General features: G+C 40.3%; 37 protein-coding genes and 5 pseudogenes. 13 read left to right on the top strand and 29 right to left on the bottom strand.

Going from position 1 to position 47,515, the window contains the following annotated elements; all coding sequences use genetic code 11:
- Positions 1 to 201: 201 nt before the first annotated feature.
- Positions 202 to 867 carry a hypothetical protein gene (locus KIT90_RS13295; protein WP_285377058.1) on the bottom strand — a complete coding sequence of 222 codons (666 nt, stop codon included), beginning with the start codon at positions 865 to 867 and terminating at the stop codon, positions 202 to 204.
- A 229-nt stretch (positions 868 to 1,096) separates the two neighbouring features.
- On the opposite strand from KIT90_RS13295, the gene KIT90_RS13290 reads away from it, so the two are divergent.
- Positions 1,097 to 1,939 (top strand): hypothetical protein, encoded by an 843-nt coding sequence (locus tag KIT90_RS13290; RefSeq protein ID WP_285377057.1) that lies wholly within the window; start codon positions 1,097 to 1,099, stop codon positions 1,937 to 1,939.
- A 1,127-nt stretch (positions 1,940 to 3,066) separates the two neighbouring features.
- On the opposite strand, the gene KIT90_RS13275 is transcribed toward KIT90_RS13290, so the two are convergent.
- From KIT90_RS13275 to KIT90_RS13265, 3 genes and pseudogenes are all read right to left on the bottom strand, one after another.
- Complete coding sequence (locus KIT90_RS13275; protein WP_285377056.1) at positions 3,067 to 3,666, bottom strand: SLATT domain-containing protein; 600 nt, start codon at positions 3,664 to 3,666, stop codon at positions 3,067 to 3,069.
- Between the two features lie 52 nt (positions 3,667 to 3,718).
- Positions 3,719 to 4,174 (bottom strand): annotated as a pseudogene (locus KIT90_RS13270) (IS3 family transposase); the annotation flags it as partial.
- A 421-nt stretch (positions 4,175 to 4,595) separates the two neighbouring features.
- Positions 4,596 to 4,947 (bottom strand): annotated as a pseudogene (locus tag KIT90_RS13265) (NUDIX domain-containing protein); the annotation flags it as partial.
- Positions 4,948 to 5,125: 178 nt separating this feature from the next.
- Here KIT90_RS13265 and KIT90_RS13260 point away from each other — a divergent pair.
- From KIT90_RS13260 to KIT90_RS13245, 3 genes and pseudogenes are all read left to right on the top strand, one after another.
- Positions 5,126 to 5,374, top strand: a complete 249-nt coding sequence (locus KIT90_RS13260) for a type II toxin-antitoxin system Phd/YefM family antitoxin (protein WP_005377003.1) — start codon at positions 5,126 to 5,128, stop codon at positions 5,372 to 5,374.
- Positions 5,364 to 5,654: a type II toxin-antitoxin system RelE/ParE family toxin gene (locus tag KIT90_RS13255; protein WP_285377055.1), complete on the top strand. Its 291-nt coding sequence runs from the start codon at positions 5,364 to 5,366 to the stop codon at positions 5,652 to 5,654. The genes KIT90_RS13260 and KIT90_RS13255 overlap by 11 nt, the downstream gene beginning before the upstream one ends.
- 226 nt (positions 5,655 to 5,880) lie before the next feature.
- Positions 5,881 to 6,795: pseudogene (locus KIT90_RS13245) on the top strand (IS30 family transposase).
- On the opposite strand, the gene KIT90_RS13240 reads toward KIT90_RS13245, so the two are convergent.
- The 5 genes from KIT90_RS13240 to KIT90_RS13220 form a co-directional block, all read right to left on the bottom strand.
- Entirely contained in the window at positions 6,760 to 7,107 is a 348-nt protein-coding gene (locus tag KIT90_RS13240; RefSeq protein ID WP_285377054.1) for a hypothetical protein, read from the bottom strand. The pseudogene KIT90_RS13245 and the gene KIT90_RS13240 sit on opposite strands and share 36 nt — an antisense overlap.
- 133 nt (positions 7,108 to 7,240) lie before the next feature.
- Entirely contained in the window at positions 7,241 to 7,909 is a 669-nt protein-coding gene (locus KIT90_RS13235) for a hypothetical protein (protein ID WP_285377053.1), read from the bottom strand.
- 594 nt (positions 7,910 to 8,503) lie between these two features.
- Positions 8,504 to 9,118: a hypothetical protein gene (locus KIT90_RS27825; protein WP_306310050.1), complete on the bottom strand. Its 615-nt coding sequence runs from the start codon at positions 9,116 to 9,118 to the stop codon at positions 8,504 to 8,506.
- Positions 9,115 to 9,567 (bottom strand): hypothetical protein, encoded by a 453-nt coding sequence (locus KIT90_RS27925; RefSeq protein ID WP_373417685.1) that lies wholly within the window; start codon positions 9,565 to 9,567, stop codon positions 9,115 to 9,117. Before KIT90_RS27925 ends, KIT90_RS27825 begins: the two co-directional genes overlap by 4 nt.
- Positions 9,568 to 9,924: 357 nt before the next feature.
- Positions 9,925 to 10,221 carry a hypothetical protein gene (locus KIT90_RS13220; protein ID WP_285377052.1) on the bottom strand — a complete coding sequence of 99 codons (297 nt, stop codon included), beginning with the start codon at positions 10,219 to 10,221 and terminating at the stop codon, positions 9,925 to 9,927.
- A gap of 706 nt (positions 10,222 to 10,927) precedes the next feature.
- Between KIT90_RS13220 and KIT90_RS13215 the strand changes: the two genes are divergently transcribed.
- The 3 genes from KIT90_RS13215 to KIT90_RS13205 all read left to right on the top strand — a co-directional run bounded on the left by KIT90_RS13215 (position 10,928) and on the right by KIT90_RS13205 (position 17,167).
- Positions 10,928 to 16,447, top strand: coding sequence for an SslE/AcfD family lipoprotein zinc metalloprotease (locus KIT90_RS13215; protein WP_373417687.1), 5,520 nt, complete (start codon positions 10,928 to 10,930; stop codon positions 16,445 to 16,447).
- 175 nt (positions 16,448 to 16,622) lie between these two features.
- Positions 16,623 to 16,910, top strand: coding sequence for a transposase (locus KIT90_RS13210; protein WP_285377051.1), 288 nt, complete (start codon positions 16,623 to 16,625; stop codon positions 16,908 to 16,910).
- An 8-nt stretch (positions 16,911 to 16,918) separates the two neighbouring features.
- Positions 16,919 to 17,167 (top strand): zinc ribbon domain-containing protein, encoded by a 249-nt coding sequence (locus KIT90_RS13205; RefSeq protein ID WP_373417686.1) that lies wholly within the window; start codon positions 16,919 to 16,921, stop codon positions 17,165 to 17,167.
- Between the two features lie 486 nt (positions 17,168 to 17,653).
- Here KIT90_RS13205 and KIT90_RS13200 read toward each other — a convergent pair whose 3' ends face one another.
- Positions 17,654 to 18,505 (bottom strand): AraC family transcriptional regulator, encoded by an 852-nt coding sequence (locus KIT90_RS13200; protein WP_285377050.1) that lies wholly within the window; start codon positions 18,503 to 18,505, stop codon positions 17,654 to 17,656.
- A 112-nt stretch (positions 18,506 to 18,617) separates the two neighbouring features.
- On the opposite strand from KIT90_RS13200, the gene grxC reads away from it, so the two are divergent.
- Positions 18,618 to 18,938, top strand: coding sequence for a glutaredoxin 3 (gene grxC / locus KIT90_RS13195; RefSeq protein WP_285377049.1), 321 nt, complete (start codon positions 18,618 to 18,620; stop codon positions 18,936 to 18,938).
- Entirely contained in the window at positions 18,922 to 19,407 is a 486-nt protein-coding gene (locus KIT90_RS13190; RefSeq protein WP_285377048.1) for a YkgB family protein, read from the top strand. The genes grxC and KIT90_RS13190 overlap by 17 nt, the downstream gene beginning before the upstream one ends.
- 920 nt (positions 19,408 to 20,327) lie before the next feature.
- Here KIT90_RS13190 and KIT90_RS13185 read toward each other — a convergent pair.
- The 3 genes from KIT90_RS13185 to KIT90_RS13175 all read right to left on the bottom strand — a co-directional run bounded on the left by KIT90_RS13185 (position 20,328) and on the right by KIT90_RS13175 (position 22,855).
- Positions 20,328 to 20,996 carry a hypothetical protein gene (locus KIT90_RS13185; protein WP_285377047.1) on the bottom strand — a complete coding sequence of 223 codons (669 nt, stop codon included), beginning with the start codon at positions 20,994 to 20,996 and terminating at the stop codon, positions 20,328 to 20,330.
- A gap of 285 nt (positions 20,997 to 21,281) precedes the next feature.
- The gene (locus KIT90_RS13180) at positions 21,282 to 21,824 is read right to left on the bottom strand and encodes a thermostable direct hemolysin-family toxin (protein ID WP_285377046.1); all 543 of its coding nucleotides are present in this window, start codon (positions 21,822 to 21,824) and stop codon (positions 21,282 to 21,284) included.
- Between the two features lie 521 nt (positions 21,825 to 22,345).
- On the bottom strand, positions 22,346 to 22,855 hold the full coding sequence (locus KIT90_RS13175) for a DUF3379 family protein (RefSeq protein ID WP_285377045.1): 510 nt from the start codon (positions 22,853 to 22,855) through the stop codon (positions 22,346 to 22,348).
- Between the two features lie 544 nt (positions 22,856 to 23,399).
- Here KIT90_RS13175 and KIT90_RS13170 point away from each other — a divergent pair.
- From KIT90_RS13170 to KIT90_RS13160, 3 genes are all read left to right on the top strand, one after another.
- Positions 23,400 to 24,131 carry a carbonic anhydrase family protein gene (locus KIT90_RS13170; RefSeq protein ID WP_285377044.1) on the top strand — a complete coding sequence of 244 codons (732 nt, stop codon included), beginning with the start codon at positions 23,400 to 23,402 and terminating at the stop codon, positions 24,129 to 24,131.
- Between the two features lie 677 nt (positions 24,132 to 24,808).
- Complete coding sequence (locus tag KIT90_RS13165) at positions 24,809 to 25,420, top strand: hypothetical protein (protein WP_285377043.1); 612 nt, start codon at positions 24,809 to 24,811, stop codon at positions 25,418 to 25,420.
- Positions 25,421 to 26,008: 588 nt separating this feature from the next.
- Positions 26,009 to 26,635: a helix-turn-helix domain-containing protein gene (locus KIT90_RS13160; RefSeq protein WP_285377042.1), complete on the top strand. Its 627-nt coding sequence runs from the start codon at positions 26,009 to 26,011 to the stop codon at positions 26,633 to 26,635.
- 33 nt (positions 26,636 to 26,668) lie between these two features.
- On the opposite strand, the gene KIT90_RS13155 is transcribed toward KIT90_RS13160, so the two are convergent.
- The 12 genes and pseudogenes from KIT90_RS13155 to KIT90_RS27915 all read right to left on the bottom strand — a co-directional run.
- Positions 26,669 to 27,589, bottom strand: a complete 921-nt coding sequence (locus KIT90_RS13155) for an OmpA family protein (RefSeq protein ID WP_285377041.1) — start codon at positions 27,587 to 27,589, stop codon at positions 26,669 to 26,671.
- 97 nt (positions 27,590 to 27,686) lie between these two features.
- Positions 27,687 to 30,269 (bottom strand): Ig-like domain-containing protein, encoded by a 2,583-nt coding sequence (locus KIT90_RS13150; protein ID WP_285377040.1) that lies wholly within the window; start codon positions 30,267 to 30,269, stop codon positions 27,687 to 27,689.
- Between the two features lie 109 nt (positions 30,270 to 30,378).
- Complete coding sequence (locus tag KIT90_RS13145; RefSeq protein WP_285377039.1) at positions 30,379 to 33,285, bottom strand: Ig-like domain-containing protein; 2,907 nt, start codon at positions 33,283 to 33,285, stop codon at positions 30,379 to 30,381.
- A 583-nt stretch (positions 33,286 to 33,868) separates the two neighbouring features.
- Positions 33,869 to 34,915, bottom strand: coding sequence for a hypothetical protein (locus KIT90_RS13140; protein WP_285377038.1), 1,047 nt, complete (start codon positions 34,913 to 34,915; stop codon positions 33,869 to 33,871).
- Positions 34,916 to 34,922: 7 nt separating this feature from the next.
- Positions 34,923 to 35,666 (bottom strand): hypothetical protein, encoded by a 744-nt coding sequence (locus tag KIT90_RS13135; protein WP_285377037.1) that lies wholly within the window; start codon positions 35,664 to 35,666, stop codon positions 34,923 to 34,925.
- A 5-nt stretch (positions 35,667 to 35,671) separates the two neighbouring features.
- Positions 35,672 to 38,338 (bottom strand): TcfC E-set like domain-containing protein, encoded by a 2,667-nt coding sequence (locus tag KIT90_RS13130; RefSeq protein WP_285377036.1) that lies wholly within the window; start codon positions 38,336 to 38,338, stop codon positions 35,672 to 35,674.
- Between the two features lie 56 nt (positions 38,339 to 38,394).
- On the bottom strand, positions 38,395 to 38,907 hold the full coding sequence (locus KIT90_RS13125; protein ID WP_285377035.1) for a hypothetical protein: 513 nt from the start codon (positions 38,905 to 38,907) through the stop codon (positions 38,395 to 38,397).
- 60 nt (positions 38,908 to 38,967) lie between these two features.
- The gene (locus KIT90_RS13120; protein WP_285377034.1) at positions 38,968 to 39,552 is read right to left on the bottom strand and encodes a hypothetical protein; all 585 of its coding nucleotides are present in this window, start codon (positions 39,550 to 39,552) and stop codon (positions 38,968 to 38,970) included.
- Between the two features lie 568 nt (positions 39,553 to 40,120).
- Positions 40,121 to 40,267: a hypothetical protein gene (locus tag KIT90_RS27920; RefSeq protein WP_373417684.1), complete on the bottom strand. Its 147-nt coding sequence runs from the start codon at positions 40,265 to 40,267 to the stop codon at positions 40,121 to 40,123.
- Positions 40,268 to 41,484: 1,217 nt separating this feature from the next.
- Positions 41,485 to 41,874: a hypothetical protein gene (locus tag KIT90_RS13115; protein ID WP_285377032.1), complete on the bottom strand. Its 390-nt coding sequence runs from the start codon at positions 41,872 to 41,874 to the stop codon at positions 41,485 to 41,487.
- A gap of 331 nt (positions 41,875 to 42,205) precedes the next feature.
- Positions 42,206 to 42,457 carry a hypothetical protein gene (locus KIT90_RS13110; protein ID WP_285377031.1) on the bottom strand — a complete coding sequence of 84 codons (252 nt, stop codon included), beginning with the start codon at positions 42,455 to 42,457 and terminating at the stop codon, positions 42,206 to 42,208.
- Positions 42,458 to 42,602: 145 nt separating this feature from the next.
- A pseudogene (locus tag KIT90_RS27915) lies at positions 42,603 to 42,752 on the bottom strand (transposase); the annotation flags it as partial.
- A 201-nt stretch (positions 42,753 to 42,953) separates the two neighbouring features.
- On the opposite strand from KIT90_RS27915, the pseudogene KIT90_RS13105 reads away from it, so the two are divergent.
- A pseudogene (locus tag KIT90_RS13105) lies at positions 42,954 to 43,148 on the top strand (zinc ribbon domain-containing protein); the annotation flags it as partial.
- 85 nt (positions 43,149 to 43,233) lie between these two features.
- Here the strand turns inward: KIT90_RS13105 and KIT90_RS13100 are convergent.
- From KIT90_RS13100 to KIT90_RS13085, 4 genes are all read right to left on the bottom strand, one after another.
- Entirely contained in the window at positions 43,234 to 43,998 is a 765-nt protein-coding gene (locus KIT90_RS13100) for an enoyl-CoA hydratase-related protein (protein WP_285377029.1), read from the bottom strand.
- Between the two features lie 16 nt (positions 43,999 to 44,014).
- Entirely contained in the window at positions 44,015 to 45,358 is a 1,344-nt protein-coding gene (locus tag KIT90_RS13095; RefSeq protein ID WP_285377027.1) for a hypothetical protein, read from the bottom strand.
- 12 nt (positions 45,359 to 45,370) lie between these two features.
- Positions 45,371 to 46,984: an amino acid adenylation domain-containing protein gene (locus KIT90_RS13090; RefSeq protein WP_285377026.1), complete on the bottom strand. Its 1,614-nt coding sequence runs from the start codon at positions 46,982 to 46,984 to the stop codon at positions 45,371 to 45,373.
- Between the two features lie 188 nt (positions 46,985 to 47,172).
- Positions 47,173 to 47,515: catalase-related domain-containing protein (locus tag KIT90_RS13085; RefSeq protein WP_285377024.1), on the bottom strand; the 343-nt coding region annotated here is incomplete at its 5' end.

Raw genomic sequence — 47,515 nt, 5'->3', positions numbered from 1 at the left:
AAAGACAAGCAATGAATGAGCAGTTACACACATTAAATCCAGTTTTAGAGAAGCCCGAACAATTCAAAGCAAGTCATACCAAGTAACCCACTACCCTTGATTCTTTTCTCCCAAAGGGGACATTTCTACTTGGGAAAAAAGAGGACATTTTAAAATGGGATTGACAACAACGCTCACCTCCCCTGTTTCTACTGTTCAATCTCAACGGTTCCATCTGCGGTGAAGTTCTGCTTTTTCTCTTGCTGATAGCGATACCAATCGAGAAGAATATTTATTGAAGTACACCTCAGGGCTATAAAAGTAACGAGTTCCTTTAAGGATTCTGCCGTTTATTGCGCTGGTTAAAGCATCTAGCTTACCTATAAATTGATAGTAAACCCATGAGGATTTATAGTCTTTCGAGGATTGAATGCTGGCTAGGTAGGATATTCTTTGGTCGAGGAGTTCTATGATTTCTCTGGCCTGTTCAGGGTAGTCGGCCTTAATCTTTTCAAAGTCTGATTCCCAGTATCTCGGGTATTGAATAAGGGATTCGTAAAGATCTTTGACGATGTGAGACGACTTGAACTCAACTCTGAATTGATCGACAGAGATGGAATCTCTAGACATTGGGTAACCAGGTACAGTTACTTCATTATTGGAAAAATCAAAACCTAGAGCCCTCTGGCTAAGGGCGTGCCCACCATTAAAGCAACCTAAGTATTTTAACTGGCAAGCTCCGGTCGAGTCGTCTAAACCTGAACTCATTTGATAGAAATTGACGGAAAACTCTCCATCGCAGTCATAGTGATATTTTCTGGCATAGATCGTTGCTTGTTTCTTTGACTTTTCGTTGAATTGCTTTACTAAAGCTAAATCACTATCCATTGGTTACCCCTATTTACTCCCGCTCTATTGATTTGTTTAGATAGTTATATTTACCGTAACCCTCGTTGTACGCACCAAAAACTGCAGTATAGAGATGAAGCAGGTAGCTTATTTATAGTTCATGGCGTTCTGTAAGACTTTGTAAAAAAGGATATTTTACAAAACCCTCTTTTGGTAATAATATTCATTCGCATTCAATGAAAGTACTTTGAATTTAGGACCTAAAATTATGAAAAAAATATTGTTTCTGTTTGGAATAATTACAGCGCTTAGTTCTTTCCAATCTTTAGCTAATCAAGATGAAAATTACTTAACTTGTCATGGTTGTAATGCTACTGAAATGTCAGACACCATTACATCTTGGGGGTTAAAAAATATCAGTGATGAGTATGCAGAGATGGGTCGACCAAAAGTAATACATGCACTGGATTATAAATCAGGCTCTGTAGAGTCTTATTTATTGTTTAAAAGGCAGAGGAAAGCTTGGGGGCAGTGGGTTTTTAATATTGAAAAACAAGCGATTAAGACTCCAGATGACATTATTGAGAAGGTTAAAGAGGTTCATTTAGCTACAAGTGAGTTACAAAAAGCATCCCTAGATATCACTATTCCCCCATCAGTTATCTCTGACCCTTGGCATATGGTTGGGTGTGGGTATTGTGTTGCTGACATTCAAGACTTCTATAACGCCTCGTTGGATGGTCAAATAACTAGGTTTTCACTGGCACTTGTTACCGTTACGTCAAATTTCAATGTCGGAACCGCTTATACCCCTGTAATTACTCTCAACTTTGCTAATGGCGGAAGAGTTATATTTGAAACTAGCCTTATTCATAACACAACAGAACTTAGAATCTCGAAAGTTTTAGCGGTCATTGATGAAAATAACAATGTTGTTCCATTGACGCGAGAAGATGCAAACGGTTTAGCTATTCGAGTTCTAAACGAGGCTAGAGGGGCGACTATTAATCAGATTTTATATAATGCTTGGCGACTTGGGTTTCCAACGAGTACTATCGGTCGAGTAACAATTACTGAGTGCTCTAGATTAGCGCATGCCGTGTGTTTTTAACGGAAATATAAAAAGACTTTCACGTTGATCATTGAGACCTAACGGCTTTAGGATTAATGTCTTTCCCATATATGACAAAACCACTCTTGTAGGAGTGGTTTTCGTCGGAATAATCACAGATAGCACACTAATCATCAGGGTCAGTTAGTTCATGCCAACTACATTGACTACAATACTCATAACGACAATTATCAGAATCGAAAAACACTATAAATTCATAATTTTGCTTGCACTCAGGACAAATGTCGCTGTATGTCTTCAATCCAGTAAGTTTTGAGCGTCGAATTCAAAGCAAGTCATACCAAGTAACTCACTATCCTTGTTTATATTCTCTCATAAAGGGACATTTCTACTTGGGAGAAAAGAGGACATTTTAAAATGGGATTGACATAGCATGTAGGCGCAAAGTTGTAATGTCCGGTTTTAGCTACTTTAAAATGTCCTCCTAAGATTAACAACATTGTTTGCCTTTGAGGCTTTAACCGGCGTTGAGGTCACCTAGACGCTTACTCAGCCCTGCCACACGAGAAATCGTCCATAAGATACTGAACTCTAAGCCTCATCCTGAACAGTCTTATTGTTCCTGTCTGGGATCACTCAACCTGAATAGAGTTCATGGTGAGATACACTGATGCTGACAAAACCCAATGACACCTTCATCAAGAATCGACTCAATAATAATCATGAAAGGCAACTGACCACCTACGCAGAGCTGAACTTCGAGGAACGGTTAAGCTTGCTTCTGGAAAGTGAAACCTTGAATCGCAATCAGACCAAAATTCAACGCTTAAAACCGCCCCTTTGCAAAGTACGTAGAGAGATGAATAACAGGATAAATCCTACACGTTGAAAACCTTATGCTCACATTGGCTTTTAAAGTCGATAAGTTGATCAGGACTGCGTATTCGACTACCTCATCTTGGCCAAGGCAATAGCCGCTAAAACAGGCCGTATATATGGTAGTTAACCTGCACTTTTAATCACGCTGCTGACTTGCAAAACCGGGGGAGACCATATAAGTGAGCAACGCTACCACATAACCAGACCATTGCGCCGTAAACACGAAACCCAACCTTGAACTAAAAATGTCAAGCGTTGGGTATCACTCTTAAATGCTTTGTTATAGCTCATTTGATGTTCGAAAATAGATAATAAAAAACATAGGTTACAAACGATATAGCCACAATGTAATGCGTATACCCCAACCACATGAAAAACTGAGCCCTGACATATAACCAAAGATACTCTGGCCAATCCTGCCATTTTTCTGGTTTGTAATGTAGCCTAGTAAAGAGATAATCCACTGGCTTATGATTTTCGTATTTTTCTAGGATGTCGTAGTATTCTTCTACAAGTTCATCGTATGCGTCATAGTCTTCAGGCAAGCCCCTTAGCTTACGTGCGAATTTTCCAAGTTCCACACCATTCCGATGCATCGCTTCGGCTCGGGAAACAAAGTTCTCTTGACCAAGTAGCAAAGAATATACAAGCACCATTACTGCAAGTATGGCTTGAAAGCTATTTAAAAGTTGATCGGAAATAGTGAGTTCGACGCCATATGCTTGAAACAGAGGTATAAAAACCAATGCAGCCGAAATAAAGGCTACTGTCCACTGCGACACTTTCTGATGAGTAGATAGTCTTTCGCTTGCTCTATACCTAGATTTAGTCGTAAGTTTAGTTCTCCTTAACAACTCTTTAACTTTGCTGTTTTCTAATTCCGCCAATTTGATACTCCTTTGAGCTTGGTGTACCCCACAAAAAGTAGACAGTACATAACTACATACTTTCGTACTCAACTGGGCTGACATGCCCCAACGCAGAGTGTCTTCTTCTGCGATTGAAAAATACCTCGATGTATTCGAAGATGCCCATTTGAGCTTCTTCGACAGTTTGATTGTCTTCTGCATATATAAGCTCGACTTTCAGTCGGCTGTAGAACGACTCCATCACCGCATTATCCCAACAGTTACCCTGTCGACTCATGCTCGGTACACCTCCATGCTTGCGCATGAAGTCTTGATATTTATATGCCCTGTATTGTATACCACGGTCTGAGTGGATAATGACGCCCTTAGGCGACTTACGTGACTCAAGCGCCATTTTTAGGGCATTGGTGATGAGCTCGACGGTAATCGTTGTCCCTAACGACCAACCCACGATGCGCCTTGAATGCAGGTCCATCACTGTTGCCAAGAAGAGCCAACGGCTCTTCACCCAGATATACGTGACGCCCGTAACCCACTTCTAACCAAAACTCTCGATACTGATACAAAAGTCGAAAAGAGAAGCCTGTGATCTATTCAGCAGGTTCTGCATGTGCAATTGATCTTATATATTTTTAATGAAAATCCCCGCAAACAAAAACACAAAAGATATCAATAAACATTCAAGAGAGAACAACTAAAAGATGAAATATAAATGCCTAATACTTGCACTTGCTGCCGTTGCAAACCTTGCATATGGCCAGACATCGGCTTTTCATGAATACGCACCAAGTAAGACTACGAATCACACAACTAACAACAACCAAGTTTTAGTCTCACTTCCGAACAAATACGATGCTTCTGACATACTTAAAGTCGAGATTAACGATTACAGTTATCTAAGTGTCCACTATTTGAATAAGACGAGAGGATGATGTGTGGTGTGCTAGGAGTGTGAATTGAGAACAACTTTCTACTACACATTTGAACATGATAACTGTGTATTCAAATTGATCACCATTTGGGTATGTAAAACCAAAACCCTCACCGCCGAATACACCAAGTAGGCGATCTACTTTTATCGCCAAACCTGTTTCCTCGCGAACTTCCCTAAGCAATGCTTGCACTGGCGACTCTTGAGGTTCAATCATTCCGGCTGGAAGGCTCCATGTGCCATCTGATTTTTTGCTGAAGTAGTAGCTCTTTGTTTTCGTTTAAAATGACACCCGCAACGCGGGGGATAAGAAGTGGCATCGTTCCAATCTTAGAACGAACCTCTTTGATATAGTCACTTGCGCTCAATTTTCCTCCTTGAAAGCTAACGCCGTGCTAAGGTGTGAGCAACGTAATACCTTAGCCTACGCCATAAACCGACGCGTAGTAAAAGTGTCAGCGTTGTGAATCACTCTTAAGCAACTTGTTATACCGCTTGGTTGAGGCTAAAATGACCAACATAAAGACCACTTAAGAGACCGATTATATGACCACTAGAATTTTAGCCGATGTGGCTGCAAGCATTACCGAGTTGAAAGCTAACCCTATGAAAGTTGCAACTAGTGCTTATGGCGAACCTGTTGCTGTATTAAACCGAAATGAGCCAGCATTTTATTGCGTACCTGCCGAAGCGTACGAAATGATGATGGACAGACTCGAAGATCTTGAACTACTAGCTATCGCTAAAGAGCGTGAATCTGAAGAGAGCATTTCGGTAAATATTGATGACCTATAAACTCGACTTTAAAAAGAGCGCACTCAAAGAGTGGAAAAAGCTTGGCTGTACTCTGCAACAACAATTTAAGAAAAAGCTGATAGAACGCTTAGATAACCCACATGTTCCCGCTTCAAAGCTCTCTGGAGCTGACAACATGTATAAAATTAAGTTGCGTCAATCGGGCTACCGTCTAGTCTACAAAGTTGAAGACGATGTCATCATTGTAACCGTCTTAGCAGTCGGAAAACGCGAACGTAGCGATGTTTACCGTAAAGCCATGAAAAGGTTAGCTGATTGATTGCGGTATAACGCCCTGTTAAGGTGTGAGCAACGCACTACCAAAGCCGCCGTATACCACCTTAAACACTAAAGCCAACGCATAGTGAAAATGCCACGCGTTGCGAATCCCTCTTAAACAGATTGTTATATGGCTTGGATTCAAGTACGAAGTGCGACACCCCTGAAATTTAAAACAGTGAGATGTGCTATTCATAAGTTTTACTCCCGCCAAGAAGTGAAAAACCATGAATTACACACACCTCACTGAGAATGAAAGGTATATGATGTCCGCACTTAGAAAGCAAGGCATTAGTGTCGTCAACATCGCTAAAGAGCTAGAAACAGGTTGAGCCGGTCACGGCGTAACAAGCGCTATACCAAGTACGATTTCAAAATTATTGACGCGCTTATGAGGCTCAATTGGAGTCCTGACCAAATCGTTGGGTATTGCCGTTTGCATGGCTATCCAGTGATGAGCCATAAGCTTATTTACCAGCACATTTGGACCGATAAAGCCAACGGAAGCATGCTCTGGAAACATTTACGTCAATCACCAAAAAAAGAGACGTAAACGCTACAACGCCAAAGATAACAGGGGGAGAATTGCCACTAAAAGGCACATAACAGAACGACCAAAACAAGCTGAGTTACGCCTAGAACCTGGACATTGGGAAATAGATACCATCCTCGGTCGTGGAACTAAGCACTGCATTGCCACTCTCGTTGACAGAATGACCGGCTACACCTATATCGGACAGTTAGATGACCGAACAACTGCATCACTCAACGCGAGAATGACAGAAATCGTTACGCGTTCAAACTTACCATTTAGAACTATTACTGCTGATAATGGTACAGAATTCAATTAATATCAGGAGATAGAAAACAAGCATAAATGCTTGTTTTACTTCGCAACGCCCTACCACTCTTGGGAACGAGGAACCAATGAGAATACAAATGGACTCATACGCCAATATTTACCTAAGAAAACCTCAATGGCTCATGTGACACAAAGACTGTGCAGCCAGATAGCATATAAACTGAATAACAGACCTCGCCAAAGGCTTGGTTACAAGACTCCAACGGAGTATATTTATGAGCAGCTACTCACTTCAAACTTGATACTAAGCGTTTTGGTAGATGTCATGCAGGCACTCTGATTCAGTGTCATTTATCAGTGAGTCTCCGATGGTCAACTGGATATTCATCGAATTGTCGTCGCTACTACCTATTGGTCTGACACCATCAAGCACACACAGCATACCGAAAACCGACTCTTTGACAGCATCCTCGATAAGACCCTGAACCAACGCCTGCTCACTTGGGGGCAATGACTTAAACCAATTCGATTGTTCGAGTAAACGCCTATCGGGAGATCTACCAGGTGGTTCCGATAAGTTTTCAATCATATTTTCTACCGAAGAAGACTCAACAACTTCTTTGATGGCTTTAACAAATTCGACTTTATCCATAATTCCTCAGAAACGTATAACGTCGCATTAAAGTATGAGCAACGTTGCCACTGAACCTAACCATAACACCTTAAACACAAAACCCAACGATTAGCACTAAAGGGATTCACTCTTAAATGCCTTGTATGGCGCTTTACCAGAACCTATTTTGGAGCGAAGGAATTTCTAATTGCAAATCATCTGCATATTCAAAATTTTCTTCATCGTTATCAGACATATGTAACTCAGTGGCGTATGAGCGCAACCAGAGCTTCCTGTCTTCGGCCGAGAGCACATATCCTTTAAGCTCTTCTTTTCCTTTAAGTCGATCCGGATATGCCCAACCTTTTTTTTCAAGTTGAGTAATCGTAACAATCAAGTGAGCCAACAAAGGTTGTTCAGGTGACACAAATTCATGGAACCAAGGCCAAAACCCTTCATCTCCTGGAGATGCTCGCCAGCCTTTCACTTCGTTTACCTCCGTCAAGTTAGCATATGGGTGAGAGTGGAACGTCCCTACTAACTCGATATTTGGCCAATATTTTTCGAAAAAGCGTTTTTTCGCGATTATTGAATTTAAATCAGGCTGAACCCAATCCTGATGCCTTAAAGCTGATGTCTCCACTGTAGCCATTGTAGCTACTACCCGAGCGGGTAAATTTCCTTTTTGAGGAATCGAATAACCCCATAACAACCCGAAGGTCTCCAAGTTTTTATGCGATTTACCATTTTTATGCGCCTTATGTTCAAACTCGTAAGCCTCTATGGCTGTAGTGAATAGTTGAGGTACAACATGATCTTCAATCACTATATTTTTATTCATTTTTGAACCCGTAAAATAATTTGAAACTTTTCTAGCGCCTAACGCCCTGTTAAGGTGTGAGCAACGCAATACCAAAGCCGCTGCATACCACCTTAATCACTTAAACCAACGCACAGTAAAAATGCCACGCGTTGCGAATCACTCTTAAGCAATTTGTTATGTTTGTTCTACATGCGCGCGATCACACCAACGCTCTGAGTAACTTTCGTTTACCCAACACTCAATTCGTATTGTGCCAAACTCTTTATAAGTACCTAGTTCTTTTGAGATAGTTATACGTTCAGACGATAATAAATCACTAACTGAATCAGCCAAGTCTTCAAATCCATAGAGTTCAACATTTTCGTGTTCACTTCGAAGAGTAAGCTTCATAACTCCTTGTTCTTCGGTCCGAGTCGCTGTGAGATTACAAATAAAATCAGGTCTCACACACTCGAATAGCTTCTTATAACTGCTCATATTCCCTCCGAAAACATAACGCCCAATTAAGGTGTGAGCTACGCAACCACAGCACTCAACTTGGACGCCAAAAACACTAAATCTGCCCCAAAACAGAAATGCCAAGCGTGGGGAATCACTCTTAAATTGTTAGCTTTAACCTGATAGCCCCACCAGAATTAACACATAACTATTATGAAAGGCATGAGTTAGGAAAGTGACTTTTGCACCCTCAGATGTAGATACTTTTTGCCACACCTGAAAACCAAGACAAAAGACTACAAACGGGGCAAACGTGAACAAGCCCCACAGTGGATGGCTTAAAGAGTGCAGAACTGAAATAGACAAGGCGACCAAAAAAGCAACCAATAGTATATTTTGCATGAACTTCTGAGCTATCCATATGAGTAGGACTATTAGTATCGTTTCTACAAATGGAGCGAATAGAATCAAACCGAACGCATCAAAAAAGGAAAACGATAAATCCTCATTAGGCGCTTGTTCGGGAAAACCAACTAAAAAATGATACAAACACGCAAAACCAAAGGCAATACAGACACTTAATACCGATGCTTTAAAGCTATATGACATTTTTGAATCATTAATTTCGAATAGGAACATACGTACCCTTTTTAAAGCTAACGCCTTGTTAAGGGTGAGACACGCAATACCTAAGCTTCCGCATACCACCTTAACCACTAAAACTAACGCATAGTAAAAATGCCACACGTGCCGAGTCACTCTTGAACAATTTGTTAGAAGTTTGCTCACCTAGTACTCCGACTTTCCCTTCTCGCATCATGTGGAAAACAGTTTGTGTACGCACGCGCAACATGACTTTTGCCATTGTCATCTATAACTACACATACGAGATTGCACGGATTTCCCAATGCACTCCGCCAATTATGGTGACGCTCTTCATATTCTGATTCAAATTCAACGTAAACGTATGCTGAACTAACCCATTCAAAAGGGATTGAATGTTTTACAAGTAACCCTTGAAACATCTTTGAATAGCGCTCAGCCATGAGGTCAAAGTGGGGGTAATATGGAGCAACCTTTTGGGAGCAAAGGTCTATAGAAACACACTTGCTTTGAAGATGATCTACGAACAGGTATAGCTTACCGATACCCCAATAACCATCGACATCATTGTTTCTACTCCGAAACGAACCAATAATACCGCTTGCGATACTACCTAGTTCTCTCCTACTTCCCATATTTGTTCCTAAAACTTCTAACGCCCTGTTAAGGTGTGAGCAACGCAATATCGAAGCTGCCGCATACCACCTTAAACACTAAAACCAACGCATAGTAAAAATGCCACGCGTTGCGGATCCCTCTTAAACAGTTTGTTAGTCGTGAGGCACCGAGCGACAATTTTAAGCCGGACTAAACTTTGCAAACAACAAACTTTATGTGCTTTGATGCATTTAAGTCAGGCGCAGTCTCAAAGCGGCTATTCAATGAAACCACGTGGAACTTACCACACCAGAGAAAACGCCTTTCAAGCGATGCGCCTGAATAATATACCTGTAGTGTATCAAGAGAAACACCCTGCTGCTGCCTAATGTCGGCTAAGGTTTCGCCGAAGCGATGCTGCGCGTATGCACACCATCGGCGACCTCCCGCCATTGAGATATCGCATCTTCTTCTTTGGTCTTGGCTAAAGCGCATACCAAAGACGGCTTCACCGCACTTTTAAACAGCCCTCGCTCACAAGCAAAGTCCACCGCATAAGCGAAGGCCGGTGTGTTTTCTGTCGGTTGGGTAGGCTCGATAGGAACAATGGGGTTATCTTCAATGATGGGGCTGTAGCCAGCAGAGGTCTGCTTTATTGGTTTCTTCTGCGGTTCGACGAATTTACGATGCATCTCAATATTCTCAATAAACAGATGAACACAGTTTACGCAAATTATCGGTAATAGACTTTAGGTGAAGCGACCAAATACTTAGTGTTTTTATCCTAATTGAATCATCAATATATACGCCCCACACGCAATAAATCATTCAGATAATAAGAAGCAAAAGAAACGAGAAAGAGACGCACAAAAACAAAAAAACCGACGCGAGAGAGTGGCGTCGGTTTCATCGTAGTTCTTTGTGTGTTAACCAGACGGGGGATGTCTGAGCTAACATGATCGACCTTAATATGGTTCATGCTTAGCCACGACTCTTTTCTTTCAAAAATCAGACTTCCATTCTCACTATACTTGGTGATTTGACCAATTCCTCTAGATGAACATATCGCCATTCACACAATATGTTTTCTTCTTAGACTTGTTTCCTTACTTTCCATAGTTGCATTGTTTGGTGCTTCATACACGCTACTGGAGTGATTTAGAATAATCAGATAAAAATTATTGTTCTTTACGACAAGCAATATTGTAAATGCAAATGACTGATTGATGAAACAATACCTATTGTAAATATTTACAATGGAAATCAGATACATTTATGCAAAAGCTTTTACTGACGGGTATTATCTCGTTAACTCTTTCTGGCTGTTTTGAGACAACACTCAGTTCACCCCCCTTACCCGTGACTCCTCCGAGTAACCATACTCCCTCTGTCGAGTCTATCCCAAAATTAACGGCTAACATTGACCGTATAACTACTTATCAGTTGAAAGCAAGTGACAAAGATAACGATGAGCTGAACTATTCACTGCTAAAATCGCCGGATTTTGTGACAATCAGTAGCTCTGGGTTGTTAACACTTAAACCAACACAAGAACATCAAGGAACGCATTCATTTATGGTGGTGGTTTCCGATGGAATTGTGAGTGTTGAGGCATCAGTTAATCTCACGGTTCTTGCTGAACCTACCGCATCATGTCCCGAAGGTAGTACAGACCCAGAGTGTGACAATGATGAAGACTTTGCGCCTAATTTTGCCCCTGTAGTGGAGCTAACTTCACAGATATCGGCCATGGCTGATACAGGAAAAACATATCAGGTTAAAGCGATAGACTATAACGATGATCCGCTCATTTTTTCACTGGAGAATGCGCCATCTTGGGTGTCGATTGATGCGAATGGATTAATGACATTTTCCCCTAAAAAAGCAGATGTGGGAACACACAATGTGATTGTGGTGGTTAGTGATGGAGAGTTTAAAGTCTCATCACGATTACAAGTTATTGTTAAGTTGGCGATGACGCCCGTCGACCCAGATGCAACAAATCATGCACCAGTTGTTGAAGCTATTCCAAACCTTTCTGCTGTTGTCAATAAAGCACTAACTTATCAAGTAAAAGCAACGGACAGTAATAATGACGCATTACAATATAGTCTAGCTTCAGAACCTGAGTTTGTGTCTATTGACAAAAAAGGCTTGATCACGGTTCGTGCAGATAGCAATGACCATGCAGGAACGCATGTGTTTTCTGTGGTGGTGTCCGATGGCACGTTTGATATTGAGCGTCGAGTTCAACTTAAGGTGAGTGTACCAATGACTCCCGTTGATCCCGATATTGTTAATCATCAGCCAACGATCGAAGCGATCGGTCCGATGCTCGTGATTGCGGGCACACCAACCTCTTTTCAAATTAAAGGCGCCGATAAAGATGGCGATAAATTAACGTATTCAACAAGTAATGCTCCGAGCTTTGTCTCGGTAACCTCTTCCGGGTTACTTAAAATTAATCCGATGTCAGCACATGAAGGTGAGCATACTTTCGATGTTAAAGTATCTGATGGCTTTTTGACTGCGATGACGCCTATTAAGTTGACGGTAGAATTACCAACGGCTTCATGCGGTGAAGGTAGTACCGACCCAGAATGTGCATCACCAGACGATGATTTTATCGTCCCACACTATAACGCTACATTAAAATCATCAGGAAAAATCATTTCGGGTGACGTAGTTTGTAATGGTTACTCGCTTGCTGAAAGTGCGATCTTTCCAGTGGATGGAAATGAACCGTTTATTTGTACTCTAGGTTCTGTAGAACTGGGGCATTTTAATCAGGAAGTTCAAGGTGTCTCTCGTTTATACAAAAGTGAATCTCACGACATTGCTTTTGATCTTACGGAGTTACATGGGAACAACGCAACGAAAGTGCTAGAGACGATTTCCGCATGTTCAGGTGGTCAGCAGATTTGTCTACACGAAATTGATAGCTTCGATATATCAGAAGTGTTTAATCAGCTTCACAATAATAGTGCTGTTGAACAATATCTGCAGGCAAAACGAGAAGAGGCGACCGATGATGTTGGAAAAGCCCCAAGTTCTCATCGTGACCCAAACTTAGTGCCAGCAGTATCAGGAGGTAGTAATGATATTAACAGCCATTTTATTTCATCTACCGCAGAAGCTAGCTTAGCTTATAAGCCAAGTGCTGAAGGTCAAGTTTTAACTCGAAGCCAGTTAACCGATGCAAACGGAAAACCGCTTATAGGTGTGAATTATTTCTCTGTCAATGCAACAGGTTTAACCGATAGTAATGGCGAGTTTGAATATCGTTGGGGAGATATTTTAACCTTTGGTATCGATACCTTTGAATTTGGTCAGGTTACTGGCAATCAAGTGAATTACAAACTAACAGATGTTACTGATAATGAAGTGATTAAATCGAACATTCAATCACTCGTTGAACGTTATGCTGGTCGTTCCGATGGTAAGTTTGAAATTACCAAAAACATTCACGATACATTTGCAATGTACCCGAATGCGATTAATGGCTTAATTAATCTTGCTCTTCCTAATGGTGGTAAATTGCCAGGGGCAGATTTTAGTTTACCCAATGAGTTTGAAGCACAGTTTAATCAAGGACTGGTAGCTGAGATTGACCAATTGTTACGTCAACCTGAAGCATTCAATCATTTATGGCGACAACCTCAAGAGTTGTCTTTAGACAGTAGTCAATATGTTACCGAATCACTTAACGCCATTTTCCAAAATGTGAATACATTCCATGTGTTTAATGACAATGGTGCTTTTTATGGTGCTACTGGTTATACGCGTGGCATGCGAGCGTTAAATCTCTCCAACCGAGCTTTTCCTGTGATGATGCCTAGAAAAGACATTAACCGAGAAATTGACTTTGGTGGACAACAAGCGTGGACTCGCGAAGGGCGGCCATATATTGCTCAGTGGCCAGATATTGATATGCCAGCGATCCCAACGGTGAATAAAGACAATGCCACGTTTGGCTTCCCGTTTGTTACAGCAGGAGAGATTGGGCGAGGTAAAATTGTAATGATGGGGAATGGAATGTACCCAAGCATTCTTTCATGCCCAGATAATTACTGGAATAACCGATCTGTTCGAATAGACAGTGCGGCTAAAACATGTACCTCGACTACAGTCGAAAACCCACGGCATGATGATCATGGCAGCATGAAGCAGTTTTTTGCGAATATGTTCCAATGGTTTGTCGAGAATAAACCAACGGAAAGAATGAATGTTGCGACCAATATCGATAAGGCGTATTTTGCTCAGCACAATTCAGCATTAGGTATGGCTTATGATTTCTTTATTGACCCATCGTTTGGTTTTGGGCAGGTAACGAGCGTAACGAAAGGCAGTTTTAGTGCGATTTCAGCCTCTGACACTCCTATTCTTATCCTTCAAGCCTACCCACCAAAACTGGTTCAAGATGGCATGACTAATCAGTTTGTTGCTGACTTAGATAACCCGAACTTGACCCAAGATGATATTACAGCATTGATCCAATATGTTAACGATGGTGGTAACATTCTATTTATGGATGCTATTCAATCAGTTAACCCTGAGCCTATTGGTCGCTTGGCCGATGCTGCCGGGATATCAGTTGGTGGACAAAATGTAACCCCAACCGACCAAGCATTCTGTGGAAGCTCGTACTATTGTCAATCCCCTTCGCCAAACTTGCATGTGAAAGGTGGTTTAGAGATGGTCGTGTTAGAGCGTTTCCAAGATAATGATGGAAAGCAACCGTTCACCGTAAACCAAGATGGCTCTGTTGAATGGATCAAAGATGAGACGAAAATAAAATTTGAGATCCCTACTTATGAAGTTCCCAAATTAACGGCAGAGGGAATTCCTGAACTTGATGCTCAAGGGAAACCAATAATGCAGACCAAACAAGCACGCATTTTTGTTAGTTCTCTAGAAGAGCGAAAAGCAGCTATAGCTGAGCTTGAAGCGGCATTTGTTGGTACTCCTGTATGCAATAATGCTTACGAGTATGAGTTTAACTGTATCGAAACACGTCAAGGCCACGGATATACGGTTCGTGGCGCTTACCATCGTCCGGACTTTGATCGTTATGAGGTAAGTAAAGACGTCATAGAAAGTATGGTTAAAGCAGCAAATCTTGGCTCAAATTTTACCTCTCTGTATAACCATGAGCTTTACTATCGCACCAAAGGTAAACAAGGTGTTCGTTTGTCTGCAGCGGAGCTCAATCAAACCTATGACAACTTATCCATTTGGATGTGGAATGATAACCCTTACCGCTATGAAGAGGGGGTACAAGATGAACTTGGTTTTCAGCAAGCGGTTCAATTCTTAAACTGTTACACAGATGATCAACACCAAGATGATAACGAAGCGGCAAAATGTCCGCTTGATTTGAAAGTGTCTCTTGTGACTAATGACATGATCCATGGGGAAGGAGAACTTAAAGGGCAAATGAACCCAAGTTATCCACTGAATTACATGGAGAAACCGTTAACGCGAATCATGTTAGGTCGTTCATTTTGGGATCATGATATCACGGTTGATACCACTTCATATCCAGGACGAACAACTGGTGTGATCACTAATGGTATGGTGAACATTCAAACTAATGGTAAAGGGGTTACATACTCTGCAGGTAATAACCAATCAACTGGATATTGGGCTCCTCAACTGCAAGAAGTCACAGTGACTGGCGGAGTAAGAGCTTCCATTACGGTGATGATGGCCGATGATTTGACGGGGAAACCAAACCATGAAGTGAGCTTGAAACGCCCTCCTCGCATGGAAATGCATTATGACTACGACGGCGTACGTCAGACATTTAAAGCGCCTTATGGTGGTTTAATTTATATCAAACCTAAAGAACGAGATCTTGGCGAGGTGATATTCAACCTTGAAGGAGTAGAGGTTGCGGCATGGTGGACCGAGGGACAGTGGCGTCATAGCCCTGAGTCATCAACGGCACCAATTGCGGAGGTTGATACTGGTTCATTCATTTACACGACACCCGTGAATAATATTAAGTCCATTGACTTAAATAAATTTGCATTGGATATGAATCGTTTTGCTGACGCTGCCAGTGATTTCTATGGTCGTGATGAAAAAATTGAAGATGGAAACCACCGTCGTTTTACCTATGCAGAGCTTAAAGCATACCGTCATCGTTTTGTTAATGATGTCCAGATTTCTATAGGTGCTGCACACTCCGGTTATCCAGTGATGAACTCAAGTTTCAATGCAGCTAGTACCAATGTTCCAACGAATGCTGTGAATGATTGGTTGTTGTGGCATGAAGTGGGACATAACCTAGCATCAGCACCATTCAATGCCCCAGGCAGTACAGAAGTGACGAACAACTTGTTAGCGCTCTATATGCAGGAACTAGAAGGACGTAATGACCATCCTCGAATGGATCGCATTATTTTCGATATTCAAAAAGCACCATTATGGCTTGAAGAGAACTCAGGTCATGCTTGGTCTCACGGTGACGCTGGTATGCGTTTGGTGATGTTTGGCCAACTTAAATTGTGGGCAAAATCTCATTTTAAAATTGATGATTGGTATAACAATGGTGACGTTAAGCCCGACATTTACGGTACTGATGAAGGTTGGAATATGTTCAAACTGATGCATCGAAAAGCTCGAGGCGATAATCAAGGTGACAATAATGGGATTAACTACTGCAGTTCTCTGGATACTGGCCTATCAAATGGTGATCTTATGATGGTATGTAGTTCGTACGTGTCCGGTTATGACTTGAGTGACTTCTTTACGGCTTGGAATGTGGGCGAGATCTCAACAACTAATCCAGATGGAACGAAAGTGTATGATGGTGGTATTACTTCAAAAGGACTTAGCATGCTGAGTGAACTTAATTTGAATAAACCACAAAATAGTCCAATAGATATTGATTCACTTAGCGATGGAATCTAAGCGAGTATTTTATCGGGTTTAAAAAGGACTGAACGTGTAAACGTTCGGTCCTTTCCGTTAATCATTCATTAATGAATTGACAACATTATTGATTAACGCTTTTACTTCATTTCGAGGCTTGTCGAAACCGAAATTCAACCGTTATCAATGGTGAGCAAGACCGTTGGTGTTTACGGTGGTCAAATCACTTACTGCTTGTTCGGATGGTGTGGTGTTAAACAATCCCAAATACACCAAGCAGTACGAGAAGAAGCTTGCTAAAGCGCAACGTAAACTTTCAAAGAAAGTGAAAGGTTCTAATAATTTCAATATACAACGCCTCATCGTGACAAAGATCCACGAGAAGATTACACATTGCCATGTTGATTTCACGCATAAAATGACAACAAAACAGATAAACGAAAACCAAGTGATCTGTACCGAGTTATTGCCAGTTAAAAACATGTTTAAAAACAAAAACTAGCAAAAGCTATTAGTGATACAAACTTTGGCGAAATCGTCAGGCCGCTTGAATACAAAGCTGCTTGGTATAATCGAACCGTGTCTAAGATTGACCAGTGGTTCCCAAGCTCTAAGTTGTGTGCTTGTTGTGGCGTTGTGTATCACGACAAGTGGTCGCTTGCTATTCGTGAATGGCGATGCGATTGCGGTTCTGTAAACGACAGGGATTTGAATGCCGCTAACAATATCCACATCGAAGGGTTACGTTTAGCAGCATAAGTATTAGTGGTGGTAGGGACTACCAACAAGTTAAACACCTGTAAGAGGCAATGTAAGCCGACTCGATTTTAGTAATAGAGCGCATGTCGCCGACGACAGCGATCCCCCCCTCCCCCTATTAGTCGATGCTTCTAATTTCGTTAGCCGTTGATCGATAGTATCGAGGCTTACGCCGCTTCGATAAACAGAGGCGACCGTCCAACCACCTTTAATACCTCAATAATATCGTCGGGCAAAGTCATCGACTAATTAAACAAAAGATCGTTCAGGTACAGAGATGAAAATCGGCAGAGGGTGCTACTGCTACCATGTCGCACCAGAAGGCTTGTTCCAATAAAACGGGGAGAAGTTGGCGATTTAAGTTTGCCAGTTTGAGAGAGCTTTTACGCAATCACAGCATAATTGAGTTTGGAATTCAGCGTGCCAGCGTCTAATGAAAACTTTACAAAAAACCTTGTTATTATCTGTATATAGAGCAATACCGAGTTATCGTTGCGATCTGAAACGCTTGGGGGTTGTGCCTGTATACTTTTTAAAGGTCAGTGTAAAAGCGCGCTCCGATCCATAGCCAACTCGCTCAGCCACTCCATCAATCGACAACAACGATTCACGCAAGAGTTCTTGCGCCCTTCCCATCCTTAGAATAGTTAAGTATTCAAACATCGGTTGTCCAACTAAAGTTGAAAAGCGGCTAGCAAACGCAGCGCGCGACATACCAATCTCGCCTGCAACCAACTCCAACGTCCAACTCTTGTCAGGATGGTCATGCAACAGTTTCAGAGCTCGAGAAATACGTTTGTCGTTCAACGCTTCTAAAAATGGGATTTTTTGCTCTCTCCCAAAATTAATTCGGATCAGTTCGACCAAGATAATTTCGGTCAGCTTATTGACGATCAACTCCGAACCTGGCCCTTGAGATAGGTACTCTGAACTCAATTGGTCAAAAGTGCTTCGCAACCAAGAATATTGCGCTAAGTCTTTATCACGCACTATCGACACCCGAGGAAATATCTCCAATATCGGCGTCGTCACTGTTTGTGTATAACTAAAAGAACCACAAAGTAAAAGCGTTGGTTCTTTTAAGTGTGACTGGTCTCTATCCGGAGATTGACTCGACAATTCATGGTCTTGTCCTGGACCTAAGAAGATCAAATCTCCCGCGTCCAATCGTTCGACCTGACCATCAATAATCGCCCAACAACCACCGCGGCGAATCAAATGAAAACTGGCATGATCTAGGTCACTAAAGGTTTTACTCCACGGAGCTTCCACTTGACTGCAAAAGTAGACACTGCCGGCTACACGAATGGCGCGCAGCATGTCGCTCATAACTTCCATATTTATTCATCCCTAATTAGACGATCTATGTATTAATTAAATACTATCATGCATAGATAGTATGCACCGCAACAGTTAAATTAGCCACATAGACAACAAGCGGAGAAACACCATGGCAAAAATCGAAATCTATACCAAACACTACTGCCCTCATTGCATCGCCGCAAAGCACACTTTAAAGCATTTGGGTTTAATGTATCGAGAAATTGAAGTCAGTGATAACCCAACACGACTAAACGAGATGAAGAATCGCAGCCAACAACTAACTGTTCCACAGCTTTTTGTCGGTGACCACCATGTTGGCGGAAATGATGATTTAGTAGCCAGCATCAGAAATGGTGATTTTGAACAGATATTAAAGCACCAAGGCATCAGCATATCGTCAAACAACGAAAAAAATGATAAGGAGCAACACCATGACAACTCTCAATAATACCGTCGATCATCGAGTAGCAGGTACACTGTCACTGACCAACATTTCTAACCAAGCAGTACGTTTTTCTATCATCATCGTCCTAGCATGGATCGGAGCAATGAAGTTTACCAGCTACGAAGCAAATGCAATCCAAGGTCTTGTAGAATCAAGCCCTCTGACTAGTTGGTTGTACAGTATCTTCAGCTTGCAAGGTGCTTCTAACCTTATCGGTTTGGTTGAAGTCACCACCGCGGTTGTTTTGTTGCTCTCACCAGTGCATCGCATGTTTGCACTAGTCGGAGCTGCTAGCGCAACGGTTATCTTTGCAGTTACAACAAGCTTTCTATTTACCGCGCCCGTCAGCGAAGCAAGCTTAGGAGGCTTCCCTGCAATCTCTGTTGTTCCTGGCCAATTTCTCTTAAAAGACATAGTATTGCTTGCGACGGCGCTATCCTTACTAGCAAAAGTTTTACGACACGAAAGTTAATCACGGTCATTAAACAGATATAATCAGCTCAACAATAAAAAGGGCTTCGACTCTAATGCCGTTCTTCTAAGGTGGACGGCATTGTTTTCTAGGATATTACTTTGGCTTTTTTCATCATAAATCTAGTTCTGATTTGAGGAGCATTGGCTAAGGCTGAACGCTTAGGGCCTTTGAGATTCTATTCTTGTGGGTGATACGGCGCCGCCTCATACATTGAGAAAGGTTAAATGCAACGCAAATATGCAATGAAAAAGTAGCTAATACTCGTGCTGATTTTCAACACAAACTCTTCGAACTCTCGTTGACAAAAACCAAGCGGTCATAACTGAGGTATTGAAATCAGCAAACATGATGAAAGCCACAAGCTAGTTAATTTCCGCACAAACACCCAACCGCAGGAAGAATTCAACTATTCAATACAATAGAAGACATAAAATCGATAGGTGTAGTTTTGTGGTTACCCCTGAAAAGATAGCCTTTTCCCACTAGTTTAAAGGGGGTTTAATATAAGATACAGCACAAATTAGCAATGAAACCGTTTACTCCATCGGGTTAGAAGATCGAAGAGTAAGAGGGAAATATATTAAGTACGATTCACTCTTTTTTCAAGGACAACGAACAACGCGAATATTCGCCAATGGAAGAAAAATTTACTTTAATTTCTAAAGGTAATAATTAGATGTATATAGAAATTCTTCACTTAACGTTTAAGATTCAACTTAAATAAAATAAAACTTTTTAATAACAACTACGCGATCCAACTGTTATATCGAACCGCGTATTAACTCTATCAGCAAGCGTATAATACTTATATTAACCCTGCCAAAATATCTGAAAAGATATGAATTTTATATTTGTATTTAGATTAAAAATACAATTTATCTAGGCATTAATCCTTAATTTATATCTTATAATCACTACTAAATACTATTCAAAACTGGTTTACTAGTTAGTCCGTAAATGCTATTTGCAATCGAGTTGATAAGTGTTAGATATTCCATTGCTTGCAACGAGTCTTCATTACACGCGCCAACCGTCATGGCGATTTGGTTTGCAGTCAATGCAGTCACTGCTGACCCCATAATAGTTTGAAGGGCAACGTTTGTATAATGATAGTTTATAACTTCAGGGGATATAACGCCGGCGTTAGCAATCGCTTTAGCATAACTGCTAATAGAACTTATTGCACCATTCATATTGATCCTTGCAGCATCGATAGATAAGCTACATTCTCGACCTAAGTTGTTATTAGAAAACGCTCGTTCAGATACAAACAACTGTTGGCTAGTATTAATGTAATCATTCAGCACTACTGTCGCTTGCATTTTAGCAGTTGGGCGTTCTGATTGCATTAATTGTGATGCTAACTCAACAGTAGCAATCATATCTTGAGCTAATTGTTCATTATTATCAAACGCGACAACATTATCAGCTTCAGATCTAGCGATGTAAAACATCTCGTCACTATTCGGTTGTGATTGTGACACAGGAACCGGATGCAATTGTGACGCGGATGCTGATGCAAATACTGATGCTGATGCTGATGCTGATGCAATTATTACAAGGGATGACAATATTTTTTTATTCATGAAGCAATCCTTTTGGATATTAATTTCCGTTAATGATAGATATATTCCTTTTAGGCATTGTAGTGTATCTGAAAATAGATCCAGACAATTCCTCTCCACTAACCAGCCTATCGAAACTATACAATAGCCCTTAATGTATATGACAATTATTTTCTAAAAAAAAACCTATGCAACACACAAAAAACAGTGGGTTACATTTATGAAAGCGATTAACTCAACTTATTGACCTGTCATCTAACTTAAAGAGCGAAAAGTCGCTCTTTAAGTTAGGATCATTAATATAGATTAGTGCTGCGTTAAGCAGTCACTAAGAGTAGTCCTATCGGAAACACATAAGACGACAACAGTACCAGAACCACTATCGAAAGTTTCGGAAGAAACAAAGTAGTCTGGGGTTTCATCAATCACTGTATAATTGGGGGTACTAGTCTGTTTCCCAACAAACCTAGAGACAGAAGAAAAGTCCTTATCGACTGAACCTTTAGAGATATTGGTGTATACCACCGATGAGAAATTTTTATAACCAGAAATCGCCCCCATTGTATAGTCCGTTCCATTTACACTTACAGTCATAAACGCTGACAACCACTTTTCCCCTCCAGTCGACATTATTGACTGCTTCCTTACCGAACTAAAAGGTACTCTTTTTACCGTACGATTACTCCAAAAATCATCAACTTCTACATGTACTGAGTCCGTGACATCTCTTACAACGAACAATATTTCATCAGATCCGGGAGCAGGGAATGGAATGTCAGGCAGATCTAAAGCTAATGATTGAAATGATATTGTTGTAGCAAAAGTTGCAAGCAAAACATGCTTATTCATATGACTTCCTTATTGATTTGAATGGGTCATATAATTAGAAAGAAAAACTAGAGATTACATTTCAAAAATTTTTTTATCGATCAGATAAATAATAGCTATTATATGAAGGGTTCTTTAATGACTTTAAGTCATAAAATGTCACAAATAATGCTTTACCTATTTATAACAACTCAACTACATAATATTAAACTTTTTCACTTTACACTGGTTATTTTGATTAGAGACATACGTCACGTTCTGAAGCGAAATATTTAGAAAAGAAGGATAAGATGAATTTTTAAAATAGATATTGGTTAAATATAAGCTAATCATTGTATAGGTAATTTTATAACAGCATGCTTTAATCGAAGAAAATATAAAAATCGAAGCCATCTCAAAGAGAGTCAATTAATTAGTTAAGTGCTAAGACTAGTTAATGTATTTATGATTATATTAAGAATAACATGAAAAAGATGATTTACAAATTATAGATTAATCTCATTAAAATTAAGTAATAATTTTCGTTTTAAATCTGATAAATACTATTTTATCTTTTCAGCTGTTGTTATTATTACATCCGCAACGTTTTCTAGATCTTCATTTTTGTTGCCAATCAAGACAATACTTAATTCACCAAACGGCATTGTAAACCCCTTTCGTTCTCCTTTATTGGTATGAAACGATTCTTCACTGGTCGAATTTGTTAAGAAAAAGCTAATATCACCATATTTTCCCTGAAATATCATATAAAAAGCCCCCACTCCGCCAAAACCACAATGATTCAAGTAACGAACTTCATAAGGAAAATCCTCTGAAATTTTGTAATTAAAAGGGTACATTTTAGCGTTAATGTGACGAATCGATACGTCTTCATCTATCCCCATCACAAATTCATGATCTCTTATAACGCGTTGTAATGCTGTATCTGCGATACCTGCATTCGCGCTAACAAGCATGAAATTATTCCAGTTGACTTGAGAGGTGAATATCCCCAAAAAAAAAGAAATAGACAAAATTTTTAATGTGTGAGTCTTAATAACGTTTCTTTTCATCTTATAAAAAACCACCCTAACTAAAAAACAGTGCATATTTTACAACAAATTTTTTTGTTATAATGTGATTTTTATGCACACTCAAGAAATAAAAATTAACTCATAAAGAAGAAACAACACATATTAAAATTGAAAAATAAACATTTTTTTTATAAAAATGAGATTTGCCATCCCAAGATCTTTGTCCAACTTAAACTAAAATATAAATCTCTCTTTATATCTCAATGTTCTAGTTTCCCTCTCCCCATTCTTTGGATTAATAATTTTCTTCTTTGCAATCTTCAATCCGAGTTTTAGAACGTATGATTTATCTACACTAATATCAAAAGAACCCCTTCCTCTTTTCATAAAGATCAATTCCATTCTTAAGGAAAAATGAATAAAAAATTCAGGTTATATTCATAATCCTTACCTAGTATACGATAAAACCTTTTCACTTTAGCAAACAAAGGTTTCTACGTTTCTATCTTTTGATAATGCTAAATAAATTTATTGATTTCAGAGCTGGTGCAATATCTGCTCACTTAAAAAGGATATTATTCTAATGAATAAAACTGATAGCGCTCGACGTAGCCTTCTTAAAGGTTCGGTGATGGGCGCGAGTTTGTTAGCTCTAGGTGGAGCAACCGCATTTCTTAACCCATCCATTACTTACGCAGCTTCACTAAGCCAAGAAACACGTGATGCCATGAGTCCGGATGATGTGGTCGCCTTTTTGAAACAAGGCAATGATAGATTCATCAACAACAAGCCCTTAAAGCACGACTATAAAGCACAAAAACAAGCGAGTAAAGACGGTCAATATCCCGCTGCTGTGATATTGAGTTGCATTGACTCAAGAGCTCCTGCCGAAATTATTTTAGATTCTGGAATTGGAGATGTGTTTAATAGTCGTGTTGCTGGTAATGTATCTAACGCAGATATTTTGGGTAGCATGGAGTTTGCTTGCGCTATAGCAGGAGCAAAATTAGTGATGGTTCTTGGACATACAAAATGTGGGGCAGTGAAAGGAGCAATTGCGAAAGCAAAACTCGAGCATCTCACGGGTTTATTGGAAAAAATAACGCCAGCTATACGAAAAACAAATTATCTCGGTAAACGAGAAGCAGATAACTATGACTTTGTAGATGCAGTCGCTCGCACCAATGTAACACTAACACTAAATGAAATTCGGGAGAAAAGTAAAACCTTGAGCGAGCTAGAAAAACAAGGGGCGATTAAGTTAGTTGGAGCAATGTACGATATATCAACAGGAAAAATTGATTTTATATCATAACTGACTGAATAAAAGCCCATATTTTTATCGGGCTTTTATTACTCAAAAGCCTAATATGACTGGAATTACCTTAAATCAATGAATTCTAATGTTACCCTCACAAAGATAAAGGCACATTAGAATGAGGATATTTTTTAAAGAAAATTAACTCTAACCTTCTCCCAACCTCTTTTCTGTCATCCTCATTAATAAAAATGCAATAATTGACGACTACACATCAACAAACACAATAGAATCAATAGTTTAAAATTAAGTTCTGTGGGAGTTATGGAGATAAAAAACTGTAATTAATTAAAACTAATCCGGACTCTTTCGTTAATACTTTATCTATTTATAAAATTTATTAATCTTTTAGTAACGACAATTTTTTTTTGTTAAATATATCATTTGTTTACTAATAGAACTTTGATATAAAATAACTCAAAACAAAAACATTAACTGTTCAAACATAAAATAGATAACCGTTAATAAATAATAATTATTTAAAAGTCAACCCTTAAAAGTTTAGTCATATGTACGAATCTCTTACTGATAGAATAACTTCATACCCAAACTCTATTAATTTTCTGACTTGGGGCTATTTTTATTTTTCGAATATAGAACTTAACTTAAAGTCAAGTGATATTCGATCAATTTTTATTAATTATGTCGTGGTCGTAAAAGTCAAAGAAAAAATCGTGTATAGCGAAAACTCAACTGAAAAGGAATCTCGATCTTCTATTTTCTCTTTTTCAGGAAACATTGATGTTAAAATCAACGAAAATGATAAAGTCGTCATCATTAATACAGACATATTTTCCGGTTTTTGTGAAGTAAATAAAGTTGAGGGTATCATAACGAACCAATACAGTGACTTTATATCAGATTTGTTCGATCAGATCTCAAAGCCAGAGGAGCAGGTCAATGAGATTCTCGCTATTGTAAACCTTTCCATGATTCAACTAAAAAAGAATGACAGTAAACTGCCAATAAATAAGTTAATAAGAATAATTAAGGAAAACATGAAAGATCGAGATTTCGATCTAGATGCACTTTGCGAAAAGGCCTTTGTATCAAGGAGAAAATGTCAATACATTTTCTCAAATCACGACACTACGTTTTATGCAGAATTGAAAAAAGCTAGGGTAGAAAATATCAGGTTTGAAGTGATAGCAGATAGCGGTAGTGGAACGTTAGAAAGTTACGTGTCCAAATCTGGATTCAAAAACATCGCTAGCGCGAATAAATCGTTCAACGAAATTGTAGGACAGAAGCTCAGGGAATTTATAAAATCCCAAAGAACAACGTGATCACACGGCTTCTATTCCAACTTAACCTAAAGGTTGGAATATCCTTCACTGCTCTTAGCTGTAAGCTTACATTCCGACTGTAACTCAAAAAATCAGTTTCTCCCTAGGGCCATCAACTAATATCTTGAAAGATTTGTACTAGTTCAGGAGTGCGTAGTATGATACCGTAATGGGCAAGAACTAAAGAAAAATTCTCAAGTTACTACACCCTAACGACACCTTAAACATTTACACATAACTTGCCTTTATAAAACAATTTCGTTCATATCTCATTACAAATCACTCCAAGTTAGCAGATCCAATCCTTACTAAAGCTTAATAATTAAATAAAAAAAACATAACAAAGATAACAATCGTGTCGACAATAAGATTCTATTGAACATTGAAACAATGACTGTAATATCAACGTCAATAACGAAAGGAGTCCCTTATTTTTCGCAATGGAATGGAATTAATTATAAATTATCATTCTGGTAGAAAGGCTTGATAACTTACTTTGAAAAGTTAAATCTAGAAAGTACAGCGTTAAGTTCATTAGTACATGATGACAATATCCTGTATTTTTCTGGGTATATTAAAAGAGATGGTATGGAGCACAACATAAATGAACCTATCATTTATGTTGTGTATAATTCGAAAAAGCAAATTTCATTAGAAAATGATATTCGAAACGTTGATTTAAGCGAAAGCACTCAAGTTGTATGTATAGGAAAAAAGACTCTGGAAAAATCTGTTATTGACACCGAGTCTTTTATACAAAAAAAACCTATTTATAATGGTGTTATAACCGACGTTTTCAAATCGATATCTGTAAAAAACAACAACACAATCTATGAAATTTATGCAATTACTAACTTGGTCCTGGCTAGTTCTATCCTCACTCAAAAACCAAAAGACCTAGATTACGAGAGGATTATATTAGCGATAAAAGAAAATGCATGTGATGAAGAATATAATTTAGACAAACTCTGCAAACACGTTTTTATGTCGAGAAGAAAGGTGCAGTACGTACTTAAAGAACACGACACTTCCTTTCTTGTAGAGCTTAACAATTGTAGGTTAGACAATCTTAACACCATTCTACTTACAACAAAAAATGTAAAGATAGATAAAGCCGCTATTACAGCGGGGTTTAAAAATGCGAGCAGTGCGAATAGATTGCTTAAAAAGAGAACGGGGTCTAGTATATCTGCGATGTACAAAAATCTACTATAAAAAGAGTCGGCTTATGCCGACTCTTTCATTTCATTAATTCCCGATCACGATTTCAACTCGACGGTTATAAGCTCGACCAGCCTCTGTATCGTTACTCATCATTGGCTCTTTAGCTCCCATCCCAACAATAGTTAGCCTCGAGTTATCAATCCCTTTGGCTTCTAAAAAGTCTGCAATCGACTTCGCTCTCATGTAAGACAATTCCTGATTGTATACATCAGAACCAACACTGTCAGTATGACCAGTTATAGAGATAGACGACTCTTCATGCTCACGAGCAAAAGCCAAAACCGTATCTAACGCTGAGTTTGAAACCAATTCACTTGAACCAAATTCAAACAGTACTTTATCTGATAATGTAAATGACGTTACTTGCTTCTCTACTACTTTTTCTACAACTTGAGTAATAACCTGTGGTTTTGCTTCCTTACCGAATTGATATTCCAATCCCCAAACCACTTGAATTAACTCTGCTTCAGAGTGGTTTCTCATCTCCAAAGCGTCATAATAATCTACGCCTAGCTTCGTACTAACGGCATGATTTAATCGGTATGATAAGCCAGCGCCGAGTGTCGTAGACAAACCACCACTTCCCGCTTCACCAATAGGAGAAGTAACACCAACCTTACCATACATAGAAAGATCATCACTTAAGTTTATCGTACCTTTAATACCTAACGACCCTAAATGAATATCACGATCTTCATGTACATATTGCATGAAGTCGTAGCTCGTATAGTAGCCAAAGTTATCATTTACATTATAACCGGCTTCCAACTTTGAACTAAATGCGCGAGATTTTTCTTCGTGGTTAACATTCCTTTGTTGCAAATTTAGTTCACCCGCACCTAAACCTGCACCAACCCAAAAACCCGACGGGTTACTTTCATCTTGTGCCATCACTGCTGCACATAAAAAAAGAGGTACCACTGCTATAATTTTTGATAGGTTCATCAAATTACCTTAACCCTATGATTGTTTTGGTTTTTATTAAAATCTGAAGAAAAGCTGCTGTCCTAAATAGCAGCTTCTCTATTATTTAATTACACTATTAAGGCTCAGATACACACATATATGAATGTGATGCATCGGCTCCCGGGCCAGTGGTTCCGTGTTGTTCCCACCAGAAAAAATCCTCTTCTCCAACGGCGAAGGCTTGGAGGGTGTCATAACTAGTTCCAGCCAGACCATAGCTAAATCGAGGTTCTACATAGTGGTCGTGGTAAACAGTTCCGCCCCAGAAACGATAAAAACCAGGCCAAGATGTCGTTTCTTCAAGTTTAGGGAAATTCGAGTCGACAAAAGATCTCATTTCATGCACTCGCGCCGTTCTCCAGTTCGTTCTGCCGGAAAACCTCATATCACTCAAAACCTGACATTTAGTTTCTCTTCTCAATTCAGCAGGTGACACGGATATTGCGGTTAAATTCGAAGTCGGGTGAGTGAGCTCCGTATAGCCTAGGGTTAATTTAGAAAGCACATTGTTGTTCGTCGCAAACTCTTTACTCATAGTTGGCGTAAATAACCAACCACGTTTATCTTTTTGCTCTTGCACTGGCAAGCAATTGTAGTCTCCGGCAACCCCTCCACAAGGGTAGGTTTCAACGCCAAAATTCACCTGAACCGTTTCGGATTTTTCGATCACACCATCAGGACGTGTGTAAGACACTTCAACATCCACCGGCTCCATTTCCGTGTTAGTAAGCTTGATTTTTAATTGACCGTCTCGATCTGTCTTACCTGATACTGGTGACAACGTATACTCAACAGAGTCATCATTAACGCCTTTTTCTGTTAAAGAAACACTGATGACTTCACCGCCAACCACATTACCGTTCACATCCGTTAATGTCGCTGTAACGATGTTCTCTGATACACCGTTAGGCGCTGCGCTATTTGATGTCACAACCAAACCCGTATCAGCCGCAAATAACCCTGTTTCTCTGTCACCAATGTATGAAATGGTTGAACTCGTTAACACTGAGAATCGGTCACTGTCGTCAGTAACAGAAAAACGATACGTACCCGCTTTAGTACTAAATGTTGTAACTGGTGTGGTTGAACCAACTTGGTCGCCCAGCCTTAAGTTCGTATCTAGCTCTGAAAGCGTGCCTTCAACTCTGTTGATGGTAAAAGTGTCATCTGGTTGCGGCATAGTGACTTCTGCAACCGAAACTTGTTGACCATTTGCGACAACAGTGTAGTTAGTCATTTTCATGACCATATTTCTATTCTCAAGGCAGGTCACATAGCTTGGCTTCGTGTTGTAGTTTGCTTGAGTGTTTCCGCTCACTAAGTCGTACGTCGTCATACCACTCTCGTCTTTCACCAAGTAACGTTGCTGAACAGGCCATTTTGCTAATTCTCCTGTTACGGTATCCGCAACCAAATAGCTATTTCGTAGAGCATTCATATCGTTCACTGTTGGTAACAAACCAATAGTACTACAATATGAATTCGCTACCTGCTGTTGGTATCCCGCTACCGTATTCGATACTCCACTATCCCAAAGTGCAAAAACATTGAAACCATTTTGCGTAGCTTGGCTATAAGTCTGAGGTGCAGAATATGTATTTCCAGCGGCCACCAAGCTTTTCCAAGTTGGTGTGATTTCTTTTGCAGTAACATTAACCTTAATCAGACCTGGAGAATATCCTCCATAATGATCGGCAACAATATAACTAATGACATGCTCACCAATGGTCGGTGCCACAAACGTAATCGTTTTATTCGTAGTGGAGATTGGCTCTTCTACAGCAACCGATGCTGTAAAACTCTGAACATGTACAATTTGCCATTCTTGGCCATCGGGCTCTACGATGTTCAGATTAGGTAAGGTCGCTAAATCTAAACTGATCGACTGGCTCGTCACCACTTCCACGCTAGGGTTTGACGCATTAAAATCGTATTCTAGTTGACCAATTCGAGGCGGTTGGTTGATAGATTCAGATACCGTCGCATAAATTACGCCCATTACGTCGTTGCCCGGATTCGCCGTATCTTTAAGCGTATATACAATGCGGTTCCACCCAGACAAAGACGGTAACTTATATGAAATCACGCGATCCGATGCCGCAGAAGCAACACCTAAATTCCCACCTGTGCCTTGAACAGAAACAGAACTAGCGTCTAGTTGATACGTTGATTTCCAGTCTTCCTTAAGCAGAGCCTGTAAATCGAAATTTACATCACTACCACCTAAAACAAACGCATCGGAAATAGGTGGTAAAAGAGGTTGTTCCGCCGTCGTAGCCAGCACATTTAACTGCGCTTTGGCACTCCCTTCTCCAACACTTGCAACAGTATATTCATACTCACAGTAACTACTGCCACTTGTTTCGATCTCTATAGTGACTCCGTTTGGTGTTGACTTGCCACAATGCTCATCACCGGCTTGTAACGTAACTTTCGTGATCTTTGCATTTGTGCCGCGGATAAAAGGGGATAAGTCAACGTCCGTAGCCGCGTTGGGTTTTACGACACTGAAACCATCCATAGCGACAACTTTATCGTTGCCCTCAGGCATCGGAGGTTGAGTTGTATCACCAGAGCCCCCCTCGCCACCACAGCCAATTATAATCATTATGCTACTTGCAAGCAGCGTCATTCGATAAAAACTCTTAATTCGGTTCATGTATATCCTAAGAATAATATTTTATGTAGCAAACCAAGTCTGTTCATATTTTGTGATGGAGAAAAACTGCCAAATAAAACGGCAGCTTTTCGTTCAATTAGTCTTATTATTAAGGCTCAGACACACACATATGGGAAACCGCGTAATAAGCATCAGTATGTATCCCTTGGTGCCATTGCCAACGGCTTAAATCCAAGCTCCAAGTTTGGACAGTGTGCCATGGCTGTTCATGAACAGCAGGGTTAGGTTGATAACTAACAAAAATCGAATCAGAACTTCCAGAGCTAAACCCCGGCCAACTATACCTAACATCGCGAGGCACAGGCATATTGCTATAAGTAAAGTCGGACATCTCGTTTCCATACGCTACCCTCCAGTTGGTTCGTCCTGAAAACCTAATATCACTTAACACTTGACACTGTTGCCTACGGCTAGCTTCCCATCGTTCTATCGCAACAATGCTAAAAGTACCATTAGGAACCGTTATAACTTGTGCACCTTTAATCTTGTCTAGAAGACCATTGGTAACAGCAAAATCAGAGCTCATTGTTGGTGTGAATAACCAGCCTTTCTTGTTCTTTTGTTCTTGTATCGGCAAACAATCATAGTTCCCCGCAACACCACCACATGGGTAAGAGTCAGCACTATAATTCAACTGAACAGTGGTGGACTCTTCAACCAGACCATCAGGGCGCGTGTAAGACACTTTGACATCCACTGTCTCCATTTCTGTGTTGGTAAGCTTAATTTCCAACTGCCCTTTTTGGTCTGTCTTACCTGACCTCGGTGACAAAGTGTATTCAACCGAGTTGTTTTCCGTGCCGTTTTCTGTCACGAAAACGCTGATGGCTTCGCCACCAACCACATTACCATTCACATCCGTTAATGTTGCGGTAACGATGTTCTCTGATACACCGTCACCCACAGCACCATTTGACGTTACTACCAAACCCGTTTCAGCCGAAAATAACCCCGTTTCTCTGTCACCAATGTACGAGATAGTTGGACTCGTTAGCACTGAGAATCTGTCACTATCATCCGTAACAGAAAAACGATACGTTCCAGCTTTAGTACTAAATGTTGTAACTGGTGTGGTTGAACCGACTTGGTCGCCCAACCTTAAGTTTGTATCTAGCTCTGAAAGCGTGCCTTCAACTCTATTGATAGTAAAAGTGTCATCAGGCTGTGGCATGATGACATCTGCAATCGAAACTTGCTGCCCATTTGCGACCACTGTGTAGTTAGTCATTTTCATGACCATATTTCTATTTTCAAGGCAGGTCACATAGCTTGGCTTCGTGTTGTCGTACGCTTGAGTACTTCCGCTAGCTAAGTCATACGTCGTTACTCCGCCCCCACTTTTCACCAAGTAACGTTGTTGAATAGGCCACTTTGCCAACTCACCAGTGACAGTGTCACCAGTCAAGTAGATATCGCGTAGTACATTCATATCGTTCACTGTTGGTAACAAACCAATAGAACTACAATACGAATTCGCTACTTGCTGTTGGTATCCCGCTACCGTATTCGATACTCCAGCATCCCAAACCGCAGAGACCTTAAAACCACCCTGTATCGCTTGGTTATAAGTTTGTGGTGCTGTATAAGTGTTTCCAGCAGCCACCAAGCTTTTCCAAGTTGGTGTGATTTCTTTTGCACTAACGTTGATCCTAATTAGACCCGAAGAATATCCTCCATAATGATCGGCTACGATGTAGTTAACGAAATGTTCACCCACACTCGAAGCGGTAAAGTTAAATGCCTTATTCGAAACAGAGTCAGGGTCAAATGCTTTCACATCAGCCGTCCAACTGTGCACAGATATCAATTGCCAGTCGTGCCCCTCGGGATCTTTTATCCTTAAACCGTTTAATTTGGTTAGATCTACTTTTAGTGTGTCCGACGCATAAACTCTATCGTCGCCTACCGGTCCAATGCCGTTCGATGCCCACCAATAACCATTAAAATTCCTAAAATCTCTTTGTCCTGTCCATTTAGGTACAAATGCAGCGACTTCCCCTGACTCTTCATCCCATACAGTTGTTGCAGGAAGATCGTGGTTTCTTACTGTGACAGTAGTGTCATAAAATTTTTCTCCCCGTGGTAACGTTATATTTTGTCGGCCATGTAAATTCTCCCAAAAAACGGTACGAGCAGAGCCCATCGCCGCGGCAACTGTATCCGCAGAGCATGAACCGCCGGAGCCTGATGCTCCAACCTCAGAACATCCAACATCTTTTGCGGACACCTTTTTATCAAAGGGAGTGGTCACAAACTGGTACGGGTAGTTTGGAATTGGAATGATAGGTGGTTGATTGACTTCCTCTGATATCGTCACGTAGATGACACCCATCACACTCTCACTAGGCGCTGCTGTGTCGTCTAATATGAATACGATTCGGTTCCACCCAGACAAATCCGGCGGCGTAAATACGATAGAATTACTCGTTACCGTTTCAGAGCCTACATTGCCCTCCATTCCTTGAACTTGCACTGAATCAGCATTGAGCTTATATGTGCCCTTCCAAGAACCGCCAAGCAGTGTTTGTAAGTCGAAGGTCGCATTGCCAGACCCCGTAACAATTGCCTGGGAAATTGGCGGCAACGATGGCTCAGCCGCTTTGGTCGCTAAAACGTTCATAGATGCTCTAGCTTGTGGAGCCCCTGTTTGCGTTGCTGTGTAGGTGAACTGACAAAACGCCCCGTTTTTCACTTGGACATTCACGCCCAATCCTTTCACCGTAGGCACACCACATAACGCATTGTCTTCGTCTGCTTGGATGTCTGTAATACGCACATCATTGCCGCGCAAAAACGGTCTTAAATCAATGAAAGCCTCGACATCTGGAGTCACAGTGCTGAAACCATCCATTGCCAACATCGGCATAGGGTCAATAGGCGGCACAACCGGCGGCACAACTGGCGTTGACCCATCATTGCTTTGACCGCCACAGCCAGCCAATACAAACGCGCTAACCAACAGGCTGAGTCGGCTTAATTTTTTTATACCAATCATTACGATACTTTTTCTCAATTTACTTGATGAGGCACCAACAACATGAACCTCAAACATCCAAATGAATAAACCGTTAAACGGCTGACAATCACACTCTCAAAAACGTTACTTCATAAAAAGTTACCTGGAACTTAGAAGCTGAGCTAAGAAACCATTGTATGAATAAACCTGAGAATCTGCTTCTGTTCGCCAAAAGGTTTGCGCAAAAGCACACCAAATATGCGCAAAGTGATTGCTATTTATTAAAGCAGAAGGAGAACGAGAACGTTTTTAATAGCCAAACCGATATCCCACAGGTCCTATTCACCTGTTAACATTTAAAGTTTTATATACTCTGCTAGTTACTTTACAACGCATCTAGTCGGATATATCTGTGGTATGACTACTTGGAATTACTTTTGATGAGCCTGAAACTACCATTGCATCGATTTTAATCCCATTGATCGGATTTCCATTTACATATCATGCGGTAGTGATTTGAGGTAGGTGCCAACCTTCAAACGAAGGTTGACAACATCTAGAACTAAATCATTTACTTTTAAAACAGCTGGGCCTGTGTTCGTTTAACCTATACAGAGTTAATTTAAATTTTCGCTTCAAACATAAGAACAAACGAACCGTTATAGGTGTCGTTTTCAACCAAAGGTTGACGATCGAAGCTAACTCGCAGTTTTGCTGTTGCTTGTTCAACATTTGTCGCGTCTATTTTTGTTCGCTTTGTTGAGTTGTTAGTTATTGGTTCACCATCAATTATGATTTGGCGGTTTTCACTGCAGCCGGAAACGCAAGTCACGCTGTATTTTATTTCATCCGTGTTACTTACTTCCCCCGATTTGAGGCTAAAGTAAGGCTTGCCACTCGGGGGAATTAACCCCACCAAAACGCCATCGGTAAAATAACCATTCGCTTTTATTGTGTAATACGCTTCCCCACTTACCAGCGAAGGATAATGGTACGTGGCAGTCATCTCCCCCGTACCTTCAACCTCGATAGAGCTTAGCTCTTGTCCCCTGTAATCAATAAACACAACCAACTGAGAAACAATGGTATTTCGAATCCTAATACCGCCTCGGTAGTAATCATAAACCGCGGTATATGGCAACAAACCTTGGTAACGACCACTAGGCGCTCTAGCGTCTCTAAAAGCCTGCGCCCATACACTTGAATCAATATTCGATAATATAGGTCGGTAATGTGTAAAAGGTGACTGCGTACTATCTAGCTCAATCAAAAGACTGCTTATTCCAGCCCCAACAACATTAACGGAAGATCCTTTCAAAGTTGCGGTAGAGGTTCCTCCTCCGACGTTGCTAATGGCTCCAACACTCGATACTCGATACTCCAAGCCTTTCAACGTTAAAGGCAACACAACCTGTTTTGCCCCAGAAGTCTGAGTAAACGTAATACGTTGCTCGCTAGTATCTGTCGGTCCCCCAAAGACCACTTTATTGCCGGTAGGCAAGGCTAAAGGGATTTCCCAAAGGCTTGGTGAAACGCCAGCTCCATTACTGTTCGCAGATAACCAAGTTAAGGTTTCACCTTTAATGTTCGCATGCATCTGTGCTGCAGATACCATTGGGAAGCTCATCACAAGACAAGCGAAAAATGCCCATTTCCTTTGAAGTTTCATAGCAATACTACTCTTTGCTAACTTGACCAAGATTCAACGAAAACTTACGTTTATACATAAGGTTATGCGTAGATAATTCAATCGTTAACTTTTCGGCTTCGCTCATTTCGGGAGTTAAGTCAAACGACAGATCTCTCCCTGATAACGCGTAAATTATTTTCGAGCACTTACTCTCCGCACTGTTCTTGGTTTTATTTTCATCAGAACATGCATCAACTAAGACCCTTAAATATGTCTCGCCATTATTCTTTATTCTGAAACTACCCTTTTCATACTGCGCTTCGTAATCGATTGGTTTGTCCTCAATCGCGGGCACAATAAAAATTGGAGCAAATCCAACAGCGACTTGAACAGAATGGGTCTCTGGCTCACCTTCGGCAAAATAAGGTGTTGGAATAAAGCTCAGTTGGTAAACCTTATCTTGATATTTTGACTCTGCAGGCGTTCCCGAGTATTTAATCTGGAACACTTTTTTTAAGCTAGGATCAATCACCGTTCTTGACGGATGAGCCGATAAACTCCAATCCTTTATGTTCTCGCGACTATAAGGGGTCGAGACAATCTCACCATTTTCAACGTCTAATTGGGAAATACCAACTTGAATAAATTGTCTATAAGGCGCCGGGTTAGTGATAGTAAATTCACCAACGTTGTTGTTAGAGAATTCTATCATCGAGTCGATACCAATTGCATGACTTACTGCAGGACAAGCTAAAGTCAAGCCGATGCCTAATTTAGTAACTAATTTCATACACACTATCTCAATGTAAATAAATGTTCAGTGTTAACTGAATCATAAACAATATATGTTTCTAAACTTTCTAATAGTCTAGATTGAGCTTTTGAATACGAGTTCTGGTATTGCACGTATACGTATTTAAAATTACCAACATCAAATGATCTAGACGCTAAACCCACGTGATTTAAACGAGAGATCAACTGAGCAACTTCTGTCGTTGATTCATACTTACCTATGAATAACAATGTACTGTTGTTATCTTCAATTTCTGTTTCAGAAGAAAAACGTTTGTAAATGTTGTCTTCTGATAGATCAATACCTGGTAAACAATAAGACTCTACAAACTGACTTCCTATAAACTTAGGATTGTATACACAAACTCTTTTTTCAGAAACTAACTTAAACTCAGAGTCGGCTCTGAAATTAATTCGGAATACGCCATCTTTAGACAACTCTTCAACACTGCTACAGCCTTCACCTACACATCGAATGCTTCGAATAGGTTCGTCATTTATATCGTTGAATACAAAAACTTGACTCTCCAACGACTCAACATTGGTCTTTAAGCTATAGTAATTTCCTGGAGTAACAAAGAATGCATCTCCTATTTCTTCCGCATATACGTTTTCAGCCTCGACATCCAATTCGAACTCAACTTCCGAATAAACCGGTGCGGTTAATACATTCTTAGAACCGACTGAAACTGCTTCACTATACCAATAACGATTGTTTTTCAGTGCTAAATAGTCTAGCTCAATGTCTTTATCTTCAGGTTTATTCCAACTAGGTTCTAAAGAAATAAATGCCTGTCCTCTTTCATTGGACAGCGCGCTCCCCTCGGATGATAAAACTTGCGAACCTGAAATGCTTCCTGACAGTGAACGATTGCCATCAGTGTTTACAAATGCATAAGCGTCGTATCGAAGCTTTGATGTATTACCATACACAGAAGCAGAACCTTCACCGATAACATCTTGATCTTGATACCATTTCATACCTGCAGTTGTAGTACCAGACCAGTTTTCCCCTTTATGCGTAGCTGACACACTGTTCTGTGTATAAGCAAACCCGTCACGATCAAAATTGGTTCCAAGTTGAACGGATGCATCTTTACCGAAGTTTCTACGCCAGTTTAAGCCGATGTTCATCGCATCGTGGTCGCTGTCATACTGAACAAACGTACCATTTAGGCTAAATTCACCACCAAATAAAGAGTGAGACCACGTCAACGAAAGGTTATTGCTTTCTGAAGACGAGTTACGGTCTTCTGTTTCGTATCGGAAATAGTTGATAAACGTACGTCCTGCAAACCATTCACCACTCAACCCCATACCATATTCGATAAAATTGCTTCTTCCATATAATGCAGTAACGAGTTCATCTGGGCGATTTAAATCGTTATGATCCAATCGACGCATGTTAAATGAAACCGGGCTAACATTCAGTTGGCCAAACTGATACAAATCACCATCTAAAAAAGAGCCTACGGTATATTGACCGCTTATCGAATCGTTGAAAACCCACGTACCACCAAGCAAACCAAGTGCATTATCACCATTACTTGTCACACCCGCACCAATCAGCAGAGATTCCAAAGGGCGGTGAGTCATCAACAACCGGGCATATGCTTGCTCGTCGTACTCATCTTGGCCAAAGTTAGTGTCCAAGCTGCTTTTTTCTAGCTGACCAAAATCACTACGATAAGCCCAACTACCCACTGGCATGGTAAATTGTGAGCTGTTTACGACTTGACGCTTTTCCTCAAATAAAACGTTTGTCCCTTGCTTTAACCTTAGCGTGATGGTGTACGTGCCCGTCGGCAATTGGTCATAGCCTATTGACTGTTCACCAGATGACACAACTTGTGTCAAAAGTAATCGCTCACCTTGATAAACCTCCAGTTGTCCACCCGAAGGAGCGAAGAAAAATATACGTTGCAGGGCCTTTTGGTTTCCTTTTAACAAGTTGTCGCTATCACCCAGTGAAACTGACAAGCCCGCGTAGTTGGCGCCATAATTAAGAAAGTCTGTGCTGTTGAATGACAACGCATTTTGGTCTTGATAACCAATAATTGCTCTGGTGTTATTTAATTCGTAATTGTACAAAAATCTTTGAACATCAAAGTCTTGATCTGAGCTAGAGTGATAATACTGGGTATTGAGCGAGACATATCCTAACGGTAAACCGAGTAAAGCTTCATTTATCCAGTTAGCGCTAAAGTTGTTTTCATCGGCATAGGCATATAGATTTGACCAATTGACTAGCGCTTGATTCTCGCTAACTGGTGAATAATATTCTTTTTCACCACTGGATGTCTTCAGCATGTCTGAAGATACGAATATCTTTAGCAATTTATTGTCAAAATCAAATACAAATTCTGGCTGCCCCGGAATATCTTTTGGAATACAACTTGATAGCACACCTTCGCAACCAGGGTTAGCAACGATGCCTGATTGTAATGAAGTCACAACCATATCTATAGATTGGCGAGACAATCGATGTCGGCTCAAATAGTCTTCTACAGCCTTTACTGTATCCTTTTGAGAAGATTTCAACTGAAATGAGTCATAACTTACATCAGCAATCACTTGCTCGCTTCGATTTGAACCAGCTACAACTATTTCAACTTTTTCTGGTCTTTTATCAAAAAAATCAGAGAAGTCGGATGGGTATTCAATTGCCACGGCGCTACCGCTAAGAATTGTCATACCAACGACGAATGATGACAATCGCAGACACTTCATATAACAATCTCCACTTGAACACCTAAAGTACCGTAACAAAGCTGTGATTCTCTGGCTTTTTTAATTTTTGGGTAAGTTAATTGCATCGTATGACTCTGGCTAGCTGAAGTTGAATATTGATAACCTTCGTGGCCAGGTGACGTAGAACCAGACCAAGCCCATGGTTTTCCATCCAAAAATAACTTCACGCCACTGAATTTATTCGTTATTCCGCCAATTTCACAAAAGTTCTGAACAAGTGGTAGTGTCAACTTATAGTCGATATTGCTGCCTTTTAAAGAAATGACTTCAAATGGCATACTCAAAGGGGCAAACGCTTCATTTTTATCAAGGTAAGGAATGATAAATGATTTTTCGCTAGCTCTAATTTCGATAGCATCGGAAGGGGATATGTTATTTATTATGTGTATATAAGGAGAGAATACATGCTGGTGCTTGTCGCTAGCAAATGCGGAATTCGTTATTCCAAAAGCAATTAGTACCCCATGCAAAATAGTATTCGTTTTCACTGCGGCCACTCTCAAAAAGCTGGCTCTTTCGAGCCAGCTTAAGTATATAATTATTTTTTATTAGATCGCTGTTGTAGATAGAGCGATGCTAGCTTGAACATTCCATTTTTGTAATGCTTCAGCTTTCTCGAAATCCGCACCTGCTGTAGCAGCGCCAATTGACACTTGGCTTACTACGTTAGCCGCAGCGTTGAATTTACCTGTAGCTGGTAGCAGTGTATCGTCTACAGTTACGCCGAAGTAACCGCCATCACCACCAACATCAGTAAGACCATTTGCGCCAGCAGCTAAACGAACTAGCTTACCGTGGTACGCAACACCAGTGTTATCAACAGATGGGTCAAATGTACCATCAGCAGTTGCAACACTTGATGATGTTACGTCGCTTACCACTTTAAAACCGAATGTGCTTGCAGATGAAAGTGTAACTTTACCTTTCGTGTTGTCGAAAACCATCACACCATCGTTTGCAGACAGTAGAGCGCTACCGTCACCAGTAACAATCCAGTAACCACTTGCGTTATCTGTTGCAGCTGGAACTGTACCAGTCCACTGGAATACAGCTGTACCGATTTCAGCTGCAGAAGAAATTTGAGGTAGAGCCATTGTAGCAGCAGCTGTTAGAGCCAATAGTGTTTTTTTCATGTTATATTTTCCTAATTAATTGAAGGTATATTTCAAAGGAAACTAACTATTAGAATCCTTACTATTATATACTTAACCATACACTGCACTAACGTTATTGCCTGAGCTATAGCTTTTGTACAAGTATGAATATGAGATAAAAATATTTCGCTTGATTTCCATATCTAAAAATAGAACTTCCACGTGATTATCCGACCAAAAAGCATAATAGTATTCACAACCAAAAATTTTGTATCGGTATAATCCTACTATCATTCTTTTCATAACTGTTATGATTCAATTCACCACTTAGAACAACTATTTATATCCTTTAAATAGAGCATAATCGGATAGCCTCTGGATGAATTGAATGTTAGTCAAATATAAAAAAATGTCACTACGCGCTGCATACTCGTGCGCAAAAGTGATGTTTTTTTTCGCAAACATCGCATTTTGGCAAGGTTTTAAGTTTCTAAAAGGGAAAAAGGTATACAGAAAATCAACTATGATACAAATTAAGAGTGAATACTCACCGCCCTATCGGCCGATGCTTTTTATTTCGTTAGCCGTTGCTCGAGAGTATTGAGACTTACCCAGCTTCCATAAGCAGAGACGTTCGTCCATCGAGAATGCCTTTATCACGCATATTAAAAGTAGCATTTAAGTCACGACCGATATCTGTAATACCGCAAGACGGACAATCCCATTTTCGAACCTCTAAAGGCATTTTTTCCATTTTATGACCGCAAAAAAGCAAGTCTTGGGGCTCGCATACCATTGTTCGAGCTTTACTAGATGCTTACGTTGCTCTTTCAGTTTGTAGACCAACTTAACGACAACGCTATGCCATGAGGCATCCGCTATATGTTTCGCCGGTTTGCTCTGCCTTTGGCTTTTCTGGATAGCTGAAGCTGCTTGCGTCTGAGATTCTTAACAGCGCGTTTTACACATCTTAGGTTGGCTATCTTTTTGCCGTTTGACTCAAGCTTACTGTTATGCGTTTTTCACGGTGAATATTCATCTCTACTGACTTCATTTTGGGGAGTTTAATTGCGCCACACCTACTCAGTGCTAGCTCGATTGCTTACCATCTTTACGTTTAAATTGTGGGTATTTTGCTTTCAACTTTGGATTAAATAAATTATCGAAAGCTTGACGTAGGGTGATCGCCGACTGCTGCAAAGTGATTGAATCGTATTGCTTTAACCAATGATATTTTCGGGATTTTTTTGGATTCTGAGTGACACTATGTTAGCGGTACATGTAAGACTTGATATGTAGAGCCTTGTTATACCCAGAAACTGCTGGCGGTGCGACAGTTGAAATATTAAACGCCTACGTAAAGAATCAAACGACTCCAGGCGCTATCGCGTTTTACGCCTTATATCCTCCCCTTCAACAGGTAAGGATTTACGGCGAAATGGTTAACTCTTTTCAAATAGTTTGGAGGGGGTTGAGTCGAAAACTCTTTAAGCGTAGTTCTTTGATGCACGACGTTCTTTGTTAGGTTTTGCGTCCAATCCATTTACCCTTGCTATCTTAGCTAGATTAAACCGTTGAACAACCATGGCTGTTTTGTTTGTGAGCCATGCCGCCTTTGTCAATAGCGTCGAAGACCACCTAGAGTGTAGTCGCGCTGAGGGCTAATGTAAGGGATATGTGAAGTCGTCATGATTCGTCCTCAATGTGTGAACACATTGAGGACGAAACAGGTTTTTGGAAAAACTAGTAGGAGGTCTGAAACAGAATATAAGCTCTTACCTATCGCAATTTCATGGAAATTGAATATGCATTTGGTCTGACATCTTTCGTAAATACACAAAAATTACTGTCATAGGAATCCCTAAGATCGCGCATTCACGAAAAATTTCATTCTAAGGCGGGGCGGTAGTTCTATTCATAATGAGGAGACTTCCGTCATCAAGCGGACTAGCATGTTAGAAAGCATACTCTTTAGTCCAAATGGGAAATCAAATTTATATCTACCGACTGATTTTCACTTGGCAAAATCAATGTTAATACATGTGGCTTATCGTTAAAATTGACATCAAACCTCAAACTTAGATACTTCGTTTTATCGAATAGTTCGGTAGACAGTGTTGTCCTGTTAAATTCTATGACATTTTCCTCTACAAGAGCACAAAACATTAAGTTTGCTCGTAATAAAGGATTTTGCTCTTTTTCTGTCAAGCTCTTAATAGATTCACCCACAGTCAAATGCGGCGTAAGTGAGAGACAAGCAGAATTAAAATAGCTGATTTTTGCAGTTTTTGCGTCTGTCACAAATGCAGCTCCTGGGAAACTATTGATATATTCTGTTAAAAGAACGTCAGAATTGCTCATTAAATAAACACTCAGAATGAATAAACCTGCAGAATTTTAAGCTTTATTGCTGTTTAGTCAATGCACCTGATAAAAGAGCAAGACAAAGTATTTCTATCTTGGAGATTCCTAACACTAATTAACGCTATAAGTCATTGATAAATAGAAACTTAAACCCTATACCTTCGGTAACATAAGCCAACCAGTACGACATAAATATGGTATGTCAGTAAAAAGTAGAGGACAAAAAACTGGATGTTCCTCTGCTTTTTGCGGTGGCGAGCCAGCTCTTGATCATAATTGTCGAATTCAAAAATAGCATGTTACCTAAGGTAATGAAAAAACATGCAAATCACAGTTTCACTTTAAACAAAATCAACTTGGTTTCATCAACATAATGAGACGTCAACTGAGGATGTTTACTCGTGTTGTTACTCACAACGGTTTGGATGTCTAGAATACGACTATTGGTCGTCGAGAAAGCTTGCTCTAAAGCTGATCTCGCTACAGGAATCACCCCCTTCCATGAGAAGACGATTTCTTTACTGTTAACAGAGGTTGAGAAAAAAGAGATAAATATTACTAATAGCGATGACTTAACCATAACAATTCCTTGTCGTGACCATTTGGTATTATTATCGTAGTGCTTTTCTCAACATCCTGCCCCAACAAAAATGTAACAGAATCATTAGTTCATCGTATATTCGACAACTGGTTAGTGAATAAAGCTGCAGAAAAAGGCGTATATGCGAGACAAACGAATCTCGCAGTTGCTGGATCATATATCCATCAAACAGCTTTCGTCGGTATTTTGTTGTGAACACCAGATGTACAACCAATTTACTCACACTGTGACGCTTCCTGAGATAACGGCTAACGCTCGCGCTGATTTTCAACACAAACTCTCTCAAACTCTTGTTTACTAAAACCAAGCGGTGATAGTTGAGACATTGAAATCAGCGAACATAATAAAAAACCGCAAACTATCAAAACACATAGCTGATGCTTCGTGGCATGGCTTTGTTGTGAAGCTGGAATATAAGGCGAAAGAAAAAGGCAAATACTTCGTTAAGCTCGATCAGTAGTATGTAAGCTCCAAAACCTGTCATTGTTGCGGTCATAAAGTTGAAAAAATGCCTGTACATATCCGTGGATGGAAGTGCGACTGTGGTGCAGTTCATGACTGGGATATGAACGCTGCAGTCAATATACAACGTCAGGGCATCATTGAATTAAAAGTCGTTACTGCTTGTGGAGGCTTGCGTAAACCTCGTGACGAACGAGTTGCAGCCTAGGAAACAAGAAGCCCCGCCCGATCAGGGCGGGGAGTAGTCACATAATTACTACTACTAGCTTCTTAAGCTATGAAAAATGAGAGGGTTACTTATTGAGAAATTCGGGGGGTCTTTTTTCTAAAAACGCAGTCATGCCTTCACTTTGATCTTGTGTGGCAAATAGAGAGTGAAATAATCGTCTTTCAAATAATAATCCTTCCCTTAGAGAAAGCTCCTCAGCCCTTTTTACTGCTTCTTTACCCTTTTTCGTCGCGACCAAACTGTAGCTTGCTATTGTATTTGCTTTAGTCAACGCCTCTTTCAACAATAATTTATCTGGATAAACTCTCGCTACAAGTCCAGCCTTTTCTGCTTCAATCGCGCTAATTGTCCGGCCAGTTAAAATCCAATCCATCGCTTTAGTTTTTCCGATCAACCGAGTTAACCGTTGTGTCCCCCCTATCCCAGGTATCACACCTAACTTGATTTCTGGCTGACCAAATAGAGCAGATTCAGATGCATAAACAATGTCGCACATCATCGCTAACTCACAACCTCCTCCCAAAGCATAACCTGATACCGCAGCAATAATTGGTGTTTTTATGTTATCCACTATACCCCATTCACAAAAGTAATCGCTTTCATTAACATCCAAAAACGTCTTATTCGACATTTCTTTAATGTCTGCTCCAACAACAAAAACTTCGTCGGACCCAGTAATAACGATACAACCAACTTGTGAGTTGTTGTCTAATTCAACGAGAGCTTGCAAGACTTGAGTTACCAACTCATTATTTAAGGCGTTTAACTTTTCCAAACGTTTCATTCGGAGAAGGGCAACGCGGTCAATAATTTCAATATCGATCAACATAGATTACCTCTCTTAATCAAGAATCCCAAATTGCGCCAAAAGCTGGAATTCCACGACTTTCTAGACCATAAACTACTTCTCGTGTTAATTTTTGATTTGCGATACAGATAACAGCTTCAGCATCGAAAGCTTTGTATGCAGAATACGCCAAATAAACCATGTCTGGTTTACCTCTTTCCGTCGTATCCCATATGATTGAGTCAGGCTGAGCCGAAAGTACTTCATCAACAAAATCATCACCAAAAGTTGCACGAGGATCTCGAGTAGACCAAACTAAATGCGTTTCGACTTGTTTTGCCAATAAATGTGGCAAACAAGGACCAATACCGCTTCCGGTTGCAACATATACGACTCTTTTAAATAGAACTTCAATGTTTGCCACTCCTGCTGTTGGTATGCCTTTAACCCACAAATATTTTGGTTTACTTTCTATTATTTGCCCTGTCCAATCACCCGCTCGCGATACAGCAAGGCGAAACCCAAGCTGTTTCGGAGCTGGTATATTTGCAAAAGGATGCCATTCCATTAAAGGGTTGGTACTAATTGTGGTAGAAGATCCCGCAAATGGCGTTACACCGTAATTGAATTGAAGAAATGCAACATGATCAGATGGCGTGTGTATCTTCACTGGGACACGTCTTAATCGCAACCAAGGGAGTAAAATACTCACAGTGACAAAAATCAAAGCCCAAAACGAATAAGAAGTGAATAATACTTGTATTAGTTCTTCATTTGGATGCAATTCGATAGACAAAGACAACGTCAATACCCAAAAAAGAACTAAAACAAACCATCCTAAAAACCTGTGTACTTTCTCGAAAGCATTATGAAACTTTCGTCTTATCACTGGTATTGCCATGAAAATGATTACAATTAGCGAAAAAAGAATCAAATATGATAAAGGCAACAATAACTTATATGATGATGTCACCTCTTCCGTTAACGGATAATAATGTAGCGCTATCGCAAAGGTTACAAACCAAAATGTCGCTGATATTGCGCTACCACTATGGAGCCCTCCATGGTGATAAACCTTTCCTAAATGCCTACGAATTGAAAGTGGCCAAGATGTTGGGACTCTCGTTGCGAACCAAAAAAGCAGGTTTATCACGTACTGTTGCCTGATCAAGATGCATAGAGAAAGGTTTATTACGACAAGATTGATAAAAGTTTGAATTGCACTTTTATCTACCACATACCAATTATCCCTAGAAACCACATAGCTTAGTACCAATCCATTAATCAATAATACAATGAACATTAACCTATAGTAATGTTCCAGCATCGGTAAAGACCAAACTCGCTTTAAAAATGATTTTTGCTTGGGTAAGCTCGATATACCATTGTGACCGTTATACATAATGTTCACTCCCTATCCGAGTTCAACTGCTTTTAAATGCTTCAATAACGCGGATTTATCGATTTTCCCTCGCTCTGTTTTTGGAAATTTATCTAACTTGATTATGGTTTCAGGGACACAATAGTAAGGAAGGCATTTAGCGACCAATTCTCGTGCATCTTCCGTATTAACATCGCTAGGTATGACAAAGGAAACTAATGTTTTCTCATCTATTTTTAGTGTTACGGCTTGATAACAATTTTCTGTCCTTTCTATGATTCTGGAAATTGAATCCAACTCTACACGAAAGCCACGAATTTTAACTTGATCATCCGTTCGACCAAGGTGCAGAAGCTCCCCATTTTCGGTCCATTTACCTAAATCTCTAGTGCGGAACATCCGATAGCCGTTGCCCAAAAAAGGGTCTGGCTTGTATCTTTCGGCATTAAGTAATTCATTTCCAATATAGCCATCGGTGACACACTCTCCTCCAGCCCACATTTCTCCGACCTCTCCAATAGGGCAAGGTTTCAAACTGTCATCGAGTATATACACTGTATTATTTGGCGTCGGTTTCCCAATAGTAAGCTTCTCACCAGAGCCGGAATATTGCTGAGCAGTATTTATAATTGTCGTTTCGGTTGGTCCACATGAATTGTAAAAAACGCAAAACTCCGCCCAGCTATCAGCTAACTGCTGAGGACAAGGCTCACCGGCGACAGCAGCTACTCTTACGGACTTACATTTATCTAAATCAAGGCTAGCAAGTATTGAAGGCGTTGCGATAACAATATCAACAGAACTAACGGCTTGTTCAATAGAAGAACTTCTAATGACAAGCTCAGCCCCATGGCAAAGCGCAACAAAAATCTCCCAAGCACACATATCAAATGAGATGCTCAAAATTTGCCCTACTCTCATACCAGCTTGAACTTGTAAACTTCCTGGTGAAGTCAGAACTATATTAGTTACATTATTATGCGTCACCTGTACTCCGTTAGGACTTCCAGTCGTACCGGAAGTAAACAGTATGAAACAACGGGATGAAGGCTTTACGTCAGGAAAATCGTAACTAACATCGTCCTTTGGTTTATTTAATGCTCGATCTAGGTAAATGACCTTCTGTCTTTCAAAATGTGGGAGATCCTGAGAATGCTTTGACAAAGTAAGTACTATTCGAATTGCAGCAATGTCACAAACGTGCTTCAAAACTCTTTTAGGAGCAACACCGGCATGCTGAGGAACGTAACTGGCACCTAATTTAAGAACAGCCAAAATAGCAATCAACATTGGAATTGAACGAGACAGAAAAAGCCCAACCGCATCCCCTTCAACCACACCTTCAGATCTTAGGTAAAGAGCTAACTGAACTGCTTTATCATTTAACTCACCATAACTGATACTTTGCCCTTCATGGGTTGCAGCAACTTGCGTTGGCCGTATTCTAGCCTGCTCTTCAAAGGCAGTATGAAGGCAAGAAAACGGCGGTTTTTCTCTGTTACCCTGCCCAAAATATTGGAACATCCACTGATCTCTCTTTGACAAGCAAGAGAGTGCTTCGCTGTGGAAACGAAAATAGTTTTCGTTACTGTAAGCCTCGTGACCATAATGGTCTTCTGTAAGTGAAGATAGATTTGGGATTTTCATTAACGTTGTCCTTCTTATTATGCAATCAAACACCCATTAAACGCTCTAACTTTTTCAGAGAACAGAGTTTTAACTTAATTGTTGCATCAACAATGAGCATTCAATGAGTTCTTCCTTTGAAAATAAAATGGTCTATGGGATCCTTTGTGGGCAGAAAGGAGCAATCTGTTTTCCCATAGACCAAAACTTTACATATACGTCGCTACTTTACGTTCCACTTGCTTGAGATTGGTATCTGTCGCCTCAGCCAGACGCGTACCGTACTCCTCATCTGCGCGATAGAAATAGCTCACCATGGTTTCCTTAACGTCTTTATCCATCACCTTGTTCAGGTCACCCGCTAAGTTGGTAATCAAATCACTCTGGTCTTGCTCGTTCATGCTGCGGAACAACACACCCGCTTGGTAGAAGTTACGAGGATTGCTGATCGCTTTTTGTTGAACAGTACCAACCAGCTTGGTTTCAACCGCTTTAAATTGCGTGTCTTCTGCCAGCGCCAGTTTACGGCTTGGCTCGTAGTTCACATCACCA

Source organism: Vibrio sp. B172a, assembly GCF_030248355.1.
In the GTDB taxonomy this organism is placed as follows: Bacteria; Pseudomonadota; Gammaproteobacteria; order Enterobacterales; family Vibrionaceae; genus Vibrio; species Vibrio owensii.
The sequence above is the reverse complement of the archived record's forward strand: the minus strand, read 5'-3'. Positions and strand labels throughout refer to the sequence as shown.

Coding starts and splice junctions, on each gene's coding strand:
- KIT90_RS13145 (WP_285377039.1), bottom strand. CDS start 33,285: ATGATTGGTATAAAAAAATTAAGCCGACTCAGCCTGTTGGTTAGCGCG.
- KIT90_RS13090 (WP_285377026.1), bottom strand. CDS start 46,984: ATGAAAATCCCAAATCTATCTTCACTTACAGAAGACCATTATGGTCAC.
- KIT90_RS13185 (WP_285377047.1), bottom strand. CDS start 20,996: ATGAATAAAAAAATATTGTCATCCCTTGTAATAATTGCATCAGCATCA.
- KIT90_RS13170 (WP_285377044.1), top strand. CDS start 23,400: ATGAATAAAACTGATAGCGCTCGACGTAGCCTTCTTAAAGGTTCGGTG.
- KIT90_RS13220 (WP_285377052.1), bottom strand. CDS start 10,221: ATGCATCGTAAATTCGTCGAACCGCAGAAGAAACCAATAAAGCAGACC.
- KIT90_RS13190 (WP_285377048.1), top strand. CDS start 18,922: ATGACAACTCTCAATAATACCGTCGATCATCGAGTAGCAGGTACACTG.
- KIT90_RS27925 (WP_373417685.1), bottom strand. CDS start 9,567: ATGGGAAGTAGGAGAGAACTAGGTAGTATCGCAAGCGGTATTATTGGT.
- KIT90_RS13120 (WP_285377034.1), bottom strand. CDS start 39,552: ATGAAAAAAACACTATTGGCTCTAACAGCTGCTGCTACAATGGCTCTA.
- KIT90_RS13150 (WP_285377040.1), bottom strand. CDS start 30,269: ATGAACCGAATTAAGAGTTTTTATCGAATGACGCTGCTTGCAAGTAGC.
- KIT90_RS13135 (WP_285377037.1), bottom strand. CDS start 35,666: ATGAAATTAGTTACTAAATTAGGCATCGGCTTGACTTTAGCTTGTCCT.
- KIT90_RS13140 (WP_285377038.1), bottom strand. CDS start 34,915: ATGAAACTTCAAAGGAAATGGGCATTTTTCGCTTGTCTTGTGATGAGC.
- KIT90_RS13175 (WP_285377045.1), bottom strand. CDS start 22,855: ATGAAAAGAAACGTTATTAAGACTCACACATTAAAAATTTTGTCTATT.
- KIT90_RS13100 (WP_285377029.1), bottom strand. CDS start 43,998: ATGTTGATCGATATTGAAATTATTGACCGCGTTGCCCTTCTCCGAATG.
- KIT90_RS13155 (WP_285377041.1), bottom strand. CDS start 27,589: ATGAACCTATCAAAAATTATAGCAGTGGTACCTCTTTTTTTATGTGCA.
- KIT90_RS13095 (WP_285377027.1), bottom strand. CDS start 45,358: ATGTATAACGGTCACAATGGTATATCGAGCTTACCCAAGCAAAAATCA.
- KIT90_RS13260 (WP_005377003.1), top strand. CDS start 5,126: ATGACCACTAGAATTTTAGCCGATGTGGCTGCAAGCATTACCGAGTTG.
- KIT90_RS13255 (WP_285377055.1), top strand. CDS start 5,364: ATGACCTATAAACTCGACTTTAAAAAGAGCGCACTCAAAGAGTGGAAA.
- KIT90_RS13295 (WP_285377058.1), bottom strand. CDS start 867: ATGGATAGTGATTTAGCTTTAGTAAAGCAATTCAACGAAAAGTCAAAG.
- KIT90_RS13110 (WP_285377031.1), bottom strand. CDS start 42,457: ATGGTTAAGTCATCGCTATTAGTAATATTTATCTCTTTTTTCTCAACC.
- KIT90_RS13235 (WP_285377053.1), bottom strand. CDS start 7,909: ATGAATAAAAATATAGTGATTGAAGATCATGTTGTACCTCAACTATTC.
- KIT90_RS13180 (WP_285377046.1), bottom strand. CDS start 21,824: ATGAATAAGCATGTTTTGCTTGCAACTTTTGCTACAACAATATCATTT.
- KIT90_RS13200 (WP_285377050.1), bottom strand. CDS start 18,505: ATGGAAGTTATGAGCGACATGCTGCGCGCCATTCGTGTAGCCGGCAGT.
- KIT90_RS13240 (WP_285377054.1), bottom strand. CDS start 7,107: ATGGATAAAGTCGAATTTGTTAAAGCCATCAAAGAAGTTGTTGAGTCT.
- KIT90_RS13115 (WP_285377032.1), bottom strand. CDS start 41,874: ATGAGCAATTCTGACGTTCTTTTAACAGAATATATCAATAGTTTCCCA.
- grxC (WP_285377049.1), top strand. CDS start 18,618: ATGGCAAAAATCGAAATCTATACCAAACACTACTGCCCTCATTGCATC.
- KIT90_RS27920 (WP_373417684.1), bottom strand. CDS start 40,267: ATGGAAAAAATGCCTTTAGAGGTTCGAAAATGGGATTGTCCGTCTTGC.
- KIT90_RS13290 (WP_285377057.1), top strand. CDS start 1,097: ATGAAAAAAATATTGTTTCTGTTTGGAATAATTACAGCGCTTAGTTCT.
- KIT90_RS13160 (WP_285377042.1), top strand. CDS start 26,009: ATGGAGCACAACATAAATGAACCTATCATTTATGTTGTGTATAATTCG.